The 56,491-nt window shown below is 74.7% G+C and carries 48 protein-coding genes; 16 read left to right on the top strand and 32 right to left on the bottom strand.

Going from position 1 to position 56,491, the window contains the following annotated elements:
- Window positions 1-220 precede the first annotated feature (220 nt).
- Window positions 221-1,225, bottom strand: a complete 1,005-nt coding sequence (locus tag ACIGAN_RS30810; RefSeq protein WP_399862479.1) for a ketopantoate reductase family protein — start codon at window positions 1,223-1,225, stop codon at window positions 221-223.
- 301 nt (window positions 1,226-1,526) lie between these two features.
- On the opposite strand from ACIGAN_RS30810, the gene ACIGAN_RS30805 reads away from it, so the two are divergent.
- On the top strand, window positions 1,527-2,141 hold the full coding sequence (locus ACIGAN_RS30805; protein WP_399862477.1) for an RraA family protein: 615 nt from the start codon (window positions 1,527-1,529) through the stop codon (window positions 2,139-2,141).
- A 35-nt stretch (window positions 2,142-2,176) separates the two neighbouring features.
- On the opposite strand, the gene uppS is transcribed toward ACIGAN_RS30805, so the two are convergent.
- The 7 genes from uppS to ACIGAN_RS30770 form a co-directional block, all read right to left on the bottom strand.
- Window positions 2,177-3,928, bottom strand: coding sequence for a polyprenyl diphosphate synthase (uppS, locus tag ACIGAN_RS30800; RefSeq protein ID WP_399862475.1), 1,752 nt, complete (start codon window positions 3,926-3,928; stop codon window positions 2,177-2,179).
- A 274-nt stretch (window positions 3,929-4,202) separates the two neighbouring features.
- On the bottom strand, window positions 4,203-4,340 hold the full coding sequence (locus ACIGAN_RS30795; RefSeq protein WP_365088025.1) for a hypothetical protein: 138 nt from the start codon (window positions 4,338-4,340) through the stop codon (window positions 4,203-4,205).
- 11 nt (window positions 4,341-4,351) lie between these two features.
- The gene (locus ACIGAN_RS30790; protein WP_399862473.1) at window positions 4,352-5,116 is read right to left on the bottom strand and encodes a cytochrome c oxidase assembly protein; all 765 of its coding nucleotides are present in this window, start codon (window positions 5,114-5,116) and stop codon (window positions 4,352-4,354) included.
- The gene (locus ACIGAN_RS30785) at window positions 5,113-5,559 is read right to left on the bottom strand and encodes a DUF2243 domain-containing protein (RefSeq protein ID WP_365736710.1); all 447 of its coding nucleotides are present in this window, start codon (window positions 5,557-5,559) and stop codon (window positions 5,113-5,115) included. Before ACIGAN_RS30785 ends, ACIGAN_RS30790 begins: the two co-directional genes overlap by 4 nt.
- Window positions 5,556-6,125 (bottom strand): hemerythrin domain-containing protein, encoded by a 570-nt coding sequence (locus ACIGAN_RS30780; RefSeq protein ID WP_309093467.1) that lies wholly within the window; start codon window positions 6,123-6,125, stop codon window positions 5,556-5,558. The genes ACIGAN_RS30785 and ACIGAN_RS30780 overlap by 4 nt, the downstream gene beginning before the upstream one ends.
- Window position 6,126: 1 nt before the next feature.
- On the bottom strand, window positions 6,127-7,329 hold the full coding sequence (locus tag ACIGAN_RS30775) for a hypothetical protein (protein ID WP_365736708.1): 1,203 nt from the start codon (window positions 7,327-7,329) through the stop codon (window positions 6,127-6,129).
- A 199-nt stretch (window positions 7,330-7,528) separates the two neighbouring features.
- Window positions 7,529-8,251: an ANTAR domain-containing protein gene (locus ACIGAN_RS30770; protein ID WP_399862470.1), complete on the bottom strand. Its 723-nt coding sequence runs from the start codon at window positions 8,249-8,251 to the stop codon at window positions 7,529-7,531.
- Window positions 8,252-8,436: 185 nt separating this feature from the next.
- On the opposite strand from ACIGAN_RS30770, the gene ACIGAN_RS30765 reads away from it, so the two are divergent.
- Together ACIGAN_RS30765 and ACIGAN_RS30760 are read left to right on the top strand one after the other, a co-directional pair.
- Window positions 8,437-8,793: an STAS domain-containing protein gene (locus tag ACIGAN_RS30765; RefSeq protein ID WP_365088031.1), complete on the top strand. Its 357-nt coding sequence runs from the start codon at window positions 8,437-8,439 to the stop codon at window positions 8,791-8,793.
- Window positions 8,790-9,743 carry an anti-sigma factor RsbA family regulatory protein gene (locus tag ACIGAN_RS30760; RefSeq protein WP_399862468.1) on the top strand — a complete coding sequence of 318 codons (954 nt, stop codon included), beginning with the start codon at window positions 8,790-8,792 and terminating at the stop codon, window positions 9,741-9,743. Before ACIGAN_RS30765 ends, ACIGAN_RS30760 begins: the two co-directional genes overlap by 4 nt.
- A 58-nt stretch (window positions 9,744-9,801) precedes the next feature.
- On the opposite strand, the gene ACIGAN_RS30755 is transcribed toward ACIGAN_RS30760, so the two are convergent.
- From ACIGAN_RS30755 to ACIGAN_RS30715, 9 genes are all read right to left on the bottom strand, one after another.
- Window positions 9,802-10,839, bottom strand: coding sequence for a rod shape-determining protein (locus tag ACIGAN_RS30755; protein ID WP_365736701.1), 1,038 nt, complete (start codon window positions 10,837-10,839; stop codon window positions 9,802-9,804).
- A 170-nt stretch (window positions 10,840-11,009) separates the two neighbouring features.
- Window positions 11,010-15,437, bottom strand: coding sequence for an SAV_2336 N-terminal domain-related protein (locus tag ACIGAN_RS30750; RefSeq protein ID WP_399862466.1), 4,428 nt, complete (start codon window positions 15,435-15,437; stop codon window positions 11,010-11,012).
- A 313-nt stretch (window positions 15,438-15,750) separates the two neighbouring features.
- Complete coding sequence (locus ACIGAN_RS30745; protein ID WP_399862464.1) at window positions 15,751-16,758, bottom strand: AAA family ATPase; 1,008 nt, start codon at window positions 16,756-16,758, stop codon at window positions 15,751-15,753.
- 66 nt (window positions 16,759-16,824) lie between these two features.
- A complete protein-coding gene (locus tag ACIGAN_RS30740; protein ID WP_399862462.1) occupies window positions 16,825-18,510 on the bottom strand; it encodes a VMAP-C domain-containing protein in 1,686 nt (561 codons plus the stop codon).
- On the bottom strand, window positions 18,507-18,845 hold the full coding sequence (locus ACIGAN_RS30735; RefSeq protein ID WP_399862460.1) for a CU044_2847 family protein: 339 nt from the start codon (window positions 18,843-18,845) through the stop codon (window positions 18,507-18,509). The genes ACIGAN_RS30740 and ACIGAN_RS30735 overlap by 4 nt, the downstream gene beginning before the upstream one ends.
- Before the next feature lie 80 nt (window positions 18,846-18,925).
- Complete coding sequence (locus tag ACIGAN_RS30730; protein WP_399862458.1) at window positions 18,926-20,266, bottom strand: carboxyl transferase domain-containing protein; 1,341 nt, start codon at window positions 20,264-20,266, stop codon at window positions 18,926-18,928.
- Window positions 20,259-21,704 carry an acyl-CoA synthetase gene (locus ACIGAN_RS30725; RefSeq protein WP_399862456.1) on the bottom strand — a complete coding sequence of 482 codons (1,446 nt, stop codon included), beginning with the start codon at window positions 21,702-21,704 and terminating at the stop codon, window positions 20,259-20,261. The genes ACIGAN_RS30730 and ACIGAN_RS30725 overlap by 8 nt, the downstream gene beginning before the upstream one ends.
- Window positions 21,705-21,765: 61 nt before the next feature.
- A complete protein-coding gene (locus ACIGAN_RS30720; protein ID WP_399862455.1) occupies window positions 21,766-21,987 on the bottom strand; it encodes a hypothetical protein in 222 nt (73 codons plus the stop codon).
- Window positions 21,988-22,047: 60 nt separating this feature from the next.
- Complete coding sequence (locus ACIGAN_RS30715; protein WP_399862453.1) at window positions 22,048-23,142, bottom strand: MerR family transcriptional regulator; 1,095 nt, start codon at window positions 23,140-23,142, stop codon at window positions 22,048-22,050.
- Window positions 23,143-23,305: 163 nt separating this feature from the next.
- On the opposite strand from ACIGAN_RS30715, the gene ACIGAN_RS30710 reads away from it, so the two are divergent.
- The 3 genes from ACIGAN_RS30710 to ACIGAN_RS30700 all read left to right on the top strand — a co-directional run bounded on the left by ACIGAN_RS30710 (window position 23,306) and on the right by ACIGAN_RS30700 (window position 26,040).
- The gene (locus tag ACIGAN_RS30710) at window positions 23,306-24,184 is read left to right on the top strand and encodes a RimK family alpha-L-glutamate ligase (protein ID WP_399862451.1); all 879 of its coding nucleotides are present in this window, start codon (window positions 23,306-23,308) and stop codon (window positions 24,182-24,184) included.
- Window positions 24,185-24,410: 226 nt separating this feature from the next.
- A complete protein-coding gene (locus tag ACIGAN_RS30705) occupies window positions 24,411-25,247 on the top strand; it encodes a hypothetical protein (protein WP_399862449.1) in 837 nt (278 codons plus the stop codon).
- 49 nt (window positions 25,248-25,296) lie between these two features.
- Complete coding sequence (locus tag ACIGAN_RS30700) at window positions 25,297-26,040, top strand: hypothetical protein (protein ID WP_399862448.1); 744 nt, start codon at window positions 25,297-25,299, stop codon at window positions 26,038-26,040.
- On the opposite strand, the gene ACIGAN_RS30695 is transcribed toward ACIGAN_RS30700, so the two are convergent.
- The 10 genes from ACIGAN_RS30695 to ACIGAN_RS30650 form a co-directional block, all read right to left on the bottom strand.
- Window positions 26,031-26,639 carry a hypothetical protein gene (locus ACIGAN_RS30695; protein WP_399862446.1) on the bottom strand — a complete coding sequence of 203 codons (609 nt, stop codon included), beginning with the start codon at window positions 26,637-26,639 and terminating at the stop codon, window positions 26,031-26,033. The genes ACIGAN_RS30700 and ACIGAN_RS30695 overlap by 10 nt on opposite strands.
- A complete protein-coding gene (locus ACIGAN_RS30690; RefSeq protein ID WP_399862444.1) occupies window positions 26,605-27,432 on the bottom strand; it encodes an FkbM family methyltransferase in 828 nt (275 codons plus the stop codon). Before ACIGAN_RS30690 ends, ACIGAN_RS30695 begins: the two co-directional genes overlap by 35 nt.
- Window positions 27,429-27,650 (bottom strand): Trm112 family protein, encoded by a 222-nt coding sequence (locus ACIGAN_RS30685; RefSeq protein ID WP_365098890.1) that lies wholly within the window; start codon window positions 27,648-27,650, stop codon window positions 27,429-27,431. Before ACIGAN_RS30685 ends, ACIGAN_RS30690 begins: the two co-directional genes overlap by 4 nt.
- Complete coding sequence (locus ACIGAN_RS30680; RefSeq protein ID WP_399862442.1) at window positions 27,647-28,564, bottom strand: hypothetical protein; 918 nt, start codon at window positions 28,562-28,564, stop codon at window positions 27,647-27,649. Before ACIGAN_RS30680 ends, ACIGAN_RS30685 begins: the two co-directional genes overlap by 4 nt.
- 3 nt (window positions 28,565-28,567) lie before the next feature.
- On the bottom strand, window positions 28,568-29,311 hold the full coding sequence (locus ACIGAN_RS30675) for a class I SAM-dependent methyltransferase (protein ID WP_399862440.1): 744 nt from the start codon (window positions 29,309-29,311) through the stop codon (window positions 28,568-28,570).
- Entirely contained in the window at window positions 29,308-30,555 is a 1,248-nt protein-coding gene (locus ACIGAN_RS30670; RefSeq protein ID WP_399862438.1) for a condensation protein, read from the bottom strand. The genes ACIGAN_RS30675 and ACIGAN_RS30670 overlap by 4 nt, the downstream gene beginning before the upstream one ends.
- A complete protein-coding gene (locus tag ACIGAN_RS30665; RefSeq protein WP_399862436.1) occupies window positions 30,552-34,724 on the bottom strand; it encodes an alpha-(1->3)-arabinofuranosyltransferase domain-containing protein in 4,173 nt (1,390 codons plus the stop codon). The genes ACIGAN_RS30670 and ACIGAN_RS30665 overlap by 4 nt, the downstream gene beginning before the upstream one ends.
- Window positions 34,721-35,530, bottom strand: coding sequence for a class I SAM-dependent methyltransferase (locus ACIGAN_RS30660; protein ID WP_399862611.1), 810 nt, complete (start codon window positions 35,528-35,530; stop codon window positions 34,721-34,723). The genes ACIGAN_RS30665 and ACIGAN_RS30660 overlap by 4 nt, the downstream gene beginning before the upstream one ends.
- Window positions 35,531-35,538: 8 nt before the next feature.
- Window positions 35,539-36,690: a glycosyltransferase family 4 protein gene (locus ACIGAN_RS30655; protein WP_365098895.1), complete on the bottom strand. Its 1,152-nt coding sequence runs from the start codon at window positions 36,688-36,690 to the stop codon at window positions 35,539-35,541.
- A gap of 215 nt (window positions 36,691-36,905) precedes the next feature.
- Complete coding sequence (locus tag ACIGAN_RS30650; protein WP_399862434.1) at window positions 36,906-37,901, bottom strand: DUF3068 domain-containing protein; 996 nt, start codon at window positions 37,899-37,901, stop codon at window positions 36,906-36,908.
- Window positions 37,902-38,115: 214 nt separating this feature from the next.
- Between ACIGAN_RS30650 and ACIGAN_RS30645 the strand changes: the two genes are divergently transcribed.
- Window positions 38,116-38,268: a hypothetical protein gene (locus ACIGAN_RS30645; protein WP_399862432.1), complete on the top strand. Its 153-nt coding sequence runs from the start codon at window positions 38,116-38,118 to the stop codon at window positions 38,266-38,268.
- A 3-nt stretch (window positions 38,269-38,271) separates the two neighbouring features.
- A complete protein-coding gene (locus ACIGAN_RS30640) occupies window positions 38,272-39,516 on the top strand; it encodes a PucR family transcriptional regulator (protein ID WP_365098897.1) in 1,245 nt (414 codons plus the stop codon).
- A 42-nt stretch (window positions 39,517-39,558) separates the two neighbouring features.
- Here the strand turns inward: ACIGAN_RS30640 and ACIGAN_RS30635 are convergent, their stop codons facing one another.
- Window positions 39,559-41,574 carry a TerD family protein gene (locus ACIGAN_RS30635; protein WP_399862430.1) on the bottom strand — a complete coding sequence of 672 codons (2,016 nt, stop codon included), beginning with the start codon at window positions 41,572-41,574 and terminating at the stop codon, window positions 39,559-39,561.
- 226 nt (window positions 41,575-41,800) lie between these two features.
- Here ACIGAN_RS30635 and ACIGAN_RS30630 point away from each other — a divergent pair, with 226 nt between their 5' ends.
- Together ACIGAN_RS30630 and ACIGAN_RS30625 are read left to right on the top strand one after the other, a co-directional pair.
- Entirely contained in the window at window positions 41,801-42,574 is a 774-nt protein-coding gene (locus ACIGAN_RS30630) for an IclR family transcriptional regulator (protein WP_351353297.1), read from the top strand.
- Window positions 42,571-43,419 (top strand): SMP-30/gluconolactonase/LRE family protein, encoded by an 849-nt coding sequence (locus ACIGAN_RS30625; RefSeq protein WP_399862428.1) that lies wholly within the window; start codon window positions 42,571-42,573, stop codon window positions 43,417-43,419. Before ACIGAN_RS30630 ends, ACIGAN_RS30625 begins: the two co-directional genes overlap by 4 nt.
- 39 nt (window positions 43,420-43,458) lie before the next feature.
- On the opposite strand, the gene ACIGAN_RS30620 is transcribed toward ACIGAN_RS30625, so the two are convergent.
- The 3 genes from ACIGAN_RS30620 to ACIGAN_RS30610 all read right to left on the bottom strand — a co-directional run bounded on the left by ACIGAN_RS30620 (window position 43,459) and on the right by ACIGAN_RS30610 (window position 46,951).
- On the bottom strand, window positions 43,459-44,859 hold the full coding sequence (locus ACIGAN_RS30620; protein WP_399862426.1) for an NAD(P)/FAD-dependent oxidoreductase: 1,401 nt from the start codon (window positions 44,857-44,859) through the stop codon (window positions 43,459-43,461).
- Between the two features lie 254 nt (window positions 44,860-45,113).
- Window positions 45,114-46,343, bottom strand: coding sequence for an MAB_1171c family putative transporter (locus ACIGAN_RS30615; RefSeq protein WP_399862424.1), 1,230 nt, complete (start codon window positions 46,341-46,343; stop codon window positions 45,114-45,116).
- Complete coding sequence (locus tag ACIGAN_RS30610) at window positions 46,340-46,951, bottom strand: toxin-antitoxin system, toxin component family protein (protein WP_365736661.1); 612 nt, start codon at window positions 46,949-46,951, stop codon at window positions 46,340-46,342. Before ACIGAN_RS30610 ends, ACIGAN_RS30615 begins: the two co-directional genes overlap by 4 nt.
- A 250-nt stretch (window positions 46,952-47,201) precedes the next feature.
- Here ACIGAN_RS30610 and ACIGAN_RS30605 point away from each other — a divergent pair, with 250 nt between their 5' ends.
- The 4 genes from ACIGAN_RS30605 to ACIGAN_RS30590 all read left to right on the top strand — a co-directional run bounded on the left by ACIGAN_RS30605 (window position 47,202) and on the right by ACIGAN_RS30590 (window position 51,925).
- Complete coding sequence (locus tag ACIGAN_RS30605; protein WP_399862422.1) at window positions 47,202-48,560, top strand: extracellular solute-binding protein; 1,359 nt, start codon at window positions 47,202-47,204, stop codon at window positions 48,558-48,560.
- Window positions 48,557-49,498, top strand: a complete 942-nt coding sequence (locus tag ACIGAN_RS30600; protein WP_399862420.1) for a carbohydrate ABC transporter permease — start codon at window positions 48,557-48,559, stop codon at window positions 49,496-49,498. Before ACIGAN_RS30605 ends, ACIGAN_RS30600 begins: the two co-directional genes overlap by 4 nt.
- Window positions 49,495-50,328: a carbohydrate ABC transporter permease gene (locus ACIGAN_RS30595; RefSeq protein WP_365098905.1), complete on the top strand. Its 834-nt coding sequence runs from the start codon at window positions 49,495-49,497 to the stop codon at window positions 50,326-50,328. The genes ACIGAN_RS30600 and ACIGAN_RS30595 overlap by 4 nt, the downstream gene beginning before the upstream one ends.
- Before the next feature lie 82 nt (window positions 50,329-50,410).
- Window positions 50,411-51,925: an arabinosylfuranosidase ArfA gene (locus ACIGAN_RS30590; protein WP_399862418.1), complete on the top strand. Its 1,515-nt coding sequence runs from the start codon at window positions 50,411-50,413 to the stop codon at window positions 51,923-51,925.
- An 11-nt stretch (window positions 51,926-51,936) separates the two neighbouring features.
- Here ACIGAN_RS30590 and ACIGAN_RS30585 read toward each other — a convergent pair whose 3' ends face one another.
- The gene (locus tag ACIGAN_RS30585) at window positions 51,937-54,789 is read right to left on the bottom strand and encodes a glycoside hydrolase family 35 protein (protein WP_399862416.1); all 2,853 of its coding nucleotides are present in this window, start codon (window positions 54,787-54,789) and stop codon (window positions 51,937-51,939) included.
- Between the two features lie 77 nt (window positions 54,790-54,866).
- On the opposite strand from ACIGAN_RS30585, the gene ACIGAN_RS30580 reads away from it, so the two are divergent.
- On the top strand, window positions 54,867-55,325 hold the full coding sequence (locus tag ACIGAN_RS30580; RefSeq protein ID WP_309093498.1) for an RrF2 family transcriptional regulator: 459 nt from the start codon (window positions 54,867-54,869) through the stop codon (window positions 55,323-55,325).
- A 373-nt stretch (window positions 55,326-55,698) separates the two neighbouring features.
- Window positions 55,699-56,349 (top strand): DUF4360 domain-containing protein, encoded by a 651-nt coding sequence (locus ACIGAN_RS30575; protein WP_309093499.1) that lies wholly within the window; start codon window positions 55,699-55,701, stop codon window positions 56,347-56,349.
- Window positions 56,350-56,491 lie beyond the last annotated feature (142 nt).

Here is a 56,491-nt window from a genome sequence, read left to right as displayed (position 1 = left end):
AGTCTGGTCCTGATCGGCGGGCTTCTTGGCCGGAAGGCGGGGCCGGACGAGGTCCGCGAGCAGGTGGCCGCGCGCAGCGAGGGCGGCGACCTGCCTCGCGCCCGGTTCTTCTGGTGCCACTTGCCGCCGACCATGATGTCTCCGCGTCCGGTGCGTGGTCCGGCGCGTGCGCACCTGACTGCCAACGCGCTTTCCGCGCAGAACCGTTTCCAGCCGTCGCTCAGGCGGTGGCCGCCGTGTCGATGCGGCGGATCAGCTCCTCGGCCGTCAGGCCGCCCGGTTCCCGGCCCAGCAGGACGCTCTCCCGCGCGGCGGCCGCCAGGGCCGCGTTCACCGGCGTGGGCACGCCGTGCGTACGGCCCAGGAGGACGATCTCGCCGTTGAGGTGGTCCGTCTCGATCGAGCCCGTGCCCCGCGCCAGGCTCTGCCAGGTCGAGCTGCGCGTGGGCTCGCCGGGGAGCGGCTGCACCTCGACCGTGCCGCTGCGCAACCGCGTGATCTCCGCCCCGCTCGCGTAGGCGATGCCCGCGGCGTCCAGGACGGCGGTGCCCTCGGCCTTCGCGCGGGCGATCAGGTCCTGGGCGGCGGCGTCCGCGGCCGAGCCGCACACGGCCTCGACGGCGTTGGCGAGGTTGCCGAGGAGCTTGCCGTACTTCCAGCGCATCACGTCCGTCACCACCGGAGCCAGGAAGCAGGACTTCTCCAGGTCCCCGGCGATCCGGCGGGCCGTGCCGTCCGGGCCCGGGCCGTAGCGGCCGAGGACCAGGGCGCCGGTGTACGGGCCGCAGGGCGCCACGACCTCACCCGGGGTCAGATGACTGCTGGGCAGGACGACGCACATGCCGTGCACCTCGCCGAAGCGGCGCAGGGCCAGGCGCTCGTTCTCCACGCCGTTCTGCGCGCACACCACGGGCAGGCGCTCGCCGGCCGTGCCGCCGCCCGCCACCGGCCGTGCGGCCCAGGCGTCCAGGGCGGCCACGCTGTCCTGGGTCTTCACCGCGAGGACGAGCACGTCGTCCGCGCGCAGTTCGACGTCCTCGGGGCCGGTCGCGACCGGCACGTCCAGGGTGAGCGTGCCGGTGGGGACCGTGAGCCGCAGCCCCTGGGCGCGCAGCGCGTCGGCGTGCGCGCCGCGGGCGACCAGGACGACCGGCCGGCCGCTCTCGTGCAGCCGGCCCCCGACCGAACCGCCGACCGCTCCCGCCCCGATGACGATGTAGCGCATGTGGCTCCCCGCTGGCTCGGTCCGCTGTCGGTCCGCAGGCGCGCGACCTGCCGGTCGCCGGCCCCGGCCGGCACCCGACGCGCCCCGTACACACCGGACTTCCGCCCTCCGCGGCACGCCGTGTCCACCGTACCCCGCGGGCGTCGCGGCGTGCCGCCGGCATCGTCGACGCCGCCCCGGGGCACGGCCCTCCCCGGAGCCGGACCGGACCGTACAGTCGGCCTTCGACGAAGGTGCCTTCCGGGAGGGGCCGTTGAGCGATCCGGGACCGGGACACCTCGACACCGAGACAGAGGAAGCAATGGACAACGCGTTCAAGGACGTTCCGCCCACCACCCTCGCCGACCTGCTCGGCCGCGCGCAGGTCATGGACATCGGCATCCGTCCGCTGTGGAACTCCCCGCGCGTCGCCGGTCCCGCCTTCACCGTGCGGTGCGAGCCCGGCGACAACCTGATGCTGCACGCCGCCGTCTACCGGTCCGAACCGGGTGCGGTCATCGTCGTGGAGTCCGGTGACGTCGACTACGCGCTGGCCGGCGGCAACGTGTGCGCCGTCGCCCAGCGCCGGGGCGTGGCGGCCTTCGTGGTCGACGGCGTGATCCGCGACCTGGGCGAGGTGCGCGAGGCGGGCTTCCCCGTCTTCTCCCGTGGCGTCATCCCGATCCCCGGCACCAAGGAGAAGGTCGGCTCGCTCGGTGAGCCGGCCAGGGTCGGCGGGGTGCTGGTCCACCCCGGCGACATCGTGGTCGCCGACGAGGAGGGCATCGTCGTCACCCCCGCCGCCCGCCGGGAGGAGATCCTCACGGCGGCCCGGGCGAAGCTGGCGAAGGAGGCCGGGGAGTCCCTCGACGCGTGGGAGGCGGACCACCGCGCCCGCGTCGACAAGGCGCTGAGCGAGGGCGGGTTCACCGGCTGACCGGCCGCCCCCGGCCGACCGGTGAGCCGGCCCGCTCAGAGGGACAGGGGGTTGGGGCTCTCGGCGCCGAGGCGGCGCTGGCGGTGGGTGTAGGCCGTGACGGCCTGCCACAGGTGCCGGCGGTCGGTGTCGGGCCACAGGTCGGGCGTGAAGTGCAGCTCCGCGTAGGCCGCGTGCCACGGCAGGAAGTTGGACGTGCGCTGCTCGTTGCCGGTGCGCCAGAGCAGGTCCACGTCGGGCATGTCCGGATGGGGCAGATGACGGGCGAAGTCCTCGTCCGTGATCCGGTCCGGGTCCAGCTGTCCCGCCCGCGCCCGGCGGGCCAGCGCGGCCGCGGTCCGGGTGATCTCGTCCCGGCCGCCGTAGTCGATGCACATCGTCAGCGTCAGCCCGGTCCGGCCGCGCGTGGTGCGCTCGCGCAGGTGCAGCAGATCGGCCAGATCGGGGGGCAGCCGCCCGGCGCGGCCGTGCCAGCGCATGTGGACGTCGAGGTCCCGGAAGGGGTTGTCGGTCACCTCGTCGCGCAGCAGGCCCAGGATCGCGTCGACCTCCTCGGTGTCGCGCTGCCAGTTCTCGGTGGAGAACGTGTACAGCGTCAGATGCCGCAGCCCCATCTCCAGGGCGCCGTGGACCACTTCGCGGACGGCGGCGGCGCCGGCCCGGTGGCCCTCGTACCGGGGCAGGCCGCGCTGCTGCGCCCAGCGGCCGTTGCCGTCCATGATCACGGCGACGTGCGTGGGGAGGCGGGCGGCCGGGATGGCGGGGGGCCGTTCGCCGCTGGGGTGCGGGGGCGGACGGCGGAAGACGGGGGCGCCGGCCGGCCGGGTGGGCGCCGGGACCGGCTGCGGGGCGCCCGGCGGGCGGGACGGCGGCAGCGTGAGGGGGGTCAGGGACCAGGCCAGGGCCGCGCGGGTGCGGGCCGGGGCGAGGATGCGGGCCCGGGTGCGCAGCGGGGGGCGGGGCCGGGTGCGCAGCAGGGCCGGGCCCGCCGCGTCGACGGCGTCGAGCTGGGCGCGCAGCAGGGCGGCCATCGTGTGCAGGACGGTCGCGGGGCCGGGGTGCATGCCGCGGGTGAGGGTCTCCTGGCCGACCCACCGCCGGGCCAGGCCCGTCAGGTCGGTGACCAGGGCCGACACGGCCGGGCTCCAGCGCAGCCGGGCCAGGTCCTCCGCCGAGCCCGGGTGCCGGGCGAGGGCCTCGGCGGGCAGCAGCAGGTCGCCCTGGGCCAGGTCGGCGGACAGGTCGGTGAGGATGTCCGTGAGCCGGACCCCGTCGAGGAACTCCTCGTAGCTCTCCCGGGTGTCCAGGCGCAGGGCCACGGGGACGCCCGCCCGGTCGAGGATCGCGCGGACCTGGGCGAACCAGGGCAGCAGGTTCTCCCGGCCCCAGGCCCGCCACTCCGCCCAGTCGGCGAAGCGCCGGCCCTCGGTGTCGTCCCGGACCTGGGCCATGGCGTCCCGCAGGTCGGACAGGTCCAGGCGCCAGCGCCCGGCGGTGTCGACCAGGGCGTGACGGATCGGGTCCGGGCTGGTGCCGGTGGGCAGTTCGCGGTGCAGGGCGGCGATCCACGCCTCCACCCGGGCGGCCCGTTCGGCGGCCGGGGCGGTGCGGTCGTCGCCGAGGTCGTCCAGGGCGTTGGCCGCGGCCCACAGGGCGTGCAGTGCCGGGCGCAGGGGGGCGGGGACCAGCTGGATGAGGGCGTACTCCGCCGGGTCCTCGGTCCTCGTCCGGCGTCGGCACAGTCGGTAGGCGGCCCGCAGGGCCGGGTCGGCAGGCGCATCGCTCACACCGAGGACATTACGTCCCGTCCGTACGGCGCTCCGAGCACCCGGGGCGGGGCCGCGCCGCACGGTGTCCGCCACCGGGACCACGGCCCGTGTTCCGCGACGGCTCACGCGCGCACCGCCGCGGCGGAAGCGGCGGTGGCGCACCGGGCGGGACGCGCGGGCGGGCGGGCGGACGCCGCCGCACCGGGCGCCGGGACCGTGGGCCGGCCTCGCGGGCCGGGTGCGTGCGGTCCTCCGGCGTGTCCGCCCGCTTCGAGGGCCGGGCCCGGGTCGGTCATGCGGTGTCGTCCTCCTCGGGCTCCGCGTCGTCGCGGTCGCCCTCCGCCTGGGACGGGGTCGGGGTCGGCGTGGGGGCGGTGTGCTGCTCGTCCTCGCGGTCGCCTTCGGCCTGGGACGGGGTCTGGTCGGTCATGGCGGGTCTCCTTATGCCGGTGCCGGCTGCCGGGTACCCCGGTGCGGCCGGAGTGATCGCCCCTGTGCCCGGTACCACTGGAACGCCAGCGACAGGGCCAGGGCGATCTCCACCGCGTCACCGCCGTAGTACATGAGCTGCGAGGCGAGGTGCAGGTCGGCGGGGGTGTGGGCGGTGCCGGGCGGGCCCGTCGCCCACAGGCTCTTCGCCAGTACGGCGTGGGCCGCGGCGGCCGCCAGGAGGGTGCCCGCCCGCACGGCGAGGCCCGGCCGGTGGCGCACCGGGTCCACGGCGAGCAGGGCGAACGTGAAGAGCAGCCCCGCCAGGAACAGGTGCACCAGCAGCAGGGGATGGTGGTGCAGGGACGGCGGCAGGGGGCCCCGGTAGAGGAGCCACAGGCCGCCGATGTCCAGGGCCGCGGCCACCGGCGGGAAGACCAGTGCCGCGGCCAGGCGCGAGCGGGTCACCAGGACCAGGGCGCGGCGGGCCGGCAGGGGGAGGGCGCGCAGGGCCAGGGTGACCGGCCGGGCCAGGACCAGGGGCAGCGGGGCCGCCATGCCGGCCGTGACGTGGGCGGCCGTGTGCGCGGAGAACGGAGGCAGCCCCTGCTGCCACGGCACCGCGAACGCGGCCACCAGCAGGCCCCCGCCCAGCCAGCACCCCGCGTCCCGCCGCACCGGCCAGCGGTCCCCGCGCCGGCGCAGCCGGACGGCGCCGGCCGTGTACAGCAGGCAGCACAGCAGGACGGCGACCGGCAGGGCAGCGGGGGTCGTCATCGCGCTCCCCCGCGCGCGGTGCGCCGGGCGCGCCGCCACAGCAGCGCGCCGGCCAGCAGGAACAGGACCGCGACCGCGTTCCAGGTCCAGTCGTACGGCCGCGGGTCGACCTCGTAGCGGATCTGGTGCAGGCGGAGCAGCTTGTGCTGGACCGTGCCGTCGTAGAGCTGGAAGCCGCCCAGGCCCAGGCAGACGCCGGACCACCAGGCCGGGCGCAGCGGCCCGCCCCTGCGGCGCAGGTCCGCGTAGACGAACAGGCCCGCCACCATGGCCAGCCACCCCCCGGCGTGGAACAGGCCGTCGGAGACCAGTCCCACGTCGGGTGTGGATCTGTCGTAGAAGTGGTGCCAGTGGAGCAGCTGGTGGAAGACGACCTCGTCGACGAACGCGGCGAGGCCGACTCCCGACAGCGCCCCACCGGCCAGTGAGCGGCGGTACGTCACCCGTCCTTGCCCATGGCCTTGCGGACGGCGTCCCGCGTGCGGTCGACCAGGGCCGCGAGCGGGCCGACGGCGAGGTTCTTCGCCGCGGACTCCGTACCGGGGTGCGGGCGGGTCGGGGCCATCGCCTCGGCCGCCTTCAGGGCCGAGGCCATCGAGGCCAGGCGGCCCTGGTCGGCGTGGCGGCGGATGTGGTTGAACTCGTAGCGCTCCTCCGCCCGGGCGTGCGCCATCACGTCCAGGCGCAGGGCGAGCAGCTCCGGCAGGAACTTCGGGTCGTCGGTGTCCATGCCGTCCAGCCGGGACAGCAACTCCTTCGCCTCCCGCTCCTCGTTCAGACGGTCCTCGACGACCTGCTCGCCGCCCGGCACGTTCGCCCGGGTGAAGGGCCGCACGACCTCCTCCTCGGCCGTCTCGTGCACGGCCAGCAGCCGGACCAGGTCGCGGAACGCGGCGCGGCGCTCGTCCCCGGCCGTCCGCTCCACCTCGTCGAACAGATTGCGGATGTCGCCGTGCTGGCGCATCAGCAGCGCCACGACGTCCGTGTCACTCGCCGCGATCCCCGCCATGTCAGTGCCCTTCCCGGAGCGTGGGGTCGGGGTGCTCGCCGTCGGTCTCCACGCGGTACTCGCGGCCGAACATCTCGTCGTGCTGGACCATCACGCGCTCACTGGGCGGCTCCTCGCCGCCGTGGATCTGCTCCTGCAGCTTCTCGAACCGCTCGTGCGCGTCCCGGACGTAACCGGTGCCGAGGGTGGTCAGGTCGATCTGGGTGTCGAGCAGGTTGCGCACGAACGTCTTGTTCTCCTCGAACGTCAGGACGTTCGGCAGCTCCGGCGCCAGGATCTCCTGCGGCTCGCGGCCGTCGTGACGGCGCATCAGGTCGCAGGCGATGCGCAGGTGCTCCAGCTCCATGTTCAGGTGCAGCTCCCAGATGGCCCGCACCTTCGGGTCCGGCTCCTGCTCCATGAAGGAGTGGTAGAGGTAGCACTCGTTGTACTCGTGGTTGACGAGTTGCTCCCACCACGTCTCGCCCGGGTCGACCAGGGACTCGTAGTGGGTGACGTGCTCCTCCTCGATCAGGCCGATCTCCTGGTAGAGCTGACGGGCGATCGGCTCCATGTACTGCGGGCCGACGTTCATGTAGAAGTTCATGGTCTGCTGCTCCGCCGACATGATCGTCAGCGCGTGCAGCTTGGACAGCGGGTTCACGGTCGAGCGGTCGTACGGCTCGCGGACGTTGTCGGCCGGGTGGCGGTGGTGGTACTTCGTCGGGCGGCCCGGCATCACCTCGGTCAGCCCGTCGACGATCGACTCCGCCTTGCGGTGCTCGATCATCTCGTAGAGGTTGGCGTACCGGTACAGGTGGTCGAAGTCCTCCAGCACGCCGAACTCGTAGGCCTGCTTCAGGTACGGGTCGGGCTCGTGGCGGGCCACCCAGCCGGTGAGGTCCACGGCCACCTGCTCGTAGGCGATCGTGGTCTCCAGGACCGAAGCCAGGCCCGGCAGCAGCCAGTTGACCGCCTTCTGCTGCTGGTGCTCGATGTAACGGACCTCGGCCAGCTGCCGTTTGACGTCCGGGTCGGGACAGCGGCGGGCGAGCTGGTGGCTGAACATGATCGCCTCCACCTCGATGCCGTTCATCGTGATGATCCGGCAGCGGGTGTAGGGGTCGGCGTGGTCGGGGTCGATCGGCTCGACGTCCAGTTCGCGCCAGCTGCGCAGCTGACGGTCGAGGGGGATGCCTTGGTGCTCGAGGGGGTTGAAACCCATCGGGTTCTCCTCGCCTGAGGGCGGAGCGGGCCGCCGCCGGGTACCCGAGCCCCCTGACCGTGAAACCGGCGGGCCGGTGCGGAACCCGTGAGGGGCGCGGGGAACGGCGTACCCCGCAGCCTCCGGCCCGCAGCCGCCCCGCCGGGTTCAGCCCCTGCGGCGCCGCGCCCGGTTCAGCCCCTGCGGCGCCGCGCCCGGTTCAGCCCTTGCGGCGCCGCGCGATGGCCGTCTGCAGCGCCGTGCGCAGCGCGGCCGGCGGGGCCGGGCCGTCCGCCTCCGCGCTCGCCGTCACCGCCGCCGCCACGTCCCGCAGCTTCGTGTTCGACAGCTGGGACGTCTCGCGCAGGATGTGCCACGCCTGCTCGGACGTGCAGCCGTGGGTGGCCATGAGGATGCCGCGGGCCTGGTCGATGACCGGGCGGGACGCGATGGCCTGGCGCAACTGCGCGACCTCCTCCTGCAGCACGTGCAGACGCTCCGCGCGCTCCAGGGCGACCGCCGAGGTCGAAAGGGCCGGGTCCTGGGTGTCCGCGCCGAGGGTGTCCGCGCCGTGGCCGTCCGGGCCCTTGGTGTCCGGGCCGGCCAGCGGGTCGGCCGTGTCCAGGCCCGCGAGCTCCAGGATGCGGCGCGGCTGGCCGTTCCAGTTCGTCACCGTCACGGTCAGCGACCGGCGGCGGCGGAAGTCCCCCAGCACGTCCAGGAACTGCAGCCCGGCCGTGTCCATGAAGTGCACGTCCGCCATGTCCAGCTCGACCCGGGTGACGCCCGGCGGCAGCTCGTCCAGGGTCCGGGCCAGGACGTCCGCGCAGCCGTGGACGAGCTCGCCGCGCGGGGTGAGCTCGGCACGGTCCGCGTCGACGCGGCCACGGATGACCAGGGTGTTCAGTCCTCCTGTCAGATGTGGTGATGCCGCAGAGGTCATGTCACCGCCTTGTCGGTCCTCGTCGGTCGGGTCCGTCTCGCCGGACTGCACCACGTCACTCGCCCCCGTCGACGCGGGTGTGGCATGCGCCTGCCCGCCGTACGGCTTAGTACACGCGGATCGGGGGAATGAGCCCCCAGCGCGCGGGTACGTGCGCTGGGGTCACAAGGTGTGGGGAGAGGGGCGTGAACACTCGGTATCAGGTACCGGCCGCCGGGGCCCACGGGCCGTCGCCGGGCCTGGCGGTGTTCCCGCTGACCGGCGGGCGGGGAGTGCGGGCGGCCGGGGAGGTCGGACTGACCACTCGGGCGATCTGGGAAGGTGTACTCGAGCAAGCCGTTCGTGAGGGCGAGGACGTGTACCACCTGGAGCTGTCCGACGTGACGTTCGTCGACGTGGCGGGCGCCGGCGCGCTCGCGGCCGCCGCCGGGCGACTGCGGGACGGGCGGCGGTTCGTGGTGTGCCGGCCGCCGGCGGCGCTGCGGCGCACGCTGGACCTGCTGTGGCCCGACCAAGAGGGGATCGAGGTGACCGTGTCATGACCGCTGCCGTGGCGGACCCCTTCGGGCCCCTCGAGCCCTTCGTCCACCCCGCGTTCTTCTACCGGGACGCGCAGGACTACCTCGACGTGACGGTGCCCTTCGTCCGGGACGGCCTGGCGGCCGGCGAGCCGGTGGCGGTCGCCGTGCCCGGCAAGAACCTCGCCCTCGTCCGGGACGCCCTGGGCGACGACGCCGGGGCGGTGCGGCTCCTGGACATGGAGGAGGCCGGACGCAACCCGGGGCGGATCATCCCCGGCGTGCTGCGCGCCTTCGCCGACGCCCAGCCGGCCGGCCGCCGGGTGCGGATCATCGGCGAGCCCATCTGGGCCGGGCGGTCCGACACCGAGTACCCCGCCTGCGCCCAGCACGAGGCGCTCATCAACGCCGCCTTCCAGGGCAGCGCGGCGACCATCCTGTGCCCCTACGACACCCGGGCGCTGCCCGAGCAGGTGCTCGCCGACGCTCACGCCACCCACCCCGTCGTCATCCCCGAGGGCTCCCGGACGGCGGAGGACAGCGCCGCCTACGCCCCCGGCGACGTCGTCGACCGCTACAACGAGCCCCTCGACCCGGTCCCGCACGCGCTGGCCTTCGCCTTCGACACCGAGTCGCTCTCCCACGCCCGGCACGTCGCCGTCGGGGAGGCCTCCCGGCTCGGTCTCACCGGCGTCAAGCGGGACGACCTGGCCCTCGCCATGGCGGAGCTGACCACCAACAGCGTGGTCCACGGTGGCGGCACCGGCGTCCTGCGCGTGTGGAGCGAGGACGGGCACGTGGTGTGCGAGGTGCGGGACGAGGGGCGGCTCGCGGACGTCCTGGCCGGACGCCGGCCCGTGCCCCGGGACCAGCGCGGCGGCCGCGGGATGCTGCTGGTCAACCTGATCGCCGACCTGGTGCGGGTGCACCGGGGCGACAGCGGCACGACCGTGCGCTGCTGGTTCGCCCTCTGAGCGCCCTGCGACGGCCTTCAGGGCGCTTTCCGATCACCCTCCGGCCGGTCCCCGGCGCTCAGCTGCCCAGCGGGTCCAGGGCCAGCGGCGCGATCCTGCCCTCCAGCATGGCGCCCAGCCCCTGCACGGCGCACACGTCCGGGCGCTCCGCGATGTGCACGGGCATGCCCGTCGCCTGCCGCAGCATCTGGTCCAGGCCCGGCAGCAGCGCACTGCCGCCGACCATCATGATCCCCCGGTCGGCCAGGTCGGCGACCAGGTCGGGCGGGCAGGACCGCAGCACCTTGCCGATGCCGTCCAGGATCGCGGTGAGCGGCGTCTGGATGGCGTCCCGCACGGCCGCGGTGTCCACCTGCACGGAGCGGGCCAGACCGGTGGCGACGTCCCGCCCGTGGATCTCCGTCGAGGCCGGGCCGTGCGGCGTGAGGCCGTTGCCCGACAGGGCGAGCTGCAGCGGCCGGACCGACTGGCTCGGCAGCATCAGCTCGTGCTCGTGGCGCAGGTGCTGCACGATCGCCTGGTCGACGGCCTCGCCGCCCACCGGGATGCGCTCGGCGGTGACGATCGCCCCGAGGGACAGCACCGCCACCTGTGTGGCGGCCGCCCCGCACACCATGATCATGGTCGCCTCGGGCTGCTCCACGGGCAGTCCGCAGCCGACCGCCGCGGCGATCAGCGTGTCCACCAGCTCCACGCGCCGCGCCCCCAGGCCGACCAGCGTCTCGATCGCGGCGCGCTGGGCGAGCGGGTCGGCGTCGTGCGGGGTGCAGGCCGCGGCGCGCAGGATCGGCTTGCGGCGCAGGCCGCGGCGCATCTTGTCGCCCAGCAGGTGGCGCAGCATGCGCTGGGCCATCTCGATGTCGACGACGGTGCCGCCGGAGACCGGCCGGACGACCCGGATGTAGCCCGGGGTGCGGCCCGTCATCTGCTCCGCGAGTTCACCGACCGCGATCAGCGCCCCGGTGCGGGTGTTCACGGCGGCGGCGGACGGCTGGTCGACGACGAGCCCGGCGCCCTTGACGTAGACCCGTGTGCGGGCCGCCCCCAGGTCGACGGCGAAGTGGCAGCGGCGCAGCTGCTCCAGACTGGCGGTCATGGCAGGTCCTCCCGAGAGCACAGACCGTGGGGGGCCGCCAGGTGGCGGGCCTCGCAGACGTGGGGCCGCCGGGCGGCGGGCCTCCCTTCGCATCGTGCGCGGGAGGGCCTCGGGCCGCCTTTCGGAGGGGGCCGGGCGGGGCACCGCCGAACGGGGGGTTCGCCCTTTCGCTACCGGGAGCGGGCGGCCTCCAGCAGCGGCGCCAGGGAGGTGACGGTGGTCTCGCAGCCCGCCTCCTTCAGCAGCCGGCCCGCGGTGGTGTTGCGGGCGAGGCCGACGAAGCGCAGGCCCGCCTGCTGGGCGGCGGTCAGCTCGGGGACCGTGGAGCCGATGACGACGCCCGTCGCGGCGCCGCCGCCGGTGGCGTGCAGGGCGCGCAGCAGGCAGTCGGGGTGCGGGGTCAGCAGGGTGAGGTCCGTGCCGCGGGCGTGCGTGCCGGCCAGGGGCAGGCCGTACGGGTCGAGGTAGCGGTGGACGGCCGGGGCGCCGACGTCCGAGACGACGCTGACGCGGCGGCCGGAGTCGTGCAGGGCCCGCACCAGGGGCACGGAGTGGTGCGTGGTGGGCGCGTCGGGGACGGCGCGCAGTTCGAGCGCGTCGAGGCGGTCGCGCAGGAGCGGGCCCAGTGGGTCCCGCGCGAAGGCCCGCAGCACGTCCAGCGGGTGCGTGAACGTCTCGCGCCCCCCGGCCGGCGGGGCGCCCCGGTCGCGGTGCCCGGCGACCAGGGCGAGCAGGTCCAGCACGGCCTCGTGCGCCGCCTGCGCCGAGAACAGGCGGGCCAGGGGGCCGTCGAAGCCGAGCAGCACGGACTCGGCCTCGCCGAGGAGATCGGCTGCGGGGCGGCGCGCGGGGGCCGGGCCCTGCGGCCGGGGCAGGGCGGCGCCTTCCGGGGCCAGTTGCACCGACACCGCCACCGACAGTCCCGGCACGGGCCAGCGGCGCAGCTCCGCGTTGACCGCCCGCTGGGCCGCGCCCGCCCGGCGCAGCGGATGACGGCGGGTGATCCGGGCCGCCTCCTCCCGCAGATGGCCCAGGAGCCGCTCGGGGACCCGGGTGGTCTCGGCGCGGACGAAGGCGACCGGATCCTCCACGTGCCAGGACAGCTCGACCACGGCCGAGAAGGCGCCCTTGCCGGAACTCGGCAGCGAGATGCGGTGGCGGGACTGGTGGGTGGTGAGGTCGACCTTGTAGTACGTCACCGAACGCGACGGCCGGTCCCCGTCCGGCCGGGCCGGTTCGAAGAGGGTGAGCGGGCCGTCGGGCCGGGCGTGGACGACGGCCGTGCGGCCGGGAGCCGGTATCCCGAGCCGGCGCAGGTCGTGCGTGATGAAGGGGCCCTCGACCAGGTCGCGGGTCTCGGGCTGCGGTGCGGCGGCCGGGGTCAGCGCGCAGTACCAGGCCGCCGGCGGGGCGTCCGCGCCGTCGGCGCCGTCCCGGTACCGGGGCCGGAACCGCACCGGCCCCTGGGCGGCCGAGCTCGCGGCGAACTGCGCGTACACCGCCGGGGAGACGACCACCTGGATCCCGGCGGGCCCCGGCGGCACCCGCGGGGGCGGGCCGGGCCGGTCCCAGAAGGTGACGGTCAGGGACGGCGGGTCGGTGAGTGCGGCGAGGGCCTCGGGCAGGCCGCGCAGGACGGCGACCAGGACGGGCAGGAGATAGGTGCCGGGTGCGGTGTGCACGGCGTAGCCGTCGGGGCGGACGCGCACGTCGAACCGGTGGGGGGCCAGGGCCCCGCGCGCGAGCATCTCGTGCACCGCGTACTCCAGGGTGATCCGGGCCTCCGGCCGCCGCAGCCCGTCCGCCTCGAACAGGATCGTCGGGGCCGTGGCCGCGGCGGCCGCCTCGGCGGTGGTCCCGGCGGTGGGCTCCGCGGCGTCCGCCACGGCCGGCCGCTCTTCCACGGCCGGCGGCTCTTCCACGGCCGACCGCAGGCGGCGCCGGAGGGCGTGCAGCCGCTCCCGGGCCGCCGCGGCCGCCGGGCCGGGAACGCCGTCGAGGGCGTCGCCGTACCAGAGGTCCAGGGCGCGCCGGGGGTCGTCGGCGGCGAGCGCTTCGCACTGCGCGGCGTCGACGTACAGGTCCGGTGCGTGCAGGGCGTAGGAGTGCGCGAAGGAGACCAGGCGGTCGTGGGGCAGCACCCGGCGGACCTCCGCCGCCAGGTCGTCCAGACGGGCGGCGGCCTCGCCCTCCGGCAGCGGCTCCTCCCACAGGCCCCGGGCCAGCTCGGTGTGGGGCACGCGCCGCCCGGGGCGCAGCAGCAGCATGCACAGCAGCGCCAGGGCCGCCGGGGAGGGCGGCTCGACGTCCCGGGTGCCGTCGGCGACGCGCGGCGGGCCGAGCAGGAAGAACGAGCGCGCCGGCGGCCACGGCCCCGTCGCCGCCAGGCGGGCCGCGTGGTCGGCGGCCTCGGGCAGCCTCCGCCGGTCGACGAGGTCGAGCAGCTCCCGGTGCTCGGGCGGCACCCGCACGCCCGCCGCCAGCTGTCTCAGCAGCCACCGGAACCCGGCCAGGTCCGACGCGGCGTCCTTGCCCCGGGACTCCTCTCCCAGGGCGACACGGCTCAGCAGCACCGTGCCGTCCGGCCGCAGCAGCAGCCCGGCCGGCCCGCGCTCGCCCCGTACCAGGCCGTGGGCGTGCAGCGCGGCGAGACCGGCCGGGACCTGCGCGGTGAGCCGGGTGAAGGTCCGCAGGTCCAGGCCCGGCAGCACCTCCGACAGCGTCAGCCCCTCCACGAACTCGGTCACCAGGTAGGGGGTGTCGCCCTCCACCCCGAAGTCGACCACCCGCACCACATGCGGGTCGTCCACTCCGGCCAGCGCGCTCGCCTCCCGCAGGAACCGCTCGTGCGGAGCGGCCTGGGCACGGTACCGGCGCACGATCACCTGCCGGTCCGTGCGCACGTCCACGGCCCGGGAGACGCGCTCGTCCCGGCCGTGCCGCCCGGTCAGCCGGTAGCGCCCGGCGAACAGCCGCTCCGGCGGCCCCTGCCCGCCCAGCCGCCGCACGGTCTCCTCGCTGACCGTGGCGAACGCCGGGCCCGACCCGTCCCGCCCGCCGTCGGCCTGCGCCCGGAACTCCCCGGCCGCGAGCCCCGCCCGCTCGTCGATCAGGCCGCCGATCTCGGCGAGGAACTCCCGCGTCCGGCCGCGGGCCGTGCGGGGCAGCGAGCGCAGCAGCAACTCCCGTACGCCGGGCCGGAACGCGTAGGAGCCGGGCGGGCCGGGGACGGCCGTGAGCATGCCGCTGAGGATCACCTCGGCGAGGTGCTGGGGGCGCGGGGCGCGGTCCACGGCGCGCTGGACCAGGCGCATCACCGGGACCGAGGGGACCGCCAGGGCGAGGTGCCCGGCGAGCCGGAAGGCCTCCGGGGAGGCGGTGGCGCGGAAGCGCAGCACCAGGTCCTCGGGTGAGGAACCGGCGATGTCCGGGGTCGGTTCCGCGGGCGGCGCGGGAGCGGGCGGCAGCCAGGCCGCGGCGCCCGGGATGCGGGCGCCGCCCGGGTCGGCGACCAGGTCCGCCCAGTGGGCCAGCCAGGGCGCCCCCGGCTCCAGCACCGGCACGGGCAGCGCCCGCTTGGGGGGCGGGGCGGCGGGCTCGTACGGGGTGAAGGCCAGGGCCGCCGAGGGCGCTGCCGCGGCCGGGGTCGTCAGCAGGCCCGGCTCGGCGGGCAGCGCGGTCGAGGACCACAGGTGCTCGGGCAGGGGCTGCACCACGGCCAGCGGCATGCGGTGCGCCCAGCGGCGCAGGGTGCGGTACCAGCGGTCGCCGGCCTCGCCCGGACGCCACTGCGGGCCCATGCAGTCGCTGACGACGAGGGTGGCGGTGCGGCCGTCGTCCGGGTCGGGGACCTGGCGGGCCCGGCCGTCGGGCGTGGCCGGGTGCAGGGTGACCGTGCGGAAGATGCCCGACTGGGCGAGGGCCGTGTGCAGTTCGCCGACCAGGGGGCGCCAGACGGGCATGGTCGGGCCCGTGTCGTGCACGAGGTTCAGGCGCAGCCAGCGGTCGGGGGCCGGGCGCAGCACCGGGAACCACACATCGGGGTGGGCGCCCAGCCGGGCGATCCGGTCGGCCGTCGCCCGCTCGTCCAGCACCCGCGCGTGCGGGGAGGGGACCGTGCGCTTCAGCGGGCGCAGGGCGCGCTGCAGGGCGAGGGGGTGGGGCAGCATCGGCGGCGCCGGGGCGAGCACGGGGGTTCCGCCGCCGTCCCGGGGCCGGTCCGGGGAGCGCGGGGCGGGCGGGGCGGGCAGGGTCAGCGGCACCCGCCCGGCCGTCCGCGCCGCGGGCTGCTGCCGCGGGGGCGGGTGCTCGGGGGGTGCCGCCCCGGGGGGCGCGTTCCCGGGGGGTGCGGGCGGGGCGGGGGTGGCCACCTGGCCGGCCGTGGCCGCCGGGCCCTCGGGCCGCGCCTTCCCCTCCGGCGCCGCGTCCCGCCGCTCGGCGTCCAACCGGCCCGCCAGCCACACCAGTTCGGCGATCTCGCGCGGCGTCGGCTCGGCACCCGCCGCGGCCAGGACGGCCGCGAGCCGGGCGACGGGGGAGCGGCGCGCGGGCGTGGTCGTACCGCCCGGCGTCAGGGGGTGGTCGGGGACCGGCGACACTCCGGCGGCGTTCCGGCGTGCCGATGCGGCCTGCGCCGCCGCCGTCGGCCGGCCGCTGGGCGCCGGGGCGTCACCCCGTCCGGTGAGGTCCGGGCGTGAGGCCGTTCCGGTGGTGCTCGGGGGCGTCGGTGCGGCCTGGGCCGTCGCCGTGCCTGGGGGCGGCGGGGGCGGGGTGTCGCCTTGCGCCGAGGGGGACGAGGGCGGGGCCGTTCCGGTGGTGCGCGGGGGTGTCGATGTGGCGCCCGGTGCCGAGGGGGCCGGGGGTCGTGGCGTCCTGCCGTGGTGCGGTGGCCGCGCGGGCGGTGGGTCGGTGTCAGAAGCCATCGCCGTCCGCCGCCGCGCTGAGGTAGGGCATCAGCTGTTCGGCCAGGTCGTCGCGGGAGTCCGCGTCCAGGCCGGCCACACCGGTGAGGTAGAGGGCGTTCAGCAGCTGGTCGGTGGCCAGTTCGCCGCCGGAGGCGCGTTCCAGGAAGCGGGTGATCAGCCGGTCGGCCTCGTCCTCGGGGGTGTCGAGGTGGGCGCGGACGATGTCGGTGAGCTGGTCGCGGTCCGGGCGGCGCAGCTTCAGCCGGACGCAGCGCCGCAGGAAGGCCGGCGGGAACTCCCGCTCGCCGTTGCTGGTGAGGACGACGAACGGGAACGCCCGGCAGCGGACCCGGCCCCGGTGGACGGTGACGGGCGCGTCCGTGCCGTCGGCGAGGACCTCGGCCGCCCCGCCGCCCGAGTGGCGTGCGGCGCGGACCAGTTCCGGGATCTCGTACTGGCCCTCCTCCAGCACGTTCAGCAGGTCGTTCGGCAGGTCGAGGTCGCTCTTGTCGATCTCGTCGACGAGCAGCGCGCGCGGCCGTTCGTAGGGGAGCAGGGCCGTGCCGAGCGGGCCCAGGCGCAGATGGTCCTCGACGCCGCCGGGCCGGTCCCGCCCCTCCCGGGCCGCGTACAGCCGGGACAGCGGGTCGTACTGGTAGAGGCCGTCGGCGAGGGTGCTGCGGCTGGTGATGTTCCAGCGCAGCACCGGCCCGAGCCGCAGCTCGCGGGCGACCGCGTAGGCCAGCGAGGACTTGCCGGTCCCCGGCGGGCCCGTGACCAGCAGCGGCCGGCGCAGCACCAGCGCCGCGTTGACCAGCCGGACGGTCTCCGGCGTGGCGACGTAGGACCTGGCCCGGTGCACCCGGTCGGGGGAGACGGCCGCCGCGTCGTCGCCGTCGTGCGGCGGCGGCAGCGCGGGCCCGCCGTCGAAGGCCCGCCAGGGCGGCGGGGCCGGAAGGTCGTCGATGCCGTCGTGCGGCTCGTGGTCGCCGGTGTAGACGGACCAGTGCGGCATGGGGGGTGGTCTCCGCTCTCCGTTTCGTGCAGCTGTTCCTCGGGCGCGTCGGGCGCGTCGGGCGGGTCAGGCCACCGGCGACCCCGCGTGCGCGGTGACGGCGTGCGGGTCGGTGAAGACCCGCGGGTCGTCCCACAGCAACTGGATGCCGTGCGCCCAGTGGTCCTCCTCCGCGTGCGCCTCCTCCCGCAACGTCAGCACGTGGCGCGGGAGTTCGGCGGGCGGTACGGCCGCCACGCACGCGTCGAGCGCGTCCAGGAAGGTCTTGCCGGTGCAGCCGTCCGCCCCGGCGCACTCCTCCTGCCCGGAGCCGCAGCCGCCCCGCGACCAGACGATCACCGGGGCGGGCGCGGTGAGCGAGACGTCGAAGTGCGGCCGGGTGCGGGCGGTGGCCGGGGCGGTGCCGAACCCGGCGAGGCAGGCGTCGGGCCGCCGCAGCCGCATCCGCAGCCGTCCGGGCTCCTCCGGGCCGCCGCACTCCACCCGGTGCAGCCGCGCGCCGGGGAAGGCGTCGAGCCGCTTCCAGGCCCGGGTCAGCAGATGCCGGGTACTGGCCTTGCGCCGGGCGTGGTCGGTGACGACCAGCGGGTAGCGGCAGCCGAGCGGGGTGGCGTCGTCCGGGGCGCTCTCCCAGCGGTCGACGGGCCAGTCCAGCCAGTCCCGGGGCAGCGCGAAGGCGACCAGTTCGTCGGCGCCGGGCGTCAGGTACCGGAACGCCGCCTCGATCCGGTCCTGCACGTACGCGTGCAGCCGGTGCCGCTCGACCGTGCCGGAGTCGACCGGGTGGCGCCGCCCCTCGCTGTACGCGGACACCTCGACGCGGACCAGGCCGTCGCCCGCTCCGCTGTGGCCGAGTTCGACGAGGATCGGCGACCAGTCGGGTGCTTCGGGTGTCACGGCCGGGGCGTGCAGCAGCGCTTCGAGCCGGTCGGCGAACCGGGCGACGGTCCGTGCGGCGTCCGGGCCGTCCAGCTCGCACAGCACGAACAGGGCCGCCGACCAGAGGGAGTCGAACCCCTCCTCGGGCGGTGGCGGGTCGAACGGGCCGGCCGCCGCGCCGTACAGCCGCGCCGGGTCGCAGTCGAGGCCCGCGCGGGCCGCCTTCTCCAGCAGGGCGCGCAGCCGGGCCCGGTCGGCGCCGGTGTGGTCGGAGGTGGGGACCAGGCCCTGCAGGGCGGGCCAGTAGCGGGCCATGACCGCGGTGGGCATCATCCGGCCGGTGCGCACGTCCCGGGCGCCGGCCGCCGCCGTGACCATCCCGATCACCTCGCCGGTGTCGGCCAGCGTGACCGCGGCCCCGCTGAACCCGGGGACCAGGGGCTGGCCGCCGCTGTGCCAGGCCTCCAGCTGGAGCCACTCGCGCCGGATCAACTGCGGGGCGGTGATGCGGTATTCGGCGAGGGTGCCCTCGTCGAAGCCGGCCGGGTACCCGTAGACGACGAGTTTGCGCGGGGGTGTGGTGTGGGCGGCCCCGGCCGGGGCGAGGGCGGCCGGGGCGATCCGCATCTCCCGGTCCAGTTCCAGCACGGCGAGGTCCCCGGGGTCGGCGGCGCCGCCGCCCCAGCCGCCGTGCGCGACGACCCGGGCGGACACGGGCGGTGTGCCGGGCAGTTCGGTGAAGCTCACCGCCAGCCCCGAGCCGTCGCCCACCACGTGGGCGCAGGTCAGGACCGTGCTCGGCGTGACGAGGAAACCCGCTCCGGTCACCCGGCCCCGTAACTCGATCCGGGCGTGCCACTCGGCGCTGTTCATGGGGCGGTGGGTGCCTCCGGGGCGTCCGGGGACCAGGTGAGTCTGACCACCAGGTGGCCCTCGGCGGTGCCCTTGGCGATGAACGCGCCCGTCTCGGCGGCCAGTTTCACCCCGAACTCGATCTCCACGCCGTCCGGCTTCAGGGACCCGTCGCGGAACACCCGCAGCGCGGACTCGGCCGCCGCCCGCACGCCGTCCAGGGCGCCCTCGAAGGTGCGGGTCGCCTGGACCGTGCCGTCGCCCCGGGAGACCAGGCGGGAGCCGGAACGCTCCTCGGCCGCCTCGACCGCGACCACCGCACCGTCGCCGGTTCTGAACTCGACCAGACCGTCCACGACACCCCCGTCGTCCTCGCGTTGAGCGTTCCTGTTGTGACGGACGGTACTTGATGACGTGCCGGGCAGCCACCGCTGCCTCAGGGTCCGACCGTTCCGCGGATCACCCCCAGCTCCACCAGGTCCTGGGGGCGGATGCGCAACCGGTCCGCCGTCGCCTCCACCTCGCGGGGCGGCCGCTTGAGGATGGCCGCCGCGAGCTCCGGGGCGATCACCGAGAAGTAACTGTCCGGCGTGGCCCAGGTGTTGCCGGGCGCGGCCAGGGCCAGGGCGCCCCCCGAGCCGCCCTCGCCGATCACCAGCGTCGTCAGCGGCGTACGGGCGCTCGCCACCGCGCCGAACAGGTCGGCGATCGCGGCGCCCGCGCCCTGCCGTTCCGCCTCGGCGTCGTTGGCGGCGCCCGGGGTGTCCACCAGGGTCAGCACCGGGATGCCCAGCCGGTCCGCGAGCCGGATCAGCCGGGCGGCGGTGCGGTAGCCGGCCGGGCGGGTCGCGGTCCCGGTCTGCGCGGCGTAGGCGACCGTCCGGCCCTCGTGCGTGCCGAAGCCGCACAGCATGCCGTCCGGGTCGGTACCGCCGCAGCGGTCCCCGCTGATCGCGACCCGGTCGGTGAAGTAGGCGTCCAGGTAGGCCGCGGCGCGCGGGCGCAGCGGTGAGCGGGCGCGCCGGACGGCGTCCCAGCCGGTGGCGGGCAGGGCCGCTTCCGCGCCGAGCGGCTCGGGCGGCGGGGCGGGCGTGGTGGACGGGCAGGTCAGCAGCCGCAGCCAGCGCGCCAGCGTCGCGCGCAGTTCGGCCGGCGGGACGACCGCGTCGGCCGCGCCCGCGGCGACCTGCGCCTCGGCGGTGTACGCCGCCGGGTCCGCGTCCGCCGGCCGCACCCGGGAGCCGGCGAAGCCGACCTGCGCCCCGGGCAGCGCGAGGACCACGTCGGCGCCCGCGCCGAGCGTCGCCCAGCCGCCCCCGGTCGTCGGGTCGCGCGAAACGGCCACCTGGGCGAGTCCGGCCTCCCGGGTGAGCGCCGACTGCCGTGCCACCCGCTGGAGTTGGGTCAGCGCCCGCATGCCCTCCTGCATCCGGCTGCCCCCGGTGGCCACCAGCGGCACGACCGGGAGGCGGCGCTCCCGGGCGTACGCGTAGGCCGCCTCCAGGCGGTCGCCGGTGCGCTCGCCCAGGGAGCCGCCGAGGAAGCCGAACTCGAACGCGATCAGCACGGCCCGGGTGCCGCCGACCCGGGCGGTGCCGCACACCACGGACTCCTCCTCGCCGGTGCGGGCGGCGGCCCGGGCGCGGGCGGCGTCGTAGCCCGGCCAGGCCAGCGGGCCGTCGGGCGGCGACCTGCGCACCGGAGCGGGCAGTTCGTCGAAGGTCGCCTCGTCGGCGAGGGCGGTGACCACCGCACGGGCGGAGAGGCGCTCAGCCACGGGGCAGCGCCCGCTTCATGATCTTCCCCATGTCGTTGCGGGGCAGGGCGCCGAGGTGGTGGACCACCCGGGGCCGCTTGTGCGGGGCCAGGCGCCGGGCCACGTGGTCGGCCAGCTCGGCCAGCCCCGGGGGCGCCTCGGGATCGTCCGGCACGATCCACGCCACGATCCGCTCGCCGAGGTCGGGGTCCGGTTCCCCGGTGACGGCGGCCTCCCGCACCTCCGGGTGTTCCAGCAGCGCGTTCTCGATCTCACCGGCCCCGATTTTGTAACCGCCGCTCTTGATCAGGTCGGTGGCCTTGCGGCCCACGATCCGGACGTAGCCGTCGGGGTCGCGCACCGCCATGTCGCCGGTGCGGAAGAAGCCGTCGGCCGTGAACGCGGCGGCGGTGGCGTCCGGCCGGTTGAGGTACTCGGTGAACAGGTTCGGGCCGCGCACCTGGATCTCGCCCACCGTCTCCCCGTCGTACGCGGTGATCTCCGAGCCGTCGTCCTCGACCAGCCGCAGCTCCACGCCCGGCAGCGGCACGCCGACCGTGCCCGGGCGGGCCTCGCCGTCGGCGCGGACGCTGGTGTTCATCAGCGTCTCCGTCATCCCGTACCGCTCGACGACCCGCCGCCCGGTCGCCGTGGCGATCCGCCCGTGGTCGTGCACGGGCAGCGCGGCGGAGCCGGAGACCAGCAGCCGCGCCCCGGTCAGCGCCTTCACCAGGTCCGGCTCGCCCGTCACGGCCTCGGCGATCCGGTGGTACATCGTCGGCACGCCGAACAGCATGGTCGCGCCGGAGTTCAGCTCACGGGCGACGCCCCGGGTGCTGAACCGGCCCAGGTGCCGCACCGATCCGCCGCGGCGCAGCGGGCCGAGGACGCCGAGCACCAGGCCGTGGACGTGGAACAGCGGCAGGCCGTGCACGAGGACGTCGTCGCCGCTCCACTGCCAGGCGTCGGCCAGGGCGTCCAGGGTGGCGGCGATCGCCCGGCGCGGGATGACGGCGCCCTTGGGCGGGCCGGTGGTGCCGGAGGTGTAGACGATCAGGGCCGGGTCCTCCGGCTCGCCGCGGTCCTCGGGGACGGGGCCGGTGCCGTGCACGTCGACGTCGGCCCGGGCGAGGCCGGCCAGGGGCGCGGGCAGCTCGGCGTCCGGGGCCGCGAGCACCAGGCCGGGCGCGCTGTCGGCCAGGATGTGGCCCAGCTCCTTCTCGCCCGACTTGGGGTTGAGCGGCACGGCGGGCACACCGGCCAGCAGCGCGGCGACGACCGCGACGGCCGTCTCCAGCGTGGGCGTCGCCCACACGGCGACCCGCGCGGTCCCGCCGAAGCGGCCCGCGAGCGCTCCGGCCGCGGCGGCGAGCTGCGCGTAGGTCAGGGAGCGCTCGCCGAACCGGAGGGCGGGCCGGTCGGCCGGGTGCGCGGTCAGGGCCGGGAAGAGAGAGGTCACGCGTCACATCTCCTTAGCTGTTGCGCCGGTTGCCGGCGGCCGGTTGCCCGGCCGGTGAGGGTCACCCCCAGCGGGGCCCGACCATCACCGTCCGGGCGACCGCCGGCACGACGGCCACCACGATCCCTCCGTACACCACCAGCCGCCGGAAGAAACGCGCCCGGTCGACGTCGGCGAGGGCGATGGCGGTCGGGCCCCGCGACGAAGTCGGCGGATCCGACGATCGGGCCGTCCGCGACGCGAAGGCCGCGGCGCGGTCCCGGAAGGCGGCCGCCGCGGCCATGCGCCGGCGTCTGCGCACGGTCGCTGAGGCGCGCCCGCTGTCCTGGTAGCCGGACGATTCCTAGACGCCTGCCCGGTCCCCGGCCGCCACCACGTCCGCCACCACGCAGCTGACGTTGTCCGGACCGCCGGCCTCGTTCGCCGCCCCGACCAGGGCGCGAACCGTCCGCTGCGGCGATCCGGACGATACGAGCAGATCCCGGACGCGGTCCTCGGGGAGCACGCTCGACAGACCGTCGGAGCACAGCAGGTAGCGGTCACCGGGGTGGGCGTCGTGGAGCCGGAGGTCCGGCTCGGCGGAGGGCTCGGCACCGGTGAGGGCCTTCAGGAGCAGGGCGCGCTGGGGGTGGGACACGGCCTCCTCGGCGGTCAGGCGGCCCTCGTCGATCATCGACTGGACCACGGTGTGGTCGTGCGTGATGCGGAACAGCCCGCCCTGGCGCAGCACGTACGCCCGGGAGTCACCGAGGTGCACCAGCGCCAGGCGCGAGCCGGTCCACAGCAGCGCGGTCAGGGTCGTGCCGACGTCGTCGGAGCCCCCGGCCGCGTCCCGGACGGCTTGCTCGGCGCCCCGCACCGCGTCCTCCAGGAGGGTGAGGACCCCGCCGGCCGGGATCTCCTCCGTGTCCAGGAACCGCAAGGCTTCCACGGCGGCGCTGCTCGCGGGCGCCCCCGCCGGTCCGAAGCCGTCGGCCACGGCGAGCAGCCGCGCACCCGCGTAGGCGGCGTCCTGGTTGGCGGCGCGGACCCGGCCGGTGTCCGAGTGGGCGCAGTAACGCAGTTCCAGCATGGCGGTGTCCTCTCCGGACCCGTCCGGGTCCGATTCCAGATGGGCGATCAGGAACGCGGCGAGGTCCCGCCGTACCGCCGTCTCCGCCTCCACCCGCGCCCAGTGGGCGCGGATCTCCCGGGCGGCGGACGTGGTGTCGCGGTCGTGCAGCAGACACACCCGGCGGATCTCGGCCAGCGGCATGCCCAGCCGCCGCAGCCACACCACGAGCCGGGCCTGTTCCAGCTGGGCCGTCGCGTAGTACCGGTATCCGGTGTCCGGGTCGACCCGGGCGGGCCGCAGCAGGTCCAGCTGGTCGTACAGGCGCAGTGCCTTCGGTGAGAGCCGGCACGCCTTGGCGAACGCGCCGATCGTCAGCATGCCCATGCGGCCTCCCGCGACTGTCGCGCTCCTCGCGCTCGTCCGTTCCGCCACCGATGCTGTGGCTTCACCGAAGGTGAAGGTCAAACGCGGCCTGCCGGTTCCGTGAGGTGGTTGTTAGCCTCGGCGGAAGACCTGGAGCGATGGTTCGCACGAGGAAGGAGTCGGCGTGGTCGGCGTCCCGCGTATCGCGCTCGTCACCTACGACCCCGGGGACGAGGTGCACAAGGACCGGGATCTGCCCGTGCTGGCCGGTGCGTTGCGCGACGCCGGGGCCGACGCCGTCGTCGTCTGCTGGGACGACCCCCGCGTCGACTGGGCGGCCTTCGACCTCGCCCTGATCCGCTCCACCTGGGACTACAGCTGGCGTGCCGCCGAGTTCACGGCCTGGGCGGAGCGCTGTGCGCGGGCGACCCGGCTCGCCAACCCGGTCGAGGTGGTGCGCTGGAACGCCGACAAGCGCTACCTCGGGGAGCTGGCGCGGGCGGGCGTGCCCGTGGTGCCCACGCGCTACCTCGCGCCAGGCGACCCCGTGGAGCTGCCCGCCGACGAGGAGTACGTGGTCAAGCCCACCTCCGGCGCCGGGGCCCGGTACGCCGCCCGCCACCCGGCCGGGGAACGGGACGCCGCCGTGCGGCAGGTGCGGCGGATGCACGCCGAGGGGTTCACCGCGATGGTGCAGCCGTATCTGACCGCCATCGACACGCACGGCGAGAGGGCCCTGCAGTTCTTCGGCGGCCGACTGCTGCACGCCGGCGTCAAGGGCGCCGTCCTCACCCCGGGCACGCCGTACGACGCGGACAAGGTCGCCCATCCCGACGTGCGGCGCTGGGAGCCGACCGCCGCGGAACTGGACGTCGCCGAGCGGGCGCTGGCGGCCGTGCCCGGCGATCCGGAGCTGCTGTACGCGCGCGTGGACCTCGTCACCGGGCCGGACGGGCGGCCCGTGGTGATGGAGCTGGAGCTGATCGAGCCGAACCTGTTCCTGGACGTGCACCCGGACTCCGTGCCGCGGGTCGTGCGGGCGGTACTGGCCGCCGCCGGCTGAGCACCACGAGGGGGACGTCCGTCCCGCGTGTGGCTGTGGCCGTGGCCGTGGCTGGTGTTCCGTGCCGGGTGGGCGACCCGCGCGGAGCACCGTGCCGGAACGCGGGCAGTCTCACGTATCCGGGCGAACTCCTGGCCGATTTCGGTCACTTGACGCAAAGTCACGATGTACGGTCTTCGCCGACGCCGTCGAGCCGCACGCCGTCGAGCCGCACGCTGGAGTGGGCATGGGGAGCAGTTTCCGCTACTGGGCCGAGCGCGTCGTCCTGGGCCTGACCGCCACCGTCGGCATCGCCGTGACCCTCGCCGACCAGGTGGACCTGCTCGACGGACTGGCGGCCGACACCGTCCCCAAGCTCACGCTGCTGACCCTCAGCACCGTCACGCTGTTCCTGCTCTTCGAGATCGACCGGCTGAAGGCGCTCGACAACATCAACACCCAGCTGTCCAAGCTGGACATCGACGCCCTCGCCCGCGACCTGCGGCACGACCACTACGGCGGTGTGGTGCGCGTGCACCGGCGCTTCCCCGAGGAGGCCTTCGAGGGTTACCTCAACGGCGCCGGACGCGAGGTGACCATCCTGCAGACGTGGATCCCGAACGTGCACCGGTTCGAGTCCGCGCTCAAACAGGCCATCGTCGACCGCCGGGTCCGGGTGCGGATCCTGCTGCTGCACCCGTCCTCACCGGTCGCCGACCTGCGCAACGAGGCCCTGCGCGGTCTGCGCGACCCGGCCCTGGAGGAGGACGTCCAGGCGGGCGTCGCCCGCTGCCTGTCGACCTTCGCCTCCCTCTTCCAGAGCGTGCGCGCCGACGACCGCTCACGCCTGCAGGTGCGCGTCTACCAGGCCCTGCCGTCCATCGCCGTCTACAAGGCCGACGAGCACTACCTGGTCAGCTCCTTCCTGCACGGCCGGCTCGCCATCGACTCCACCCAGCTGGAGATCGAGGGCGGCGGCACCGTGATGGGCCGGGAGATCCAGCAGGAACTGGACACGCTGTGGAGCATCGGCCGCGACGTGGACCTGGACGACTGGCGCAGGTCGGTGGACACCAACCAGTGAGACACCCACCAGTGAGACACCCACCAGTGACCCGGGAAGGGGTACGCACATGACAGACCTGGACGCCTTCGAGGACGCGCTGATCGACCGGTTCCGCGGGCACCCGGTGCTGGCGGACACCGCGCGCCTCGCCGACGCCGACTTCGCCGCGCTGCTGCTCCAGCGGCGCTTCGTGTCCCTGGCCTTCACCCCCTCGTACGACCTGGCCATCGACCTGCTGTCCGACGAGGCCGGCCTGCGGATCGCCCGGGCCATCCTGCGCGAGGAGTACCCGGACGGCCGCGGCCACACCCGTTCGCACCGGGAGGACATGAAGGAGGACCTGCTCCAGCTGGGCATCCCCCGCGCCGACCTGGTCGCCTCCCGGCCCACGGAGGCCACCCGGCACGCCATCGACGAGGCGTTCGCGCTGATCTCCGAGGCGGGCGGCCACGCCGACGCCGACCTGCGGCTGCTGACCTTCCTGCGGTTCTGGGGCGAGGTTTTGGTCTCCGTCGAGTACGAGCACCTGTGGCAGCGCATGGCACCCGTGCTCGCCGCCGACGGCCGCAACCGCTCCCGCTTCTACTACCCGCACTACGTCCACGACGCCAAGGCCCACCCCCTCACCGCCGTCTCCCTGCTGTCGGCCACCCACTCCGACCGGCTGGCCACCCGCATCAGCGAACTCCTCGCCCGGCACGGCTCGACCGACGCCTTCCGGGAGACCGAGGAACGGGCCCTGCGGCTCAAGACCGCCTTCTACGACCAGTTCCTGCCCGCCCTGGACCGGACCGGCGTGCCTCAGGCCTGAGCGCCGGTGACGGCCACCCGCTGCACCAGGCCCCAGGTGAACTCGGCGACGGCCTCCCGCCGCACGCCCCGGGCGTCCGGCGCGGTGAAGGCCAGTCCCCACCGGGTCGGTGCCGTGCCCTCCAGCGGACGGGCCGGGGCGAAGGCGCGGGCCGCCTCGTCGACCGTGCAGGACCAGGGGGTGAGATCGTCCAGGGTGCGCAGCTGCGGACCCGGCACGCCCGGGGCGCGCACCAGCCACTCGTTCCACACCGCGCCGTTCGGGGCGGTCAGCACCTCGAAGCGCAGGTCGGGCCAGAGGGGCAGCGGCCACAGCCAGGCCTCGCAGTCCAGGTCGCCGATCCGGCGGGGCGCGCGGGACTCCGGTGCGCCCAGGACGGAGCGGTACCGGGACAGCGGCGCGCGCGAGCGCGGGGAGCGGACCATCGCCTGCCAGCGCTTGTTGGCCTCCCGCATGGCGGCGATCGACACGCCCAGCTCGTGCCGGGCGTCCTCGACCAGGCCGGGGTTGTGGTCGGCCATGCGGCGCAGCAGCACCAGCTGGAAGTCCAGCGGACCGAAGGGGCTAGCGGGGTGCTTTCCGGAGGGCATGGGACCCATCGTCGCCCACCGGAGCGGTGTCGGGGCGGCGGCCGTCGGGCAGGAACAGCACCGAGTTGACGTAGCGCGGGCCCCGCAGGAGCGGGGAGGGCAGGACACGGCGCAGCAGGCCGTGGGAGACGACGTAGGAGGCCCGGGCCTGGTGGTCCTCCAGCGGGAACCTCGCCAGCGGCACCCAGGTGTCCCCGGGCAGCACCCAGCCCTCGTAACCCAGCAGGGTCAGATAGGTCACCACCGGCGCGATCGGCTGGATGCGGGACTCCAGCTCGACGAAGAGGGCGGGCCGGTCGCGGGCCAGCAGCCCGGTCGCGCCGCGCAGCACCGCCGGCTCGTTGCCGTCCACGTCGATCTTGATGAAGCCCACGTTGCGCAGCCCCAGCTCGTCCAGGGTGACGCAGGACACGTCCAGCGCCCGGCCGTGGATGTCGCGCCGCACCAGCGAGGAGACGCCCCGGTCGCCCGGGTCGTCCGGCGGCAGCCACAGACGGGCGATGCCCGGGCGGTCCGAGGCGGCCGCGCGCACCACCCGGACGTTCGGCGGGGCGGCGGCCGCCAGCAGCCGGGCCAGATGGGGCACCGGCTCGATGGTCACGACGTGCTCGGCGCGGCCGGCCAGCCGGTGCGTCCAGGGCCCGTACCAGCCGCCGACGTCCACCGCCGTCCCGCAGTCCGCCGGGCACAGCTCGGCGAGCCGGGCCAGCTCCGGCTCGAAGCGGGGGTACAGCGCCCGGGCCGTGGCGGCCACCAGCCGGGTGGGCAGGAAGGGGGCGAGACGGGCGGCCAGGCTGGTCACGGTGCCATCCTCGTGCGGAGTTCCTCGTGCTCGTCGTCCGTGACCTGCTCGCCCGAGGACGGCAGCAGCTGCGGGATGCCGTCGACGATCGGGTAACGGCGGTGCAGGCGCGGGTTGTACAGCGCCTCCTCGTGCCCGGCCTCCTCGGGCAGCAGATGCAGCGGGCCCTTGTCGAGCGGGCACGCCAGGATCCTCAGCAGCGGGTCGTCGGGCTTCATGGGGATGCCAACTCCTCGGCGGATGCGGTGGGTTGGGGAGCGGAGTCGTGCTTGGGCATGGTCAGCAGCACGGCCACCGCGAGGGCCGTGCCCGCCACCCGCAGCGCGAGCCGCAGCGGCTCGTGCGGCAGGGCCTCGCCGAACGACAGCGTGCCGAGCACCGCCGTGAACAGACTGGTCACGGTCGTGCACACCGGCACGATCAGCGAGGCGCGGCAGCGCTGCAGCGCCGCCTGCGACATCACCAGGCCGAACACACCGGTGAACAGCAGCAGATACGGATACGGGGAGCCGAGCAGGCCCAGGGCCGCCCCGCCGATCCCGTCGGTCGTCAGATGGCCGGAGACGCCCTTGATGGCCAGGGAGCTGACGCCGTACAGCAGGCCCACCGCCACGCCGTACTCGACACCGGTCGTCGGGCGCCGGTGCCGGTTGCGGGCGCGCCGCTCGGCGGAGCCGTACAGCCACACCCCGGCCGCCAGCGACGGCACGCACACCGCCAGGACCAGCGGGTAGGGCGCGTCCCGGCCGACGCTGTCGGTGCCCTCGCGCAGCGACAGCACGACCATCAGCAGCGCCAGCAGGATCCCACCGAGCGCGTACCTTTCCCGGCCGGTCGTCTCCTCGCCGAGCAGCCGCGCCGACAGCAGCACGAGCAGGACCAGGCCGGAGACGAAGATGCCCTGCGCGGCGGCGATCGGCAGGGTGCGGTAGACGACGAGCTGGGCGCCGAAACCGGCGGCGAGGGCGAGGGAGCCGCCGATCCACAGCGGGCTGCCGAGGACCAGGCGCAGCAGCCGGGCCGGCTGCCGGACGCTCACCTCCGGGAGCGAGGCGAGCGCCCGCTTCTCCAGTACGAAACCCAGGCTGTACAGGGTGTTCGCCAGCAGGGCCGCGGCCACTCCCCACCACATGGGTCACGTCCTGCGGGCGTGCAGCAGCAGGATCGACGCGAGCTGCGGCCGGGCGCAGGCCAGCCGGTCCAGCGGCCGCAGCGGGCGCGGCACGCCGTGGAAGGGAGCGCCTTCGAGCCGCACCACCGTGAACCCGGACGCGGCGACGAACTCCCGCAGGGCGCGCGGCGTGTACAGCCGCAGGTGCCCCACGACCTCCTTGCCCGGGCGGCCGTGGATGCCCCGCAGGCTGACCTCGGAGAAGACCGGCTGCACGCCCGCGAGCAGCAGGGCCCGGTTGTACCAGGCGGCCAGGTTCGGTGTGGACAGCATCAGATGGCCGCCGGGGCGCAGCACGCGGTGGATCTCGTCCAGCGCCGCGTCCGGGTCGACGAGGTGCTCGATCACCTCGCTGAACAGCACGGCGTCCGCCGAGCCGGACGCGAACGGCAGCCCGCCGCCGGTGAGTTCGCCGCGGACCGCGTACGGGACGCGGGTGCGGGCACGGCGCAGCGCGTCCTGGGACCAGTCGACGCCGACGAGGCGGTGACCGGGCAGCAGGGGCGCGGCGGTGGCCGCGGCGGTGCCGTCGCCGCAGCCGATGTCCAGGACGGTCGCCGGGCGGCCGGCGGCCGGTCCGAGCGCGCGGGCCAGCGTGCGGGCCTGGCGCAGGCTGCGCGGGGTGCCGGAGGCGACGGGGACCGCCGGGTTCTCGTAGAAGTCCCGGAGGTCCTTCGGGCGGGGCGCGGTGGCCGGTACGGCCGTCATGACGTGGCCTCCGTGGTGTGCAGATGGTGCTCGAACAGGTCGCGCAGGTGAGCGCCGTCGCCGTCGCCGAGCAGGGCGCGGGACCAGCGCAGGGCGAGGTGCAGGCGCCCGGCCGTGGACGCGGTCGTCACGGTCAGGCCGCGCGGCATCCGCGCCGGGGCGGAGAACCACACCGCGTGCGCGCGGCCCGCCTCCTCGCCGAAGTCCAGCGGGTAGGGGATGCGGCCGATGTTGCTCAGCAGGGTCGTCGACGTCCAGGGCGCCGCGGCCCGGCGCAGGGCGCGGGTGAGGGCGGCCCGGGCGGCGACCGGCGCCCACGGGGCGGTGAGCAGGGCGGCGCCGTGGCCGAGCTGGGGGCGGGGCAGGGACTTCAGCGCCCGGGTGCGTTCCGCGGTGCGGCGCAGCAGGTCCGGCAGCTGCGGATCGCGCAGTTCCCGCGGCGCGAAGGGGACCTCCACCAGGCGCGTGCCGTTGCCGATGGGCATCGAGGCGTCCCGGGGCCGGTCGTCCACGGGCATGGTGATGCGCAGAGGGCGGGGCCGGGCGCCGTGCTCCCGGTTCCAGTGGGCGATGGTCAGCGCCGTGGCGACCATGAGCTGGTCGTTGACGGTGTACGGGGCGCCCTGGGGGCGGTGCGGCAGGGACAGCTCGGTGACCAGCAGGCCGTTGCCGGGCGACGGCTCGGGGGTGCCCGGCGCGACCCGGGCGGGCGGCGCCCAGGTGGCCGGGGTGTCCGGGGGTTCGCGGTGCGCCTCGGCGGGACGCACCGGGGGCGCCGCGGGGGAGTTGTCCCGGCCGCCGTAGAGCTCCGCGGCCGTGGCCAGGACCCGCAGGCAGGCCGGGCCGTCCAGGGCGGTGTGGTTGATGGTGAGGACCAGGACCGAGTCCACCACCTCCAGGCGGATCGGCGGGGACTGCGCCAGCGGCGGGGCCTGCGCCAGGGCCCGGGCCCTGGCGTCCTGGAGGGCGCGGGGACCCGGCGGCGCGAACCTCACCACCTCCACGTCCGGCTCGCGCGTCAGCTCCCACTCGTAGCGCCGCCGGTACCACGGCCCCGGCGCCTCCCGCATGAGGACGCGCGGATGCCGGTGCAGCGCCTCCACGAACGCCTTGCGCAGCCGGGCGTGGTCGAGGGGGCCCGGCAGGTGGACCTCGATGTGGACCGTCTCCGGCTCCGCCTCCTGCAGGCAGTGCCGGGAGACCTCGTCCACCACGGGGAACGGGATGCGGACCGGTGCGGTCATACGGCCTTGCCCTCCCCGGGGTCCGTCCTCGGCAACGGCCGTGTCGGCGCCTGTGACCGCGGTCGCTCGCGCAGGCTCACCAGCCCCGCGAACAGGCCGATCAGCGACAGCAGTTGGGCCACGTGCCCGAACGCGCCCGCTCCCGCGCCCACCGGCTCCCCGGCCCCGACGGCCGCGGCGATCCCCGCCCCGGCCAGGGCGGCGAACGCCAGCGGCACCAGCAGCGCCTGCCGCCGCGCGGCGAGCAGCGCCAGCGCCGGGACCAGCAGCGCCGGCCACCCGGCGATCACCACCCCGACCAGGGTCAGCGCCACCGCGCCGAGCCACGGGCCGGGCAGCGGTGGGGCGGGCTGCGGCGCGTCCGCGTTGGGCGCGCGGCGGCGCCACACCGCCAGGCCCAGCAGGGCCGCGATGCCGACACCGCTGCCGATCAGCCCGATGTCGTAGGTGGTGGCCGGTTCGTACGACAGCTTCACCTTGCCGCCCGCCCCGGCCGGGATCCGCCAGCCCTGCTGCCAGCCGTCCAGCCGGACGGGGGTCAGCTCCTTGCCGTCCAGCGTGGCCCGCCAGCCGTCGTTGGCGTTCTCGTACGTCGTCAGGTACGAGGCCGCCCCGGAGCCGACCGTCAGCTCGCGCCGGTCGCCCAGCCAGTCCCGGACCCGCAGCTCGCGCCCGGCCGCGGCGGCCTCGGGCACCGTCCCGCGCGTCAGGGTCACGTCCGTGAGCGCCAGCGGGCCCGCGTCGCCGCCCTCCAGCCGGTGCTCGCCCGCCGGCAGCCGCACCTCGGTGTCGCCCCGGCCCTCCTGGCAGAGCGTCACCGCCACGCCCCGCCGCTCCACCAGGTCGCGCACGGTGCCCTTGACGCTCGACTGGTACAGCTCGCCGTCCAGCGCCACGTCCGGGCCCTTGCCGCACGGCAGGGAGAAGGCGCGGGTGCCGTCCGGCTGCGGGGTGCGGTACTGGTCGAGGGAGGGGAGGTAGGCCTCGGTGAGCCCCACCGGCAGGCGCAGGTCCTCGTCGGCGACCGGGTTGTGCAGGGTCAGCCGGGCCGTCTCGGTGACCGTGATGTCCAGCCGGTCGGTGGTGATCGGCGGGAAGCGCACCCAGCCGTTCTCGTCGACGCCGGCGACGGCCGCGCCGTCCGGGGAGCTGATGTGCACCTCGGAGGCGCGCGTGGACAGGCCCCCGGCCGGGGCCAGGACCAGCTCGCCGACCGGCTGCTTGCCCTCCCAGCGCAGATGGATCGTCGGCCGGTCGCCCGCGATCCAGGCCGTCGTCAGGTCTCCGTCGGTGAGGTTGCGTGCCCCGATGCCCGCGCCGAGCCGCGCCGTGGAGTCGGCGGTGGCGACGATCCGGGCCCGCTGCTCGGGCGCCACCTCGTACAGCAGCTCGTCGAGTGCCGCGCCCGGCACCGGCACCGCGCTCGCCTTCACCTCGTACGTTCCCGCGGCCGGGGTGGTGAAGCGGCGGTGCAGGCCCGCCTCGGTGCCGGTCGGGGACAGCCCCGTCGGGTCGGAGGCGCGGTGCAGGGAGACGACGGTGGCGGCCGCGCCGGCCTCGTCCGCGTCCGACGGCAGCCGCAGCAGCCGGGTCACCCGGACGTCCGGCAGGTCGATCGCGGAGAAGCCCGCGCCCGTGAGACCGGCCCGGCGCTCCACCGAGTCCACGATGGTCAGCTTCATCCAGCGGGTCGCGCCCTCGGGCGCCTTGATCCGCTGCGTCTTACCGTTCGGCTGGAGGAAGCTCGTCCGCTCGCCCTTCTCGGTCTCCACCCGCACCCTGGTCGCCGCCGCCCGCACGCCGTCCTGCGGCAGCGGCGTGACCTGGAAGGAGGACGGCATGGCGTAGGGGCCGGTGAAGCCGATGCGCAGCCACTGCCCGTCCGGCGTGTCCGGCGCGCCCTCCGCCCACGCGGTGTCCGGGTCGCCGTCGAAGGCGTTCACCGGGTCGTACTGCGGCAGGTGGAACAGCCAGCTGCCGTACGAGGACGCCGACACCGAGGACGCGCCGCGCAGTTCGGCCACCGTCTGGTGCTCCACGCCCTCGGTCGGCAGGATCTGGCGCGGCTTCTCGCCCGGGTCCTGCTGCGCGCCGGACGCGTTGCGCTCGTCGCGCGTGTACGTGTACGAGGTGCCCGCGTTGACCAGTCCGAACCGGGTGTCGGCCCGGCGCAGCCCGTCGCCCACCACCTGCACGGCCGGGGTGCCGAGCCCCGGGTGGTCGTCCCCGGTCAGGACGGTGGCCCGGCCGCGCAGCTCGGACGCCAGCGGCAGCAGCGCCTCGGGCCCGCCGGACACCACGGCCGTGTCCGCGACCGGGGTGAGCCGGGCCTGCCCGGGGCGGACGACGTCCCCGCCCGCCGGACGGTAGATCTCCACCGCCCGCTGCCGCGGGTAGAGCCCCTCGACCTGGAGCGGAGTGTCCTCGGCGATCCGGCCGCCGGTCATCACCGGGCCGAGCCCCGTGACCCGCTCGTACCCCGACTGCTCCAGGGTGCGCTTGACGGTCGCGGTCGGCACGGCGCCGATCTGGTCGGGGTCGAGGTCGTTGCGCACCACGACGTAGTACAGCCCGGCCCGGCTCAAGTAGTCGGCCAGACCCGGCACTTCGGCCCCGGACAGCAGCGCCTGCTCGACCGCGTCCATCGCGCGCCGGTTGCCGGGCGTGCCGAACGGGACGTAGTCGCGCTGCGCCCAGCGCGACTCGGCGAGCACGTCGAGCGGCTGGTCGATGGGGGAGCCCCAGGTGTAGACGCCGTGCGCGGTGGCCGGGACGACCAGCGCGCGCGAATCCGGCGAGTACTTCTCCAGCCAGTCGGCCGTGGCCTGCCAGTAGGCGGGCAGCTTCTGGAACGAACCGGGGTTCAGGATCGAGCCGTTGAGGTACGGCCACAGCAGCCCGGGCAGGACCAGCACGGCCGCGACGAGCGGCGCGAAGCGCCGGCCGCGCACCGGCCGGGCCCCGCGCCGCTCGGCGGCCACTCCCACCAGATGGGCCAGACCCAGCACGAGCGCGAGCGCCAGGCCCGTCTGGAACTTGTAGATGTTGCGGAACGGCGACAGCCACCCGTCCAGCCAGCCCTGCACCACGTCGTGGAACGGCGCCCCGAACGCCCCGCCGTACCCGGCGAGCAGCACCAGCGCGGTCACCAGCACCGTCAGCACCAGCCACCGCCGCTCGGGCATGTCGCGCCGGGCGAGCCCGGCCAGCCCCAGCCCGGCCGCCAGCGCCGAGCACACGATCACCACCACGGACGAGGCCACGGTCCAGCCGGCCGGCAGCCAGGCCTCACCGAAGTGCAGATAGGCCACCCAGTTCCCGGCCCCGCGCAGCGCCTCGGTCGCCGACATGGTGTCCGTCGTCGTCCGCGCGGTCTCTATATAGGGGAGGAAGTTCTCCCCGTAGACGCCGAGCAGCAGCAGCGGCACCCACCACCAGGCCGTCACCACGATCACCGCGGGGGCCCACCAGGCGATCAGCTTCCGCATCCGCGGCCCCGGCGGCCGGGACAGCAGATACAGCCCCACCGGCAGCAGGGACGCCAGTGTCGCCGAGGCGTTCACCCCGCCCATGAACGGCACGAGCAGCGCCGAACGCAGAGCGGCGACCCGGGCCGCGTACCGCTCGTCGGCCAGCGGCAGCAGCACCCACGGCAGGAACGCGCCGGGCAGCGCGGCGGCCGACGTGGAGCCGACGACGGTCGTGAACAGCGGCCACAGCGCGTACGCCACGGCCCCCAGCAGCCGGGACGCCGAACTGCCGACCCGCAGCCGCTCCGCCAGCCGCAGCGCCCCCCAGAAGGCGACGGACACGATCACCGACAGCCACAGCCGCTCCGCCAGCCACACCGGCAGCCGGACGAGGTCGGCCACCCAGTAGAACGGCAGCATCGGCCACAGATAGCCGGCGTACTGGTCCTGGATGCCGCCGAAGCCGGCCCGGTCGTGCCACAGCTGCCCCAGGTCGGCGAGGAACCGGCCCGGATCGGTGGTCACCCCCAGCTTGGTGTCGAACGTCTGCCGCCCCGGCTGCACCGCCAGGAACAGCACGAACACCACGGCCCAGAAACCCAGCAGCCAGCGCCGCGACCGGGGACCGTCGGGCGGGCCCGACGCGGTCGTGGTGGTGGGGACGGCTGCCGGGGGAGGAGCCTGGACCGTGGTCGTCATGTAGGACACCGCCGCAGAATGAGGAGGAGGTTCCAGGTGGCGAACTCGCGGATCCCGGGCGCCTTGACGACGGCCTCCGCGAGGAAGGGCCAGTAGCGGGAGCGCGCCGAGACGACCGTGACGTCGTCCCGGGCCCGCACCTGCCGCAGGGTGGGGCCGATGTGCACCGCGAACAGGTTCTCGCCGAGCGTGTGCTTGGCGGGCCTGCCGGTCCGCCGGGCGTAACGGGCCCGGGCCCGCTCGGCGCCGAGGTAGTGCCACGGGGCCCACTCGTGCCCGCCCCACGGGGACAGCCAGTTGGTGAACGACACGTAGATCAGCCCGCCGGGCCGGGTCACCCGCGCCAGCTCGCTGAGGAACGTCTCGGGGTCCGCGACGTGCTCCAGCACGTTGGAGGAGAAGGTCACGTCCGCGACGCCGTCCCGCAGGGGCAGCAGGTACCCGTCGGCGACGACGGCCGCCTCGGGCGGCTCCTCGCCGAGTTCGGCCACGTCCGGCTCGAACAGGAACGCGTTCGCCCCGCGCCGCCGGAACTCCGCGGTGAAGTACCCGCCGCCCCCGCCGACGTCCAGGACGGTACGCCCGGCGACGGGCCCGTCGTAGGCCTCGACCTGGTCGACGGCGTCCCGGGCGAGCAGGGTGTAGCAGGCCTCGGGGTCGTCCTGCTCGCGGCGGAAGGCACGGAACAGGGCGACGGATCGTCGCACCGAGGGGTCCTTCCACGGGGCGTGCGAGGGGCGCGGGGAACTGCGCGACCCGCCCCACGCCACCCGCGCACGCGACACGGCGTCACCGACACGCCGCATGGGCGACGTCACGGAGTCCAACTCCGCACCGCCTCCGCGGCCACCACCCGGAACTGCCGCACGGTCCGGTCCCAGCGGAACTGCGCCGCCCGCTCCCGGGCCGCCTTGCCCATCAGCTCGCGCCGCCGTGCCGACAGCGCCAGCGCGCACCAGGCCGCGGCGAACGAGGACTCACCCCGGGCGAGGACGCCGGTCTCACCGTCGACGACGGAGTCCTTCAGCCCGGGCACGTCGAAGGCCACGCTCGGTGTCTCCCGGGCCGCCGCCTCCGTCACGACCAGCCCCCACCCCTCCACCGCGGAAGGGTGCAGCAGCAGCCAGGCCGCACACAGCAGCCGGTGCTTCTCGGCTTCGGAGACGTACCCGGTGAACTCCACGCCGGGCCCGGCCAGCCGCTCCAGCCGCTCGCGCTCCGGCCCGTCCCCGACGATCACCAACCGCCCGCCGGTCACCGGCCGCACCCGCTCCCACAGCCGCAGCAGCAGATCGATGCGCTTGTACTCGACGAGCCGCCCGACGGCGACGAACAGCGGCTCGGGCGAGCGCTCGGCGCGCGGTCCCGGCTCCTCGACGCCGTTGTGCACGACCCGGATCCGCTCCCGCTCGACGCCGATCGCCCGCAACGCGTGGGCGGTCGAGGACGACACGGCGACCAGCAGGTTGCGCTGCTGCGCGCCGGTCAGCGCCCAGTGTTCGAGTCTCCGGCCGAGCCGCGCCGCCGGGGCCAGCGGACCGCCGAAGCGCATCGTCCACAGGTCCGTGTGGACATGGTTGACCAGGCACAGGGTCGGCCCCCGGTGCCACAGCGGCGCCAGGTACGGCATGCCGTTGCACACCTCCACCAGCAGATCGCAGTCGCCGACCTGGCGGGCGAAGGCCGACCGGGCGCGCAGGTAGTGCCCGTACGGGCCGCCCGCCGACACGACCCGGTAGTCGCGGAAGGACGCGGGGCCGCCGCACAGCAGGGTCACCTGGTGCCCCAGCCGGGTCAGCCCGTCGGCGAGTCTGTCGACCAGCAGCTCGGAGCCGCCGGCGGAGGGATTGTCCAGATCACGATGGGCGAGGAAGACGATCCGGCGCGGTTGTGGGGGGAGCGCCGGAGAGTGCTGCGACGCGTGGGGGGACGCGGTGCGCAGCGTGGACGGTACGTGCTGGGGCATGGGTGCTCCAACTCGTCTCGGGGTGCGGAACTCGGTGGGGAGAACGTGGGGGTGGGGTCGTCGGGGAGGGTCGGCCTGTGGGGGGCCTGAGCTCTTCCTGGGAGGGGAGTGTGGACGGGGTGTGCTCGGGTGGGGTTGGACAGTTTTCGCCCGGACCTTCGCCACGGCTACTCACCGACGTGACAATTTCCGGCTTTATTAGAGCTGACGTCACATCACATCGTGAGGGTCGGCCGGGGCGTTCCGGGCACATCGGATGCAGTGGGCTGCTCCGGCTCCTTCCGCCCACGGGCCACCAGAACGCCGCCCACCGCTGCGAGCACCAGGCCGGTGATCCCGGCGCCGATCGGCAACGTCGTCCCGACCAGGCGGAGTTGCCCGCTGTCCCGCTTCGCCTGCCGGACCGCCTCCTTCTGCGTCGCGGTCGTGAAGGCGACCTTCTCGCTGTCCAGCAGCACCGCCGCGTCCTTCTTCCCGCCCGGCGCCCGCAGGGTCCGCTTCGGCCCGGTCTGCGCGTACAGCACCCGGCCCGTGGCCTGGTCGACGACGAGCACGAAGCCGTGGTTGGCGTACCACTCCTCGGCCAGCACCTGCGGCCGGTTCGGCTGGTCGACGAGGGTGCCCGGCACCAGCCGCGTACCGGTCCGGGTCGGCGGCACCGACCCGGTGAACCGGTAACCCGTGTACCCCTGAATCTTCGCGGTGCCCCGGTAGCGCAGCACGACCGTGTCGCCGAGGGTGTTGTCCCACCACTGGTAGGACCGTTTCTGCACGTCGAAGGGGAACTTCAGGTAGGCCTCGCCCTCGATGTGGGGCTTCTCGCCGCAGCAGTGCACCGGCCGGGTGGTCCTGCGGTCCATCACCCAGCGGTGCGGGGTGAAGTCCAGCGCGTCGTGCGGATCGGCGGCCGGCAGCGACGCGTCGGTGTCGACCGTGGTCGTCACGTCCCAGACGGCGTTGCCGCTGCGCTCGCTGTCCTCGACGTCGCCCCGCACCCGCTGGGTGACGGTGATCTTCCGGCCGGGCACCGTCTCGATCCGGTCGGTGTCGAAGACGCGGCCCCGGCCCTCGTAGACGGCGGTCGTGTCGATGTCGATCGGATTGACCGCGGCCCGTGGCTGCACGTACCAGGCGAGCAGGGGCGCCAGCACCAGCAGGAAGGTGCCGACACCCAGCAGGACCAGGGAAAAGGGAGAGGTTGTACGGCGCATCCGGGCACTCCAGTGGCTTGGGGCGGCTCGACGTACGAGAGGACCGGCACGGCGGCGGAATGCGCGCGTGCGGCTGGGCCGGGAACCGTAGGCGGCTCTTGACGGGGTGTCAATGCTTGTCGAGACTGGGCGCGACAGGCAGGGACGGGGTGCCGGGGTGGGGCAACCTCCGGACCATCTCCGGACGCATCCGGACAGAGAGGCTGACCCTGCGATGTCCAGACTGCTCGCTGCCGCGCTGACCGTAGCGCTCGCCGCCGCCCTCGCCGTGGGGGCCGCGCTGGGCGTGGTCGCGCTGCTCGAAGCCACACCCGACCAGCCGAACACGCCCCTGATCACGTACGAGCAGGCCGGCCAGGGGGGTTGACGGATGACGGCCGCCCGCACCGGAACCGTCACCACCCGCTCGGCCTGGCACGACGTACCGCGCCTCCAGGTGCGCCGGTTCGCCGCGATCGCCATGGCCGAGGCGCCCGAGCTGGCCGAGGAGATCCTCCGCGAGATCCAGCGCGAGTACCCGCACCTGCCCGTCGTCCTCGACGACTCCGGCGAGCCGATGGCCCTGGTCGGCATCCGCCGCGCCATCGAGGTCTTCGTGCAGCACCTGGAGCACTCGGAGGGGCGGCCGACCGTCCCGCCCGGCGTCTTCCAGGACTTCGGCCGCGGCGAGGGCCTCAACGGCCGCTCCCTGGACTCCCTCCAGGCCATCTACCGCATGGGCGTACGCCTGGCCTGGCGCCGCTTCGCCGACATCGGCCAGCGCGTGGAGATCCCGCCCCCGGCGATGTACGAACTCGTCGACGCGGGCTACGAGTACCTGGACGGCCTGGTCGACCAGTCCGTGCGCGGCTACGCCGAGGCGGCGGCCCGCCAGGCCGGCGAACGGCTGCGGCTGCAGCGCCGCCTGATGGAACTCCTGCTGGCCGAACACCACCGCGGCGACCCCACCGAGGCCTTCACCGAACGCGCCGCCCGTATCGGCTGGCCGCTGCCGGAGAAGGTCGCGGTCGGCGTCCTGCTGCGCCCGGCCCGCGAGGCCATGGCGCCGGCGGTCGGCCAGGGCGTCCTGCTCGACATGGAGTACGAGCAGCCCCGCATGGTGGTCCCCGAGCCGGACGCGGCGGGCCGCCACGAACTGCTGCACCGGGCCCTGACCGGCTGGTCGGGCGCGATCGGCCCGCCCGTCCCGCTGGCCGACGCGGCGAAGTCGCTGCGCTGGGCGGAGGCGGCGGTCCGCCTCATGGAACGCGACCTGCTGCCCTCCGGTGAGGTGCTGCACTGCACGGAGCACACCGAGGCCCTGGTCCTCCTCCAGCCCGAGGAACTGATCGACGACCTGGCCCTGCGCTGCCTGGCCCCCCTGACCCACTGCGGCCCGACCCACGGCCGCCGCCTCGCGGAGACCCTCCTGGCCTGGCTGGAAACCCGCGGCGGCGCCCCCGAGGTCGCCGCCCGCCTGGGCGTCCACCCCCAGACGGTCCGCTACCGCCTCCGCCAGATCCGCGCCCTGTGGGGCGACGAGATAGACGACCCGGACCGCCGCTTCGAACTGGAACTGGTCCTGAGGGCACAGCGGTTGCGGGGGGAACTGGGGGTGGTGCGGGGGCGGCGGTGAGCCCGGGCCGGTGCATCGGGCGGGGCGCGGCGCCGCCTGCTCTCACACCGTGGCCCGCTCCTTCGCCGTGGCCCGACCGGTCGCGGGCGCGTCCAGATGGACCACCACCGACGTGTAGAAGCGGTGCACGGCGTCGTCGACGCTGCGGATGAAGCCGGACTCCGCGCTGCCTCGGCCGCTGCCCATGCCCTTGAACAGGGACAGGCGGAAGCCGGTGATGCGCGTGGTGCCGTCCTTCGGGAGCAGATCGGCCGGTTCCGGGCGCAGCCGCTCCAGCGTGCCCCGCGGGCCGCCCGTCCCGCCCTCCACCAGCGTCTCGACGTGCAGATCCGCCGGAGCGTCCGCGAGCCGGCGGATCAGACGCTTGGCCCAGGTCAGCGGATAGCCCTGGTCCGGAGCCGGGATCTCCACCGACGTGCGCAGCTTGGCGGTGCGCAGGTCAGCGGTGACGCCGAGCAGGCCGGGCGCCCCCTCGACCCGCAGCTCCGCCTGCAGCCTGCCCTCCTCGCACAGCCGGTCCGCCAGGCGGGCGCGGCGGGCCCCGGGGTCGGTGCCGCGCCTGGTGCGCTGGGCGGGCAGCACCTTCTGCCCGAGTTCGCCGCCGAGCCGCAGGCACACCTGCCGGATGAGCCGCTCCCAGCTCTCGACGACCTCCAGGGCCCGCGGGTCCCCCACGCAGAGGGTCTCGTCGCCGATGCCGTTGCGCACCGGCACCCAGGCCGCGCCCATGTTCTGGAAGCCGTGGCAGCCGGAGTTGTCGTGCTGGAGGTAGTGGAGCAGATCCTGCAGGAGCCAGGTGCGCGCCGCGTTGCCGACGCCCTCGTGGCGGATCAGCATCTGCGCCTGGTGGGCCACTTCGGCCCAGGACAGGTGCCAGAGGGCCACCTGGTGCTTGCGCCGCCGGTCGATCTTGACGTCGACGAGCGGGCTGCCCTCCAGCGCCACGTCGTTCGACAGGGTGATCACGGCCTCGTAGCCCCGCCGGGCGGCGATGTCCATGTAGGCCTGCACCTGGTCGGACTTCAGCGCGTTGCCGTTGGTCTTGGTCTCGACGAGCGCCGTCCACAGCTTCCCGGCGCGCTCGACGCGGATGACCCCGTCGGGGCGCCGGGGTGTGTCCCCGTGCGGCAGGGAGACCTCGGTGAAGGTCTCCATCCGGCCGGACGGGGCGCCGAACGGGGCGGTGATGCGCCGGCCGAACCGGGGCACCTGGGCCATCACCGACAGCAGCACCGAGGTGGCGCGCATCTCCCGGTCCCGGTCGCTCTTGAGCGTCGAGACCGGAAAGAGCCGGGCCTGCCGCCAGGAGTCGTTCTCCGCCAGGCTCTTCACGGGCGCCCTGGGCGGTGTGACCTTCTGCTTCGCGGTCCGCGGCCGGGCCGTCCGCTTGCGCGGCGCGGCCTCCTCGTCGGCCGGCGGACGCGGTGCCGGGACGGCCTCCAGCGTCGTCCGCGGCGGGGCGCCGGGCGCGGGGACGGCGGCGGGTTCCTCCGGCGCGGCCGGCGTCGCGGATTCCGCCTCGTCGTCCTCGATGTCGACGCCGAAGTCCGTCGCCAGTCCCGCCAGGCCGCTCTCATAGCCCTGTCCGACCGCCCGGAACTTCCATTCCTCGCCCCGCCGGTACAGCTCACCGAAGATGATGGCGCTCACCTGGCCGGGGTCCTCGATGACGAACCGCAGGAGGTTCTCGCCCACCGCGTCGGCCAGGGTCACGCGCACGTCGTGCAGTTCGCCGAAGCGCGCGCCCTCGTAGCGGCTGGCGGCCACGACGATCCGCTCGACCTCGGCCGGGACCGCGGTCAGGTCGAAGCTGATCCGGTCCTCGCTGCCGTCGCCGGCCGGCTCCTTGCCGAGCAGCTGCACGCTGCCGTCGGCGGCCACCGGGTTGTTGTAGAAGTAGAAGTCGGCGTCGCTGCGCACCTTGCCGGTGCCGTCCAGCAGCAGGACCGACACGTCGGCGTCGCCCTCCCCGGTCGGGCTGGACCAGCCCAGGCTCACGATCGCGGAGCCGACGTGCTCGCTCAGGGCCGACAGGGACACGTTCGATCCCATGGTCATGTCACGCACAGAGAAATCCCCCCACCTCTGCGACACCTGTGACGTGTCGCACATCGGCACTTTAATGTGCACGCAACGTGCTCGTGGGGTGCTCGACGGTTTCCGCCCGCTGCGGGCCTGCCCATTGCCCGGGCAAACCTCTATGGCTAGCCTGTGTTCGTCATGCCGATCGCCTGTTGAAATCTCGAACGCGGGCGCTGAGAACACATTAGGGAGGGGGCCGGTCGTGGGACGACTCGTACCAGCCGTGACCCGGGCTCTCGACATTCTCGAGCTCTTTCTCGACGGGGACGGGACGCTCTCCGCCCCCGACATCGTGCGCCGGCTGCAGCTGCCGCGCACCACCGTGCACGAGCTGGTGACCACGCTCGCCGCCCGGAAGTACATCGTCCCGGTGCCCGGCCAGCCGGGACGCTACCGGCTCGGCGTGCGCCCGTACCAGCTCGGCGCCCGCTACGCCGAGCAGCTCGACCTGGCCGCCGAGGGGCAGCAGGTCGCCCGGTCCGTCGCCGAGACCTGCGACGAGACCGTGCACGTGGCGATCCTGGAGGACACGGACGTCATCTACATCGCCAAGGTCGACTCCACGCACGCCGTGCGGATGGTGTCCGCCGCCGGCCGCCGGCTCCCCGCGCACTGCACCTCCGTCGGCAAGATGCTGCTGGCCTCCCTCCCCGAGCACGAGCTCGCCGCGCGGATCCCCGACGGCGCCGAGCTGGTCGCGATGACCCCCAACAGCATCACCGACCCGGCCGCCCTGCGCGAGGCCCTGGCCGAGATCCGTGAGCGGGGCCTGGCCGTGGAGAGCCGCGAGTCCAACCCGGACGTCTCCTGCGTGGCCGCGCCGGTGCGCGACCGCACCGGGCAGGTCGTCGCCGCCCTGTCGATCTCCGTGCCCATGATCCGCTGGAGCGAGGAGCGCCGGGCCGAACTGGAGCAGCTCGCCGCGAAGGGCGCCGCCGAGCTGTCCGAGCACCTCGGGCACCGGAGCGTGGCATGACGACGCCGTACGAGGTCGCCGTGCGCGCCGAGGCCGAGCTGGGCGAGGGCCCCACCTGGGACGCGGCGGCCGGCCGGCTGCTGTGGATCGACATCCTCGGCTCGCGCCTGCACACCTACGACCCGGCCACCGGGCGGCGGACCGTCCGCCGCACGGAACAGCACATCGGCGCCGTCAAGCCGCGCGCCGGCGGCGGCCTGGTGCTGAACCTGCGCGACGGGATCGGGCTCCTCGACCCCGACGGCGGCTTCCGCTGGCTGCACCGCGAGCCCGTGCCGGGCCGGCGCGCCAACGACGCCGCGGTCGCCCCCGACGGCGCGCTGTGGGCCGGCACCATGCGCTACGACGAGGCGCCGGGCGGCGGCACGCTGTCCCGCGTCACCGGCGAGGGCGCCGTGGAGGTCGTGCTCGACGACGTCACGGTCTCCAACGGCACCGGCTGGAGCCCCGACGGGCGGCTCATGTACTACATCGACACCCCCACCCGGCGCATCGACGTCTTCGACCACGCCGACGGGCGGGTGTCCGGGCGGCGCGCCCTCGCCGAGATCGAGGAGGGCGCCGGCTTCCCCGACGGGCTGACCGTGGACGCCGACGGGTGCGTGTGGGTGGCCCTGTGGGAGGGCGCGGCGGTACGGCGGTACACGCCGCAGGGCCGGCTGGACCGGGTGATCGAGCTGCCGGTGCCGCTGGTGACGGCCTGCGCGTTCGGCGGGTCCGGCCTGACCGACCTCTACCTCACCACGGCCCGCACCGGACTGGCCGAGCCGCCGGCCCTGGCGGGTTCCCTGTTCGTGGTGCCCGGGGCGGGCAGGGGAGTGGCACAGCCCGCGTTCGCCGGCTGACGAAAGGCTGGGCACGGGCCGGACCGGTACCGCCCGTCGTCAGCCTCTCGTCCGGTCCAGCCGCCGCAGCACCGCCCGCTCGTCCTGCGTCAGCGGTGCCCCCACCGCCGCCGGCAGCGGCGGCCCGCTCAGTGTCGCCAGCACCGTGGAGGGCCGCAGCAGCCGGGTCGGTCCCGTCGTCATGCTCATCACGTCCCAGAGCGCCGACGCCGCCGTGTAGGAGCCGGTCGCCGTGCGGATCATGCGGCGGGTGTAGGCCGTGACCAGACGGTCGGCCACCCCGGGGGAGCCCCCGCGCGTCCCGGGGTACCAGACGTCCTGGCTCACCGCCATGGTCCACGCGGCCTGGACGGGCCGCGCCGCCCGCCGCTGCACACGCCGGGCCAGCCCGGGCGTGTCGAGGCCGGACCGCCGCAGCTCGCGGCCGAGTTCCCGGGCGCCCAGCGCGGCCACCGACATGCCCTGCCCGTAGGCGGGGTTGAACGTGGCCAGCGCGTCACCGAGGACGACGAGGCGCTCGGGCCAGGAGCGCGTCTTCTCCAGGTACCGCCGGTGGTTGCTGGTGCTGCGGCTGACGTGGACGTCGGTGAGGGGCTGCGCGCCGGAGATCAGCCGGCCCACGATCGGGTCGGGCAGCTCCAGGGTGTACCGCAGGAACGCGTCCGGGTCGGACGGCGGTTCGCCACCGCCGCGGGTGCCGGCGAGGCTGACCATCCAGCGGTCGCCCTCGATCGGCAGCACCATGCCGCTGCGGCCGGGCCGCCCCTGGTACGGATCGGCCTGCACCATCGTCAAGGGGAAACGATCCGCCCCCTCGGGCGTGCGGTAGAGACGGGTGGCGTTGACCAGGCCGGCGTCCACCGTCTTCTCGCGCACGTCGTGGACGCCCAGCCCCGCCAGCCAGGTCACGATCCGCGAGCCGCGGCCGCTCGCGTCCACGACGAAGTCGGCGGCGAGCCGCTCCTCCCCGGCGGCGGTCGACAGAAGGACCCCGGTCACCCGCTGCCGCGACCCGGTCAGCTCCAGCACCCGGGCCTTGCGGATCACCACCCCCGTGCTGTCCAGCACGGCGCCGCGCACCGCCCAGTCGAGCAGGGCCCGGGTGCAGGTCAGCATCCGGGGCCCGGGGTGGCGCCAGCGCCGGAACCAGCCCTCGGGCGTGAGGGCGATCATGCCCGAGCCGAGCGGTATCTCGTGCGCGCCGGCGGCGAGCAGGTGCTTGCGCATGCTCACGCCCGGCACCAGGTCCTCCATCGGGGCCAGTCCGCCGGCCATGAGCAGATGCGCGTGACGTCCCTGCGGCAGGCCCTTGCGGTGCTCCGGCCCCTCGGGCAGATCGTCGCGGTCGAGCACGACCACCTCGTCCGCGACGGCGGACAGGGCCGCCGCGGCCAGCATGCCGGCCAGCCCCGCACCGATGACGACAGCTCTACGCGACATGCGACTCCTCGCACTCAGCCATGACGGCTCCTTCGCCCTGCGGGCATTTCCCCGGCGTCCGGCCACGGCGTGCAGCGCACAACACCGTCCGCCGGCACCGGTCTTCGAGCCGTGCGGGCCTCGTCCCGGACGGCTCTCACCGTACCTTCACGCACCGTACGCGCGGCCCCCGCGTGCGGGCCCCGATGTGCGGACCCCGCACGGGCCTCCGGCCGGACGCGCGCCGCGCGGCCGCCGCGACGGCCCGGGAGGGGTCAGCCGGTGAGCGACCTGCCCTCCAGGTGGTCACGCGCCAGGGCGCGGACGGCGCGGAGGTCCTCCGTGCGGCGCAGCGCCCGGGAGACGGCGCCGATCTCGCGCAGCAGCTCGGTGGTGTCGCGGGCGCCGGTGCCGTCGTCGTCCCCCGACCGGTCCCGGGTCTCGGCCGCGTCCAGGATCGCCGCGGTGGCGGCGAGCACCTTCGCCCGGTCGGGCGGGTGGCCGAGCGCGAGGGCGGCGTCGTGGAACCGTTCGCGCCGGTCCTCGTCGATGTGGCGGGCGAGCGGCAGCAGCACGTCGCGGATGAACGTCTCCCGGCGGACCAGCCGCAGCTCCGGCGTGGCGCGCAGCAGGAACGGCACCCCCTCGCCGTGGACGGTCCGCATCAGCAGGTACAGCGGCCGCAGTTCGCGGTGGGCGAGCCGGACGTGCCAGCGGCCGTGCAGGTACTGCCCGGCGTGCGGGAGGATGAAGCCGATCGCGATGAGTACGGCGGACAGGCAGGCCAGCGGCGGGGCGACGGCCGTGCTCAGCCAGTCCACGTTCCGCCCGGACCAACGGGCCACCACGGCACTGATCTTGGCGGCGTCGAAGAGCAACTGCGCCGCGTAGCCGACGCCGAGGAACTTCAGCCCCCAGCGCAGCAGCGAGTCCAGCCCGTCCGTGCGGACCCAGTTCCAGATCAGCCCGTTGGTGACCAGCGCGGCCGCGGTGTGCGCGAGCAGGTAGAGCACGATCACTTCACGCATGTACGGCGTGTTCGCGTAGTACGTGTCGAGATCCCGCAGCCGCTCCTCGGGCACGTCCGCGAGCGCGAACAGCACCCACATCGCGACGATGACACCCGAGTAGACCGCCACCACCCCGCGCATCGCGCGCCGGGTGCGCGCCGAGCGGTCGGACAGGCCGTTGCGCCAGGCGATGATCAGCAGCAGACAGAAGGCGCAGAACGCGGTGAGCAGCGAATAGACCCAGGGCCCGGAGAAGTTGGCCACTCCGGTGAGCCGGTTGACCCGGGCGATCGTCGACGGCGCCACGAAGACGAACACCGCGCAGGCGAGCAGCAGCAGCCCGCCCACCGCGCGCAGCATCGGGTCCTGCCAGAGCCGGATGATGCTCGGCAGCTTGATGGCCAGGGCGGCGGCCAGGACCCCCGCGGGGATCCACCAGAAGTTCGGATAGAACTGGTTGACGAACTCCACCGGGGTCAGCGCCACCGGGCTCACGGCGCCGCACCTCCTCGCGGCCCCCGGTAGTACAGCGACCGCTGCACGGGTTCCAGGGGCGCGTCGGGCCCGCGCCCGCCCGGCAGCAGCGCCCGGCATCCGGCCGCCAGCCGGTGCCCGAAGGCGTCGGCGTCGGCCTCGTCCCGCTCCCGGGAGCCGTTGCGGGCGGCCACCGCCAGCGCGATGTCGTCCCACCCGGGCCGGTCGGCGAACGCGTGGGCCGCCGCCGCACCCGCCCCGTGGTGGTGCCCGTGCCCGGCGTGCAGATGCCACAGCTCATGTCCGAGGATGACCAACTGCTGGACCGCCTCGGCCCGTTCCTCCACGATGACCAGGTCGAAGTCCTGGAACTCCACCCACAGGCCGGTCACTTCGATCTCGTCGGGGAAGCGCTCGAAACGCAGCTCCACGGGCCGTCCGTCGCGCCGCGCGCTCATCTCCTCGCACAGCGCCCGGCACAACGACCGTACGTCCGCGGGCGCCTGGGGTCTCGCGCGGACCGCGGCGGTGAGGTCGGCGGCCAGGCCGCGCATGGCCGCGCCACGGCGCGAACGCCCGAGCGCGGCGCTGACTCGGGCGGCCATCGTCCGCGCGCCCGCGATGTCCATCGCTCCCCCTTCTCACCACCGGCCGGCGGCTTCGGCGGCCCGTCCGAGACTACGCGCCCGAAAGTGTGCGCGTCATGCGATCCGGCGTCCGATGTGCAGCGGAGAACGACCGTTCCTGCTCACGCAGTCGCGTCCAATGTGTGACGGGACCATTGACGCGCGGGCGCCGCGAACTTACGGTCCCGTTCGAAGTAGCGAGCAGCTTTCGAAATACCGAACGGACCGTGGACATCGATCGTGAGGGCAGGGCATGGGACGACCTGACCTGAAGCGCAGGCAGCTACTCGGCGGGCTCGGCGGACTCCTCGTCGCGGGCAGCTTCGGCTTCGCCGCGCTCGGCACCGGAGCCGACGCGCTCGCCTCCGACGCGCACACCCGCGTGCGGTACTGGAACCTCTTCAGCGGCGGCGACGGCGCCAACATGATCGCCATGCTGGACGCCTTCCGCCGCGCCAACCCCGACATCGCGGTGAAGGACTCCACCCTCCAGTGGGGCAACCCCTTCTACACCAAGCTCGCCATGGCCGCCGCGGGCAACCGCGCCCCCGAACTCGGCGTCATGCACCTGGGGCGAGTGCCCGGCTTCGCGCCCGGCCGCCTCCTCGACCCCTGGGACACCGGCCTGCTCGCCAAGTACGGCGTGCGGGAAGCGGACTTCAACCCCGCCCTGTGGAAACGCGCCGTCGTCGACGGGCGGCTCTACGCCCTCCCGCTCGACATCCACGTCCAGCTCTGCTTCTACCGCAGGGACGTGCTGAAGAAGGCGGGCCTGCTCGGCGCCGACGGCCGGATGGTGCCGGTCACCTCCACCGACGAGTGGTTCGACGTCCTCCAGGAGGCCCGGAAGGCCACCGCGAAGGGCCTGCAGACCATCGGCTTCTGGCACAACGACCAGAACTTCCAGTGGTGGTTCTTCGTCGCCTTCTACACCCAGCTCGGCGGCACCTGGTTCGACGCCACCCGCACCGAGGTCACCTTCGACACCGGCAAGGCCGTCCAGGTCCTGGAGTTCCTGCGCCGGCACATCACCGACGGATACGCCGACCCGGGCTTCGGGGGCGGCGCGGGCGCCGAGCAGTTCCTCAACGGCTCACCCTTCGTCTGGGAGGGCAACTGGTCCGTGCCGGTCTTCTCCGGCGCGAAGCTCGACTACGGCGCGACCCCGCTGCCGCCCGTCTTCGGCCGCCCGGCCACCCACGCCGAGTCCCACGCCTTCGTCCTGCCGCACCGGTCCGGCCGCGGCGGCGCCCCGAACGAGGCCGCCCACCGGCTCGCCGCCTACGTCGTCCGGCACGCCCGGCAGTGGGCGGCCGGCGGGCACATCCCCGCGTACACCCCCACCCTGTCCACGCCCGCCTACCGGGCGCTGAACCCGCAGAGCGAGTACGTCTCCGCCATGGACCACCAGGCCAGCGAACCCAAGGTGTGGTTCGCGGGCTCCACCGGCATTCTCGCCCAGCGCGTCGGCCCGGTGGTGGTCTCCGCCACGACCGGCCCCGCCTCCCCGGAGACCGCCGCCCGCCGCATGAGGAGCGCGCTCACCGAACTCCTCGCCACCGCAAACCCCATGGACGGCAGGACCGCAGCGCAGGGAGGTGCGGCCGCGTGACGGCGACCAGCGCCCAGACCCTCGCCGCACCCGCCCGCGCGCGCACCGCCGCCGCGGGCGCCGCCCTCCGCCGCAAACAGGGCTTCCAGCACGGCGGCTGGTTCGTCGCCCCCTTCCTGGCCCTGTTCGCCCTGTTCGTGATCTGGCCGCTCCTGCGGGGCGTCTACCTCAGCTTCACCGACGCCAACATCACGGGCGAGGGCGCGGACTTCGTCGGCCTGGACAACTACCGCGAGGCCCTGCGGGACCCCCTGATGTGGGACTCCCTCGGCCACAGCGCCTCCTTCACGGCGATGGTGGTGCCCTGCATCACCGTCCTGGCCTTCCTCCTGGCGATGCTCGCCCACCACATCGAGCGCGGGAAGTGGCTGTGGCGGCTGTGCTTCTTCGCCCCGTTCCTGCTGCCGTCCACCGTCGCGGGCAACCTGTGGCAGTGGCTGTTCAACCCCGGCACCGGCATGGTCAACCACGTCCTCGGCCTGGAGACCCCGTGGCTGACCGACAAGTCGTACGCGATGCTCGCCCTCGTCGTGATGACCCTGTGGTGGACCGTCGGCTTCAGCTTCCTGCTCTACCTCGCCGCCCTCCAGGGCATCCCCGGCCACCTCTACGAAGCGGCCAGGCTGGACGGCGCGAACGCCTGGCACCGCGCGGTCCACATCACCCTGCCGATGCTGCGCAACATCACCGGCCTCGTCGTCGCCCTGCAGATCCTCGCCTCGCTCCAGGTCTTCGACCAGGCCGTGGTGATGCAGGACTTCGGCCCCGGCCCCGAGGAGTCGACCCGGACCTTCGTCCAGTTCACCCTCGAAGAGGGCTTCACCAGCTACCGCGTGGGCTACGCCTCCGCGATCTCCGTCGTCTTCTTCGTGATCATCGCGGCCGTCGCCCTCGCCCGGATGTGGCTGCTGCGCAACCGTGAGGAGAGCGCCCGATGACCACCAAGGCGTGGAGCCCCGCCCAGATCGTCCTGACCCTCCTCGCGACGGCCGTCTCGATCGTCTTCCTGGCCCCCTTCGCCTGGGCCCTGTTCACCTCCCTCAAGTCGGAGACCGAGGCCGTCGAGGTGCCCCCGCACTGGCTGCCCGAGGACGTCACGGGCCAGGCCTGGCAGGCCCTGTTCGAGTCCGGCACCCTCACCGCCTGGTTCGTGAACTCCGTGGTCGTGTCGGTCTGCGTGACGGCGGTGGTGCTCCTGGTCAGCGCCCTGGCCGGATACGGCTTCGCCCGCACCGAGTTCCGCGGCAGGAGCGCCCTGCTGGGCCTGGTCATGGCGGGCCTGATGATCTCGCCCGCGGTGCTCGGCGTCCCGCTGTTCACGACCGTCCAGCAGCTGGGGATGGTCGACACCTACTGGGGCATGATCCTGCCGCAGTGCGCGCCCGCCGCGATGGTCTACATCCTGTACAAGTTCTTCCAGGGCGTCCCGCGCGAACTGGAGGAGGCCGCCTTCCTCGACGGCGCGGGCCGCTGGCGGGTCTTCTTCACCATCGTCCTGCCGCTCTCGCGCCCCTCCCTGGCCGCGGTCGGCATCTTCACCTTCATCGCGTCGTGGAACAACTTCCTCTGGCCGTACATGGTGACCAACAACCCCGACCTGATGACCATGCCGAACGGCATCGCGACCGTCATGAACTCCTACGGCATCCAGTGGGCCCAGCTGATGGCCGGCGGCCTGATGGCGGGCCTGCCCCTGATCATCGTCTTCGTCTTCTTCCAGCGCCAGATCGTGGCGGGCGTGGCCCACACCGGCTTGGCCGGGCAGTAGACGGCGCCCCGACAGGGGCGCGGGGAACTGCGCGACCAGCCACGAACCACCCGCAGACAGGACCGAACCCCGAAAGGCAAGCATGCACAAGGCCCGCTTCACCCTCGACCCCGCCTTCACCGTCGGCGAAGTGAACCCCCGCCTCTTCGGCAGCTTCGTCGAACACCTCGGCCGCTGCGTCTACACCGGCGTCTTCGAACCCGGCCACCCCACCGCCGACGACCGGGGCCTGCGCCAGGACGTCCTCGCCCTCGTCCGCGAACTCGGCGTCACCGCCGTCCGCTACCCCGGCGGCAACTTCGTCTCCGGCTACAGGTGGGAGGACTCCGTCGGCCCCGCCGAGGACCGCCCCCGCCGCCTCGACCTGGCCTGGCACTCCACCGAGACCAACCGCTTCGGCCTGTCCGAGTACATCGCCTTCCTACGCGGGATCGGCCCCCAGGCCGAGCCGATGATGGCCGTCAACCTCGGCACCCGCGGCGTCGCCGAGGCCCTGGAACTCCAGGAGTACGCCAACCACCCCGGGGGCACCGCCCTGTCCGACCTGCGCGTGGCCCACGGCGACAAGGACCCCTTCGGCATCCGGCTGTGGTGCCTGGGCAACGAGATGGACGGCCCCTGGCAGACCGGCCACAAGACGGCCGGGGAGTACGGCCGCCTCGCCGCCGAGACGGCCCGGGCCATGCGCCAGCAGGACCCCGGCGTCGAACTCGTCGCCTGCGGCTCCTCCAGCCAGTCCATGCCGACCTTCGCCGCGTGGGAGGCGACGGTCCTTCAGGAGACCTACGACCTCGTCGACTACATCTCCCTGCACGCCTACTACTGGCCCGAGGACGGCGACCTCGACTCCTTCCTCGCCTCCGCCGTCGACATGGAGTCGTTCATCGACAACGTCGTCGCCACCGCCGACCACGTGGGCGCGAAACTCAAGTCGAAGAAGAAGATCAACCTCTCCTTCGACGAGTGGAACGTCTGGTACCTGCCCGAGTGGGAGGCCCGCGCCAAGACCTTCGAGCAGCACGACTGGCCCGAGGCGCCACGCCTGCTGGAGGACAACTACAGCGTCACCGACGCCGTCGTCTTCGGCTCGCTCCTCATCGCCCTGCTCCGGCACGCCGACCGGGTCACCGTCGCCTGCCTCGCCCAGCTCGTCAACGTCATCGCGCCGATCATGACCGAGCCGGGCGGCCCGGCCTGGCGGCAGACGACGTTCTTCCCGTTCGCGCAGGCCGCCCGGTACGGCCGGGGCCGGGTCCTCGACGTCCGTGTGGACTCGCCCACGTACCGGACGCGCAAGTACGGCGAGACCGACCTGCTGCACGCCACCGCCGTGCGCGGCGAGGACGGCACGGTCACCGTCTTCGCCGTCAACCGCGGCCGCACCGAGGCGCTGCCCCTGGAGGTCGCGCTGAACGGGCTGGACCTGTCGTCGGTCGTCGAGCACAGCGCCCTCGCGGACGCCGACCCCGACGCCCGCAACACCCTCGACGACCCCGAGCGGGTCACCCCGCACACCGTCGACGGCACGACCCTCCAGGACGGCACGCTGACCACCGTCCTGGAGCCGCTGTCCTGGAACGTGATCCGGCTGGCGTGACGACGCCCGGTTCACACCGGCTTGACGGGCACCCCTCCGGCCGCGGCACCGAGCAGGGCCAGCCGCACGGTCCCCGGCCCGGAGGGTGTGGTCCCGTCGGACAGCACGGCCAGCGCCAGTGTGTTGGCACCCCGTGTGCGCAGGATCCCGTTCGGCAGCACGAACGTGTGCTGCGGGCCCACGTCGTTGATGTACTGGCCGAGGTTCCAGCCGTTGAGGAAGATCTGCGCGCGGTAGGCCCGGCCCGGGTCGTCGTCCAGGACGAGGCCGACCGAGGCGTCCACGCCCGGGTCGACGTCCAGCCGGAAGTCCGTGCGGTACCAGGTGACGCCCTGGCGCCGCTCGGCCCGCGGCAGCCCGGTCCTCTTCCAGTCCCGGTCGTCGTGCTCCGGCAGGTGCCAGCCCTCGCGCTCGCCGTACAGCCCGCCATTGTTCATGGGCCCGCGCACCGGGTCGGGCGCGGCGGCGCCCTGGATCCGCCAGGTCACCTCCGGTGCGGCGCCCTCGAAGGTGACGGCGGTCAGTCCGCGCGCGGCCTTGTGCGTGTCGCGGGCCCCGCCGTCCAGGTCGTGCTGCATCGGCCGCACGAGCACGGACAGCACGTGCCGCGTGCCCGGCTCCTCCTCCCGCAGCCGCTCGCGCAGTTCCTCCGGCACGCCGAAGGTGGCCGTGGCCGTCCACGTCCCCTGCCGGGCCCGGCTCCCCTCCGGCACGGGCATGCGGTGGGTGCCCAGCGGCTCCCCGTCCAGCCAGGCCATCAGCAGGCCCTGGGTGCCCGTGCGGTAGGCGAGGGACACCGACTCGACGCCGCCCGCGCCCTTCCACGTGCCCCGGTACCAGACGTCGCCGTAGTGGAAGCCGTAGTCGTCGGCGAAGAGGACGGGCTGCCCGTCGGGCACCGGCGTGATGCTGAACGTCGTCGTCCGGTCGGCCGTCGTCCACTCCGCGTCGTCGAAGTCCGGCTCCGCTTCCGGGTTCTCGGTCCGCCGCCGCCAGCGGTCCAGGGCGGGCAGGGCCGGCCGGGTCACCCCGGGCAGCGGCCGCAGCGCCAGCAGGCTGCCGGAGGCGCTGATCCGCGTGGGCACCGCGCGCCCGTTCCACGTGACGTGGGCGATCCCGTGCGGCCCCCACACCTCCAGGCCGGTCGCGCCGATGGTGTCGCCGGTGAGGTGGACCGTGGAGCCGCGCAGCTCGGCCGAGCGCAGCAGGGCCGGGCCGTAGACGAGGAGCGGGCCGGACGGCGTCTCCCGGGGCCACAGGCGCAGGGCGGTGGCGTCGTCGGCGAACAGCACCAGCATCGGCGTGTCCACGCCGTCGCCCTCGACCCGCACCCGGCTCAGCCCGCCCGCGCCGAGCGGGGCGGTGATGTGCAGCTTGCCGAGGTTGTACGCCCAGGCCGGCTCGGCGTCCAGCCGCATCGGCGTCGGCTCGTCCGCGCATTCCAGCACGACCTGCGCCATCTCCCCGCGCCGCCCGGTGAACACGGCGATGTCCTGCCGCCCGGCGGTCAGGCTCAGCATCGGCTGCACCGTGGAGTGCACCAGCGTCCGCCGCCCGAGCCGCAGCCCGGCCGCGAGCAGCTTGGCGTCCCGGGCCCCGACGGTGACCGGCACGTCGATCCCGGCGCCCGGCAGCGTCGTGGACACCTCCTCGCCGGTGTCGTTGCGCAGGACGTACACGTGGGCGCCGGTGTCGGGGTTGGCCAGGTGGTACACCCGGATCCGCTCGTCGGTGGCGCGCATCCGCTTCGCCGGGTTCAGCTTGGCGAGGTCGGGCACGTGGCGCAGCAACTGCCCGATCTGGTGGATCGGGGCGAGCTTCGGGGTGGCGTTGCGGGCCTCGTCGATCGCGGCCCCGTAGTCGTACGACGTGTAGACGACCGGCGCGGGCAGCCAGCCCCAGGAGGTGCCGCCGAAGGCCATGTGGACGTTGTGCAGCGTGACGCCGTCGGCGAGGCCGGTCAGGTGGAAGCGCCGCTCGTGGGCCGCGTCCCGGGTCCGGCGCGCCTCGGCGTAGCCCTTGCCGCCGAACGGGGACCCGCCCCACGGGTCGGACCGGCCGTCGCCGGACTCGGCCAGGAAGCCGGGCGTGCGCGGACCGGCCGTGGCTCCGCCCTTCGCCCCGCCGGGCCCCTCGTCGTCGTGGAACAGCGGCACGTCGATGCCGTCGGCGCGGACCTTCTCGTACAGGTACGCCCGGTAGGCGCGCCCGGCGGGCTCGCCCGCGTGCGCGTCGTACGCGTTCTCCAGCTGGTAGAGCAGCACCGTGCCCGTGCCGCGGGTGAACAGGCGTTTGGCGACGACGGCGTTGACGGCGGTCAGCCACTCGTCGGCGTAGCGCAGATACGTCGGGTCGGAGGTGCGGGCCGTGCCGTCGGTGGCGGTCAGCCAGCCGGGGAAGCCGCCGGCGTCGACGTCGGCGCCGATGTACGGGCCGGGCCGCACGATGACGTACAGCCCCGTCTCGGCGGCCGTGCGCAGGAACAGGTCCAGGTCGCGCACGCCGGTGAAGTCGTAGCGGCCGGGCGCGGGGGAGTGGTGGTTCCAGGCGACGCACACGCTGACGGCGTTGTGGCCGTGGGCGCGCATCTTCTCCAGCACGTCCCGCCACAGCGACGGGCTCGGCAGCCGGAAGGGGTGCATCTCGCCCGACCACAGGACCAGGCGGCGGCCGTCGATCAGCAGGGAGTACCGGTCGAAGCCGATCTCGTGCCGCCGGCCGTCCGCGCGCGGCACCGGGGGCGGCGGGCCCGTCGGCGCGGTCCGGGCCGGGTTGGCGGAGGTCGGCGACCCGCTGCCGGTCAGCGCGAAGCCGAGCGCCGCCGTGCCGGCGAGAGCGTGGAAGGTACGCCTGCTGAGCTCCAAGGGAGCGCCTCCTGTTGTGCCATGCCATGCGTGGTGCGTGTGCTCAATGTCTACAGGGTGACCGCGACAATGGTCCTATGAGGATCTCGGCACGTGCGGACTACGCGGTGAGAGCGGTCGTGGAACTGGCCGTCCGGCAGGGCCAGGGGCCGGTCAAGGCGGAGGCCGTCGCCACCGCGCAGGACATTCCCCACAAGTTCCTGGAGGGGATCCTCGGCGATCTGCGGCGCGGCGGTGTCGTCGACAGCCGCCGCGGCGGGGGCGGCGGGTACCGGCTGGCCCGGGAGGCGGACCGGATCACCGTGGCGGACGTGATCCGAGCCGTCGACGGCCCGATCGTCTCCGTGCGGGGCGAGCGGCCGACCGGCCTCGCCTACACCGGCACCGCCGAGCCGCTGCTGCCGCTGTGGATCGCGCTGCGGGCCAATGTGCGCCGGATCCTGGAGGGCGTGACGATCGCCGACCTCGCGGCCGGGGCGCTGCCCGAGCCGGTGGAGCGGCTCGCGGCGGAACCGGCGGCCTGGGAGAACCCGTGACGGGCCGCGCCCGCGGCTGGGCGGGCGGCGGGGGACGGGTCCGTGGGTGATCCTCATCGCGTCCTCGGGAGCCTCGGTCGACGCACTGGTAACGCACCCTATGCGCCCGGCGGCACGGGCGCGGCCACGGGGCCGGGCCGGGCGCGGGACGTCCCCCGCCCCACCTCGGCCGATGGGCGACCGATGTGAAATCCCGTGCTGTGAATGGCCGGAGAGCGCCCTGGCCGCCCCCGGTGGTCCTGCGTACGATGCGACCGCTCCCGGCCTTCACAGCTCCTCCATCGCACGGACACAGGCCGGGCGCACATGCGCTGTCGTCTTGACATGCCCATGTCTAATCTGGATCCACCCCCCACGAACGGATGGGAGAACCATGGCCGGTGGCCTGCTCCTGAGCGGTGCGATCGCCGCGCTGCTCACCAGCGCACTTCCCGCGCAATCCCCGTCCTCCGGGTTCGTCGACCCGCCCCCGGACAAGATCGTCATCAAGGTCGCCACGGTGAACGGCTCCGGCTGTCCCCAGGGCACGGCCGCGGTCGCCGTCTCCGAGGACAACACGGCCTTCACGGTGACCTACAGCGACTACCTCGCCCAGGCGGGCGGGAACTCCGACCCCACCGCGTTCCGCAAGAACTGCCAGCTCAGCCTGATCGTGCACGTCCCCCAGGGCTTCACGTACGCCATCGCCAGCGCCGACTACCGGGGCTTCGCCTCGCTCCAGCGCGGAGCGAGCGCCACCCAGCGGGCCTCGTACTACTTCCAGGGCTCCCCGAGCACGGCGCACCGGAGCCACCCCTTCAGCGGCCCGTACAACGACAACTGGCAGGCCACCGACGAGACGGACTGGGCCCAGCTCGTCTACGCGCCCTGCGGCGTGCAGCGCAACTTCAACATCAACACCGAGATCCGGGTCAACGCCGGTACGCAGGCGGCCGACAAGGTCAGCTTCATGACGATGGACTCGACGGACGGGGACATCAGCACGGTGTACCACATGGCGTGGAAGGAGTGCCCGGGCCGGTAGGAGACCGGGGGCCGGAGCAGGAGCCGGCCCCCGGCGAGGCCGGCCGTCTAGGTCGTGTCCGTAAAGTCCCGTCGTCCGCCCGGAGGGCGGGCCCTGCGGCGTCTGGTGCGTGCTCTCGGCGCGCCGGGCGGAGTCCCGCGTA

Source organism: Streptomyces sp. NPDC085931, assembly GCF_044540565.1.
Lineage (GTDB): Bacteria > Actinomycetota > Actinomycetes > Streptomycetales > Streptomycetaceae > Streptomyces.
Note: the sequence above shows the minus strand (reverse complement) of the source record. Positions and strands in the feature narration are given on the sequence as shown.

Excerpts from the sequence above, each read along its gene's own strand:
- ACIGAN_RS30635 (WP_399862430.1), bottom strand. The coding sequence starts at position 41,574 with ATGACCATGGGATCGAACGTGTCCCTGTCGGCCCTGAGCGAGCACGTC.
- ACIGAN_RS30605 (WP_399862422.1), top strand. The coding sequence starts at position 47,202 with ATGGGACGACCTGACCTGAAGCGCAGGCAGCTACTCGGCGGGCTCGGC.
- ACIGAN_RS30610 (WP_365736661.1), bottom strand. The coding sequence starts at position 46,951 with ATGGACATCGCGGGCGCGCGGACGATGGCCGCCCGAGTCAGCGCCGCG.
- ACIGAN_RS30625 (WP_399862428.1), top strand. The coding sequence starts at position 42,571 with ATGACGACGCCGTACGAGGTCGCCGTGCGCGCCGAGGCCGAGCTGGGC.
- ACIGAN_RS30770 (WP_399862470.1), bottom strand. The coding sequence starts at position 8,251 with ATGACCTCTGCGGCATCACCACATCTGACAGGAGGACTGAACACCCTG.
- ACIGAN_RS30755 (WP_365736701.1), bottom strand. The coding sequence starts at position 10,839 with ATGACCGCCAGTCTGGAGCAGCTGCGCCGCTGCCACTTCGCCGTCGAC.
- ACIGAN_RS30685 (WP_365098890.1), bottom strand. The coding sequence starts at position 27,650 with ATGAAGCCCGACGACCCGCTGCTGAGGATCCTGGCGTGCCCGCTCGAC.
- ACIGAN_RS30680 (WP_399862442.1), bottom strand. The coding sequence starts at position 28,564 with ATGTGGTGGGGAGTGGCCGCGGCCCTGCTGGCGAACACCCTGTACAGC.
- ACIGAN_RS30745 (WP_399862464.1), bottom strand. The coding sequence starts at position 16,758 with ATGCCGCACTGGTCCGTCTACACCGGCGACCACGAGCCGCACGACGGC.
- ACIGAN_RS30795 (WP_365088025.1), bottom strand. The coding sequence starts at position 4,340 with ATGACCGACCAGACCCCGTCCCAGGCCGAAGGCGACCGCGAGGACGAG.
- ACIGAN_RS30695 (WP_399862446.1), bottom strand. The coding sequence starts at position 26,639 with ATGGGTCCCATGCCCTCCGGAAAGCACCCCGCTAGCCCCTTCGGTCCG.
- ACIGAN_RS30810 (WP_399862479.1), bottom strand. The coding sequence starts at position 1,225 with ATGCGCTACATCGTCATCGGGGCGGGAGCGGTCGGCGGTTCGGTCGGG.
- ACIGAN_RS30620 (WP_399862426.1), bottom strand. The coding sequence starts at position 44,859 with ATGTCGCGTAGAGCTGTCGTCATCGGTGCGGGGCTGGCCGGCATGCTG.
- ACIGAN_RS30640 (WP_365098897.1), top strand. The coding sequence starts at position 38,272 with ATGACGGCCGCCCGCACCGGAACCGTCACCACCCGCTCGGCCTGGCAC.
- ACIGAN_RS30805 (WP_399862477.1), top strand. The coding sequence starts at position 1,527 with ATGGACAACGCGTTCAAGGACGTTCCGCCCACCACCCTCGCCGACCTG.
- ACIGAN_RS30650 (WP_399862434.1), bottom strand. The coding sequence starts at position 37,901 with ATGCGCCGTACAACCTCTCCCTTTTCCCTGGTCCTGCTGGGTGTCGGC.
- ACIGAN_RS30775 (WP_365736708.1), bottom strand. The coding sequence starts at position 7,329 with ATGGGTTTCAACCCCCTCGAGCACCAAGGCATCCCCCTCGACCGTCAG.
- ACIGAN_RS30575 (WP_309093499.1), top strand. The coding sequence starts at position 55,699 with ATGGCCGGTGGCCTGCTCCTGAGCGGTGCGATCGCCGCGCTGCTCACC.
- ACIGAN_RS30660 (WP_399862611.1), bottom strand. The coding sequence starts at position 35,530 with ATGCGGCGTGTCGGTGACGCCGTGTCGCGTGCGCGGGTGGCGTGGGGC.
- ACIGAN_RS30675 (WP_399862440.1), bottom strand. The coding sequence starts at position 29,311 with ATGACGGCCGTACCGGCCACCGCGCCCCGCCCGAAGGACCTCCGGGAC.
- ACIGAN_RS30670 (WP_399862438.1), bottom strand. The coding sequence starts at position 30,555 with ATGACCGCACCGGTCCGCATCCCGTTCCCCGTGGTGGACGAGGTCTCC.
- ACIGAN_RS30655 (WP_365098895.1), bottom strand. The coding sequence starts at position 36,690 with ATGCCCCAGCACGTACCGTCCACGCTGCGCACCGCGTCCCCCCACGCG.
- ACIGAN_RS30790 (WP_399862473.1), bottom strand. The coding sequence starts at position 5,116 with ATGACGACCCCCGCTGCCCTGCCGGTCGCCGTCCTGCTGTGCTGCCTG.
- ACIGAN_RS30580 (WP_309093498.1), top strand. The coding sequence starts at position 54,867 with ATGAGGATCTCGGCACGTGCGGACTACGCGGTGAGAGCGGTCGTGGAA.
- ACIGAN_RS30590 (WP_399862418.1), top strand. The coding sequence starts at position 50,411 with ATGCACAAGGCCCGCTTCACCCTCGACCCCGCCTTCACCGTCGGCGAA.
- ACIGAN_RS30595 (WP_365098905.1), top strand. The coding sequence starts at position 49,495 with ATGACCACCAAGGCGTGGAGCCCCGCCCAGATCGTCCTGACCCTCCTC.
- ACIGAN_RS30705 (WP_399862449.1), top strand. The coding sequence starts at position 24,411 with ATGGGGAGCAGTTTCCGCTACTGGGCCGAGCGCGTCGTCCTGGGCCTG.
- ACIGAN_RS30720 (WP_399862455.1), bottom strand. The coding sequence starts at position 21,987 with ATGGCCGCGGCGGCCGCCTTCCGGGACCGCGCCGCGGCCTTCGCGTCG.
- ACIGAN_RS30700 (WP_399862448.1), top strand. The coding sequence starts at position 25,297 with ATGACAGACCTGGACGCCTTCGAGGACGCGCTGATCGACCGGTTCCGC.
- ACIGAN_RS30665 (WP_399862436.1), bottom strand. The coding sequence starts at position 34,724 with ATGACGACCACGGTCCAGGCTCCTCCCCCGGCAGCCGTCCCCACCACC.
- ACIGAN_RS30715 (WP_399862453.1), bottom strand. The coding sequence starts at position 23,142 with ATGGGCATGCTGACGATCGGCGCGTTCGCCAAGGCGTGCCGGCTCTCA.
- ACIGAN_RS30645 (WP_399862432.1), top strand. The coding sequence starts at position 38,116 with ATGTCCAGACTGCTCGCTGCCGCGCTGACCGTAGCGCTCGCCGCCGCC.
- ACIGAN_RS30740 (WP_399862462.1), bottom strand. The coding sequence starts at position 18,510 with ATGAACAGCGCCGAGTGGCACGCCCGGATCGAGTTACGGGGCCGGGTG.
- ACIGAN_RS30760 (WP_399862468.1), top strand. The coding sequence starts at position 8,790 with ATGACCGCTGCCGTGGCGGACCCCTTCGGGCCCCTCGAGCCCTTCGTC.
- ACIGAN_RS30780 (WP_309093467.1), bottom strand. The coding sequence starts at position 6,125 with ATGGCGGGGATCGCGGCGAGTGACACGGACGTCGTGGCGCTGCTGATG.